58 protein-coding genes and 1 pseudogene (2 of these 59 running past the window's edge) are annotated in these 54,210 nt (G+C 71.9%); 27 read left to right on the forward strand and 32 right to left on the reverse strand.

All coding sequences use genetic code 11. The features are described from left to right. Positions 1–1,168 carry the start of an amino acid adenylation domain-containing protein gene (locus ACZ3II_RS32230; RefSeq protein WP_465522382.1) on the reverse strand. Its footprint begins 10,898 nt before the window's first position, so 1,168 of the gene's 12,066 nt are visible here — the first part of the coding sequence; the start codon lies at positions 1,166–1,168; its stop codon lies beyond the left edge, outside the window. Positions 1,169–1,268: 100 nt separating this feature from the next. Between ACZ3II_RS32230 and ACZ3II_RS32235 the strand changes: the two genes are divergently transcribed. From ACZ3II_RS32235 to ACZ3II_RS32250, 4 genes are read left to right on the forward strand one after another with little or no spacing between them, the layout of a single operon-like run. Next, positions 1,269–2,204: an ABC transporter ATP-binding protein gene (locus ACZ3II_RS32235; protein WP_465522384.1), complete on the forward strand. Its 936-nt coding sequence runs from the start codon at positions 1,269–1,271 to the stop codon at positions 2,202–2,204. Further along, the gene (locus ACZ3II_RS32240; protein WP_465522386.1) at positions 2,201–2,953 is read left to right on the forward strand and encodes an ABC transporter permease; all 753 of its coding nucleotides are present in this window, start codon (positions 2,201–2,203) and stop codon (positions 2,951–2,953) included. The genes ACZ3II_RS32235 and ACZ3II_RS32240 overlap by 4 nt, the downstream gene beginning before the upstream one ends. Positions 2,954–2,970: 17 nt before the next feature. Further along, a complete protein-coding gene (locus ACZ3II_RS32245; RefSeq protein ID WP_465522388.1) occupies positions 2,971–4,119 on the forward strand; it encodes a sensor histidine kinase in 1,149 nt (382 codons plus the stop codon). After that, positions 4,116–4,709 (forward strand): response regulator transcription factor, encoded by a 594-nt coding sequence (locus tag ACZ3II_RS32250; protein WP_465522390.1) that lies wholly within the window; start codon positions 4,116–4,118, stop codon positions 4,707–4,709. The genes ACZ3II_RS32245 and ACZ3II_RS32250 overlap by 4 nt, the downstream gene beginning before the upstream one ends. Before the next feature lie 289 nt (positions 4,710–4,998). Here ACZ3II_RS32250 and ACZ3II_RS32255 read toward each other — a convergent pair whose 3' ends face one another. Continuing rightward, positions 4,999–7,128, reverse strand: coding sequence for a molybdopterin oxidoreductase family protein (locus ACZ3II_RS32255; RefSeq protein ID WP_465522392.1), 2,130 nt, complete (start codon positions 7,126–7,128; stop codon positions 4,999–5,001). Between the two features lie 109 nt (positions 7,129–7,237). Here ACZ3II_RS32255 and ACZ3II_RS32260 point away from each other — a divergent pair, with 109 nt between their 5' ends. Next, positions 7,238–7,750 carry an RNA polymerase sigma factor gene (locus ACZ3II_RS32260; RefSeq protein WP_465522394.1) on the forward strand — a complete coding sequence of 171 codons (513 nt, stop codon included), beginning with the start codon at positions 7,238–7,240 and terminating at the stop codon, positions 7,748–7,750. Next, a complete protein-coding gene (locus ACZ3II_RS32265) occupies positions 7,747–8,325 on the forward strand; it encodes a hypothetical protein (protein ID WP_465522396.1) in 579 nt (192 codons plus the stop codon). The genes ACZ3II_RS32260 and ACZ3II_RS32265 overlap by 4 nt, the downstream gene beginning before the upstream one ends. On the opposite strand, the gene ACZ3II_RS32270 is transcribed toward ACZ3II_RS32265, so the two are convergent. Both ACZ3II_RS32270 and ACZ3II_RS32275 read right to left on the reverse strand, forming a co-directional pair. Beyond that, positions 8,307–8,960 (reverse strand): DUF3159 domain-containing protein, encoded by a 654-nt coding sequence (locus ACZ3II_RS32270; RefSeq protein WP_465522398.1) that lies wholly within the window; start codon positions 8,958–8,960, stop codon positions 8,307–8,309. The genes ACZ3II_RS32265 and ACZ3II_RS32270 overlap by 19 nt on opposite strands. Before the next feature lie 56 nt (positions 8,961–9,016). After that, positions 9,017–9,625 carry an MBL fold metallo-hydrolase gene (locus ACZ3II_RS32275; protein ID WP_465522400.1) on the reverse strand — a complete coding sequence of 203 codons (609 nt, stop codon included), beginning with the start codon at positions 9,623–9,625 and terminating at the stop codon, positions 9,017–9,019. 68 nt (positions 9,626–9,693) lie between these two features. On the opposite strand from ACZ3II_RS32275, the gene ACZ3II_RS32280 reads away from it, so the two are divergent. Together ACZ3II_RS32280 and ACZ3II_RS32285 are read left to right on the forward strand one after the other, a co-directional pair. Continuing rightward, the gene (locus ACZ3II_RS32280; protein WP_465522402.1) at positions 9,694–10,182 is read left to right on the forward strand and encodes a SigE family RNA polymerase sigma factor; all 489 of its coding nucleotides are present in this window, start codon (positions 9,694–9,696) and stop codon (positions 10,180–10,182) included. Continuing rightward, positions 10,179–11,240 carry a hypothetical protein gene (locus tag ACZ3II_RS32285; protein WP_465522404.1) on the forward strand — a complete coding sequence of 354 codons (1,062 nt, stop codon included), beginning with the start codon at positions 10,179–10,181 and terminating at the stop codon, positions 11,238–11,240. The genes ACZ3II_RS32280 and ACZ3II_RS32285 overlap by 4 nt, the downstream gene beginning before the upstream one ends. A gap of 116 nt (positions 11,241–11,356) precedes the next feature. Here ACZ3II_RS32285 and ACZ3II_RS32290 read toward each other — a convergent pair whose 3' ends face one another. Continuing rightward, positions 11,357–12,178, reverse strand: coding sequence for a DUF4142 domain-containing protein (locus ACZ3II_RS32290; RefSeq protein WP_465522406.1), 822 nt, complete (start codon positions 12,176–12,178; stop codon positions 11,357–11,359). A 196-nt stretch (positions 12,179–12,374) separates the two neighbouring features. Between ACZ3II_RS32290 and ACZ3II_RS32295 the strand changes: the two genes are divergently transcribed. Then, on the forward strand, positions 12,375–13,139 hold the full coding sequence (locus ACZ3II_RS32295) for a hypothetical protein (protein WP_465522408.1): 765 nt from the start codon (positions 12,375–12,377) through the stop codon (positions 13,137–13,139). Here the strand turns inward: ACZ3II_RS32295 and ACZ3II_RS32300 are convergent. Beyond that, the gene (locus tag ACZ3II_RS32300; RefSeq protein WP_465522410.1) at positions 13,126–13,707 is read right to left on the reverse strand and encodes a hypothetical protein; all 582 of its coding nucleotides are present in this window, start codon (positions 13,705–13,707) and stop codon (positions 13,126–13,128) included. The two genes, ACZ3II_RS32295 and ACZ3II_RS32300, sit on opposite strands and share 14 nt — an antisense overlap. A gap of 51 nt (positions 13,708–13,758) precedes the next feature. Next, on the reverse strand, positions 13,759–14,139 hold the full coding sequence (locus ACZ3II_RS32305; protein WP_465522412.1) for a YccF domain-containing protein: 381 nt from the start codon (positions 14,137–14,139) through the stop codon (positions 13,759–13,761). Positions 14,140–14,192: 53 nt separating this feature from the next. Between ACZ3II_RS32305 and ACZ3II_RS32310 the strand changes: the two genes are divergently transcribed. Both ACZ3II_RS32310 and ACZ3II_RS32315 read left to right on the forward strand, forming a co-directional pair. Next, the gene (locus ACZ3II_RS32310) at positions 14,193–14,876 is read left to right on the forward strand and encodes a laminin G domain-containing protein (protein WP_465522414.1); all 684 of its coding nucleotides are present in this window, start codon (positions 14,193–14,195) and stop codon (positions 14,874–14,876) included. 121 nt (positions 14,877–14,997) lie between these two features. Beyond that, complete coding sequence (locus ACZ3II_RS32315; protein ID WP_465522416.1) at positions 14,998–16,407, forward strand: MFS transporter; 1,410 nt, start codon at positions 14,998–15,000, stop codon at positions 16,405–16,407. Between the two features lie 156 nt (positions 16,408–16,563). Here ACZ3II_RS32315 and ACZ3II_RS32320 read toward each other — a convergent pair whose 3' ends face one another. After that, positions 16,564–17,157 (reverse strand): TetR/AcrR family transcriptional regulator, encoded by a 594-nt coding sequence (locus ACZ3II_RS32320; RefSeq protein ID WP_465522418.1) that lies wholly within the window; start codon positions 17,155–17,157, stop codon positions 16,564–16,566. A 130-nt stretch (positions 17,158–17,287) separates the two neighbouring features. On the opposite strand from ACZ3II_RS32320, the gene ACZ3II_RS32325 reads away from it, so the two are divergent. Next, positions 17,288–18,277 carry a lysylphosphatidylglycerol synthase transmembrane domain-containing protein gene (locus tag ACZ3II_RS32325; RefSeq protein ID WP_465522420.1) on the forward strand — a complete coding sequence of 330 codons (990 nt, stop codon included), beginning with the start codon at positions 17,288–17,290 and terminating at the stop codon, positions 18,275–18,277. A 276-nt stretch (positions 18,278–18,553) separates the two neighbouring features. Here ACZ3II_RS32325 and ACZ3II_RS32330 read toward each other — a convergent pair whose 3' ends face one another. Further along, positions 18,554–19,135, reverse strand: coding sequence for a TetR/AcrR family transcriptional regulator (locus ACZ3II_RS32330; protein ID WP_465522422.1), 582 nt, complete (start codon positions 19,133–19,135; stop codon positions 18,554–18,556). Positions 19,136–19,246: 111 nt separating this feature from the next. Here ACZ3II_RS32330 and ACZ3II_RS32335 point away from each other — a divergent pair, with 111 nt between their 5' ends. Continuing rightward, the gene (locus tag ACZ3II_RS32335; protein ID WP_465522424.1) at positions 19,247–20,125 is read left to right on the forward strand and encodes an NAD-dependent epimerase/dehydratase family protein; all 879 of its coding nucleotides are present in this window, start codon (positions 19,247–19,249) and stop codon (positions 20,123–20,125) included. A gap of 202 nt (positions 20,126–20,327) precedes the next feature. Here the strand turns inward: ACZ3II_RS32335 and ACZ3II_RS32340 are convergent, their stop codons facing one another. After that, the gene (locus ACZ3II_RS32340; RefSeq protein ID WP_465522426.1) at positions 20,328–20,696 is read right to left on the reverse strand and encodes a hypothetical protein; all 369 of its coding nucleotides are present in this window, start codon (positions 20,694–20,696) and stop codon (positions 20,328–20,330) included. Continuing rightward, on the reverse strand, positions 20,693–21,235 hold the full coding sequence (locus tag ACZ3II_RS32345) for an RNA ligase 1 family protein (RefSeq protein ID WP_465522428.1): 543 nt from the start codon (positions 21,233–21,235) through the stop codon (positions 20,693–20,695). Before ACZ3II_RS32345 ends, ACZ3II_RS32340 begins: the two co-directional genes overlap by 4 nt. Positions 21,236–21,307: 72 nt before the next feature. On the opposite strand from ACZ3II_RS32345, the gene ACZ3II_RS32350 reads away from it, so the two are divergent. Continuing rightward, positions 21,308–21,868 carry an HAD family acid phosphatase gene (locus ACZ3II_RS32350; RefSeq protein WP_465522430.1) on the forward strand — a complete coding sequence of 187 codons (561 nt, stop codon included), beginning with the start codon at positions 21,308–21,310 and terminating at the stop codon, positions 21,866–21,868. A gap of 58 nt (positions 21,869–21,926) precedes the next feature. Next, positions 21,927–22,325, forward strand: coding sequence for a hypothetical protein (locus tag ACZ3II_RS32355; protein ID WP_465522432.1), 399 nt, complete (start codon positions 21,927–21,929; stop codon positions 22,323–22,325). Positions 22,326–23,130: 805 nt separating this feature from the next. Here the strand turns inward: ACZ3II_RS32355 and ACZ3II_RS32360 are convergent. From ACZ3II_RS32360 to ACZ3II_RS32375, 4 genes are all read right to left on the reverse strand, one after another. Next, positions 23,131–23,778, reverse strand: a complete 648-nt coding sequence (locus ACZ3II_RS32360) for a response regulator (protein ID WP_465522434.1) — start codon at positions 23,776–23,778, stop codon at positions 23,131–23,133. After that, positions 23,778–25,775 (reverse strand): sensor histidine kinase, encoded by a 1,998-nt coding sequence (locus tag ACZ3II_RS32365; protein WP_465522436.1) that lies wholly within the window; start codon positions 25,773–25,775, stop codon positions 23,778–23,780. The genes ACZ3II_RS32360 and ACZ3II_RS32365 overlap by 1 nt, the downstream gene beginning before the upstream one ends. An 82-nt stretch (positions 25,776–25,857) precedes the next feature. Next, positions 25,858–27,462 (reverse strand): acyl-CoA synthetase, encoded by a 1,605-nt coding sequence (locus ACZ3II_RS32370; protein WP_465522438.1) that lies wholly within the window; start codon positions 27,460–27,462, stop codon positions 25,858–25,860. A gap of 3 nt (positions 27,463–27,465) precedes the next feature. Continuing rightward, entirely contained in the window at positions 27,466–30,426 is a 2,961-nt protein-coding gene (locus tag ACZ3II_RS32375; RefSeq protein WP_465522440.1) for a type II toxin-antitoxin system Rv0910 family toxin, read from the reverse strand. 122 nt (positions 30,427–30,548) lie between these two features. Between ACZ3II_RS32375 and ACZ3II_RS32380 the strand changes: the two genes are divergently transcribed. The 3 genes from ACZ3II_RS32380 (at position 30,549) to ACZ3II_RS32390 (ending at position 33,611) form a co-directional block, all read left to right on the forward strand. Continuing rightward, positions 30,549–31,187 (forward strand): TetR/AcrR family transcriptional regulator, encoded by a 639-nt coding sequence (locus ACZ3II_RS32380; RefSeq protein ID WP_465522442.1) that lies wholly within the window; start codon positions 30,549–30,551, stop codon positions 31,185–31,187. Then, positions 31,187–32,323: an acyl-CoA dehydrogenase family protein gene (locus ACZ3II_RS32385; RefSeq protein WP_465522444.1), complete on the forward strand. Its 1,137-nt coding sequence runs from the start codon at positions 31,187–31,189 to the stop codon at positions 32,321–32,323. Before ACZ3II_RS32380 ends, ACZ3II_RS32385 begins: the two co-directional genes overlap by 1 nt. A 178-nt stretch (positions 32,324–32,501) precedes the next feature. Beyond that, positions 32,502–33,611, forward strand: coding sequence for an aminotransferase-like domain-containing protein (locus tag ACZ3II_RS32390; protein WP_465522446.1), 1,110 nt, complete (start codon positions 32,502–32,504; stop codon positions 33,609–33,611). Here ACZ3II_RS32390 and ACZ3II_RS32395 read toward each other — a convergent pair. Further along, positions 33,568–34,257: a TetR/AcrR family transcriptional regulator gene (locus tag ACZ3II_RS32395; RefSeq protein ID WP_465522448.1), complete on the reverse strand. Its 690-nt coding sequence runs from the start codon at positions 34,255–34,257 to the stop codon at positions 33,568–33,570. The genes ACZ3II_RS32390 and ACZ3II_RS32395 overlap by 44 nt on opposite strands. A 135-nt stretch (positions 34,258–34,392) precedes the next feature. On the opposite strand from ACZ3II_RS32395, the gene ACZ3II_RS32400 reads away from it, so the two are divergent. Continuing rightward, complete coding sequence (locus tag ACZ3II_RS32400) at positions 34,393–35,817, forward strand: NAD(P)/FAD-dependent oxidoreductase (protein WP_465522450.1); 1,425 nt, start codon at positions 34,393–34,395, stop codon at positions 35,815–35,817. 22 nt (positions 35,818–35,839) lie between these two features. On the opposite strand, the gene ACZ3II_RS32405 is transcribed toward ACZ3II_RS32400, so the two are convergent. From ACZ3II_RS32405 to ACZ3II_RS32425, 5 genes and pseudogenes are all read right to left on the reverse strand, one after another. Further along, a complete protein-coding gene (locus tag ACZ3II_RS32405; protein WP_465522452.1) occupies positions 35,840–36,055 on the reverse strand; it encodes a hypothetical protein in 216 nt (71 codons plus the stop codon). A 10-nt stretch (positions 36,056–36,065) separates the two neighbouring features. Next, positions 36,066–36,725 carry a TetR/AcrR family transcriptional regulator gene (locus ACZ3II_RS32410; RefSeq protein WP_465522454.1) on the reverse strand — a complete coding sequence of 220 codons (660 nt, stop codon included), beginning with the start codon at positions 36,723–36,725 and terminating at the stop codon, positions 36,066–36,068. A gap of 22 nt (positions 36,726–36,747) precedes the next feature. Further along, on the reverse strand, positions 36,748–37,221 hold the full coding sequence (locus ACZ3II_RS32415) for a DUF4265 domain-containing protein (protein WP_465522456.1): 474 nt from the start codon (positions 37,219–37,221) through the stop codon (positions 36,748–36,750). A gap of 87 nt (positions 37,222–37,308) precedes the next feature. Beyond that, entirely contained in the window at positions 37,309–37,677 is a 369-nt protein-coding gene (locus ACZ3II_RS32420) for a cyclic-phosphate processing receiver domain-containing protein (RefSeq protein WP_465522638.1), read from the reverse strand. 81 nt (positions 37,678–37,758) lie between these two features. Then, positions 37,759–38,253, reverse strand: a pseudogene (locus ACZ3II_RS32425) (GNAT family N-acetyltransferase); the annotation flags it as partial. A gap of 466 nt (positions 38,254–38,719) precedes the next feature. Here ACZ3II_RS32425 and ACZ3II_RS32430 point away from each other — a divergent pair. Then, on the forward strand, positions 38,720–39,346 hold the full coding sequence (locus tag ACZ3II_RS32430) for a carbonic anhydrase (protein WP_465522458.1): 627 nt from the start codon (positions 38,720–38,722) through the stop codon (positions 39,344–39,346). A gap of 312 nt (positions 39,347–39,658) precedes the next feature. On the opposite strand, the gene ACZ3II_RS32435 is transcribed toward ACZ3II_RS32430, so the two are convergent. Beyond that, positions 39,659–40,963, reverse strand: a complete 1,305-nt coding sequence (locus ACZ3II_RS32435; RefSeq protein WP_465522460.1) for an erythromycin esterase family protein — start codon at positions 40,961–40,963, stop codon at positions 39,659–39,661. 107 nt (positions 40,964–41,070) lie between these two features. On the opposite strand from ACZ3II_RS32435, the gene ACZ3II_RS32440 reads away from it, so the two are divergent. Both ACZ3II_RS32440 and ACZ3II_RS32445 read left to right on the forward strand, forming a co-directional pair. Beyond that, positions 41,071–41,658: a TetR/AcrR family transcriptional regulator gene (locus tag ACZ3II_RS32440; RefSeq protein WP_465522462.1), complete on the forward strand. Its 588-nt coding sequence runs from the start codon at positions 41,071–41,073 to the stop codon at positions 41,656–41,658. 24 nt (positions 41,659–41,682) lie between these two features. Next, the gene (locus tag ACZ3II_RS32445; RefSeq protein ID WP_465522464.1) at positions 41,683–42,237 is read left to right on the forward strand and encodes a DUF6346 domain-containing protein; all 555 of its coding nucleotides are present in this window, start codon (positions 41,683–41,685) and stop codon (positions 42,235–42,237) included. Here ACZ3II_RS32445 and ACZ3II_RS32450 read toward each other — a convergent pair. From ACZ3II_RS32450 to ACZ3II_RS32470, 5 genes are all read right to left on the reverse strand, one after another. Next, on the reverse strand, positions 42,206–42,586 hold the full coding sequence (locus ACZ3II_RS32450; protein WP_465522466.1) for an STAS domain-containing protein: 381 nt from the start codon (positions 42,584–42,586) through the stop codon (positions 42,206–42,208). The genes ACZ3II_RS32445 and ACZ3II_RS32450 overlap by 32 nt on opposite strands. 69 nt (positions 42,587–42,655) lie before the next feature. After that, the gene (locus tag ACZ3II_RS32455) at positions 42,656–42,973 is read right to left on the reverse strand and encodes an antibiotic biosynthesis monooxygenase family protein (RefSeq protein ID WP_465522468.1); all 318 of its coding nucleotides are present in this window, start codon (positions 42,971–42,973) and stop codon (positions 42,656–42,658) included. A gap of 4 nt (positions 42,974–42,977) precedes the next feature. After that, positions 42,978–44,723, reverse strand: a complete 1,746-nt coding sequence (locus ACZ3II_RS32460) for a cellulase family glycosylhydrolase (protein WP_465522470.1) — start codon at positions 44,721–44,723, stop codon at positions 42,978–42,980. A gap of 40 nt (positions 44,724–44,763) precedes the next feature. Then, positions 44,764–45,489: a matrixin family metalloprotease gene (locus tag ACZ3II_RS32465; RefSeq protein WP_465522472.1), complete on the reverse strand. Its 726-nt coding sequence runs from the start codon at positions 45,487–45,489 to the stop codon at positions 44,764–44,766. 28 nt (positions 45,490–45,517) lie between these two features. After that, positions 45,518–47,563, reverse strand: a complete 2,046-nt coding sequence (locus ACZ3II_RS32470) for a GGDEF domain-containing protein (protein WP_465522474.1) — start codon at positions 47,561–47,563, stop codon at positions 45,518–45,520. A gap of 182 nt (positions 47,564–47,745) precedes the next feature. Between ACZ3II_RS32470 and ACZ3II_RS32475 the strand changes: the two genes are divergently transcribed. Beyond that, positions 47,746–48,186 carry a DUF2231 domain-containing protein gene (locus ACZ3II_RS32475; RefSeq protein ID WP_465522476.1) on the forward strand — a complete coding sequence of 147 codons (441 nt, stop codon included), beginning with the start codon at positions 47,746–47,748 and terminating at the stop codon, positions 48,184–48,186. Positions 48,187–48,222: 36 nt separating this feature from the next. Here the strand turns inward: ACZ3II_RS32475 and ACZ3II_RS32480 are convergent, their stop codons facing one another. From ACZ3II_RS32480 to ACZ3II_RS32495, 4 genes are all read right to left on the reverse strand, one after another. Continuing rightward, complete coding sequence (locus ACZ3II_RS32480; RefSeq protein ID WP_465522478.1) at positions 48,223–48,774, reverse strand: HdeD family acid-resistance protein; 552 nt, start codon at positions 48,772–48,774, stop codon at positions 48,223–48,225. Then, positions 48,767–49,393 carry a potassium channel family protein gene (locus ACZ3II_RS32485; protein WP_465522640.1) on the reverse strand — a complete coding sequence of 209 codons (627 nt, stop codon included), beginning with the start codon at positions 49,391–49,393 and terminating at the stop codon, positions 48,767–48,769. The genes ACZ3II_RS32480 and ACZ3II_RS32485 overlap by 8 nt, the downstream gene beginning before the upstream one ends. Before the next feature lie 63 nt (positions 49,394–49,456). Further along, on the reverse strand, positions 49,457–49,687 hold the full coding sequence (locus tag ACZ3II_RS32490) for a hypothetical protein (protein WP_465522480.1): 231 nt from the start codon (positions 49,685–49,687) through the stop codon (positions 49,457–49,459). 55 nt (positions 49,688–49,742) lie between these two features. Beyond that, entirely contained in the window at positions 49,743–50,588 is an 846-nt protein-coding gene (locus tag ACZ3II_RS32495) for a M48 family metallopeptidase (RefSeq protein ID WP_465522482.1), read from the reverse strand. A gap of 132 nt (positions 50,589–50,720) precedes the next feature. Here ACZ3II_RS32495 and ACZ3II_RS32500 point away from each other — a divergent pair, with 132 nt between their 5' ends. Further along, positions 50,721–52,007 carry a diacylglycerol/lipid kinase family protein gene (locus ACZ3II_RS32500; protein WP_465522484.1) on the forward strand — a complete coding sequence of 429 codons (1,287 nt, stop codon included), beginning with the start codon at positions 50,721–50,723 and terminating at the stop codon, positions 52,005–52,007. A 156-nt stretch (positions 52,008–52,163) separates the two neighbouring features. On the opposite strand, the gene ACZ3II_RS32505 is transcribed toward ACZ3II_RS32500, so the two are convergent. Further along, positions 52,164–52,709: a hypothetical protein gene (locus ACZ3II_RS32505; protein ID WP_465522486.1), complete on the reverse strand. Its 546-nt coding sequence runs from the start codon at positions 52,707–52,709 to the stop codon at positions 52,164–52,166. Positions 52,710–52,830: 121 nt separating this feature from the next. On the opposite strand from ACZ3II_RS32505, the gene ACZ3II_RS32510 reads away from it, so the two are divergent. The 3 genes in view from ACZ3II_RS32510 to ACZ3II_RS32520 are tightly spaced (at most 21 nt apart) and all read left to right on the forward strand, a layout consistent with a single transcriptional unit that may run on beyond the window. After that, a complete protein-coding gene (locus tag ACZ3II_RS32510) occupies positions 52,831–53,235 on the forward strand; it encodes a hypothetical protein (protein WP_465522488.1) in 405 nt (134 codons plus the stop codon). 21 nt (positions 53,236–53,256) lie between these two features. Beyond that, on the forward strand, positions 53,257–53,670 hold the full coding sequence (locus ACZ3II_RS32515; RefSeq protein ID WP_465522490.1) for a DUF7144 family membrane protein: 414 nt from the start codon (positions 53,257–53,259) through the stop codon (positions 53,668–53,670). Further along, positions 53,667–54,210, forward strand: partial view of a YihY/virulence factor BrkB family protein gene (locus ACZ3II_RS32520; protein ID WP_465522492.1) — the 5' portion only. Its footprint extends 344 nt past the window's final position; only the first 544 of its 888 coding nucleotides appear in the window; it begins with the start codon at positions 53,667–53,669; the stop codon falls past the right edge of the window. The genes ACZ3II_RS32515 and ACZ3II_RS32520 overlap by 4 nt, the downstream gene beginning before the upstream one ends.

Raw genomic sequence — 54,210 nt, forward strand, 5'->3', positions numbered from 1 at the left:
CGGTGCCGGGAGGTGCGAGGGCGGTGCCGGGAGGTGCGAGGGCGGTGCCGGGAGGTGCGGGAGCGGTGACAGGGGGTGCGGGAGCGGTGACAGGGGGTGCGAGGGCGGTAACAGGCCGGAGGGAGGAAGGCGACGTGAGAAGGGGCGGAGTGGGGTGGGGCGTGGTGAAGGAAGAGGCCGGCACGGCGACGCCACGGGACAGGGCGGCGCGGGACAACCGCAACGGGACCGCCCGCTCCCCCAGCGGTGGGCAGGCGACCGCCACGGTCGCCTCGGCGAGGCCGTACACCGGCTGCATCGCCCCCGGCGGCAGCCCCGCTCGGGACGTCAGCCGATCGGCGAAGACACGCCACGTGGACGGGGAGATCGGTTCGGCGCCGACCATCAGCAACCGGACGCTGCTCAGGTCGAGGCCGTCCAGAACCGCATCGCTGACCCGGCGGTTGACCAGGGACAACGCGAAATTCGCCGCCGACAGGACGGTCGCCCGGTGTTCCGCAGCGACGCGCAGCCACGTCTCGGGACGCTTCGCGAAGGTGAGCGGCGGGATGCGGACCTGGCGGCACCGGACGTACAGCGGCGCCAGGTGGGTGCCGATCAGACCCATGTCGTGGAAGTACGGCATCCAGGTCACGAACACGTCCGCGCTGCTGAGCTGTCCGGCGCGGGCGGCCTGGGCCAGGTTGGCGACCACGTTGCCGTGGGTCAGCTCGACGCCTTTCGGCGTGCCGGTGCTGCCGGAGGAGAACTGGAGGAAGGCGAGGTCGTCCGGCCGTACCGCAACCGGGGTCTGCAGGGGAAGCGCGGACCGCAACGCGCGGGGGGACAGCGGGGTGGCGCCGGGCGTCGCGGTGTCGCCGGCGATCGGCGGCCGGCCGAGGTGGCGGTGGACGGCGGCGAGGCGGTGGGGTTCGGGCGGGAGCGGGACCGGTACCGCGCCGGCCACGATCGCGCCCCAGAAGAGGCCGAGGAAGTCGGCGCTGTCGTCGGCCACCACCAGGATCGGGTCGCCCGGGCCGATGCCTGCCGCGTGCAGGCCCCCGCCGATGCGCAGCGCGTCGGCGAGGAGTTCGGCGTGCCCGGTGAAGCGGACGGTGTCGCCGGCGTGCACCACGCCCTGGCCCGGGTTCTCGCTCGCGGCCCTGGTCAGCACGTCGATCAGCGTCATGATCACGACCCTAGCGGCCGGGGGCGACATGACATTCGTCATGACTGATCGTTGAATTCGGCGACTGCCGCCGGATCGCGCGGTCGCGAACCATCGAGACATGAGCGCACAGACCATCGAGGTGGACGGGCTTCGCCAGCGGTACGGCGACTTCGAGGCCGTCCGGGGCATCGACTTCGCGGTTCCGGGCGGCGAGTTGTTCGCCCTGCTCGGCACGAACGGGGCCGGCAAGACAACCACGCTGGAGGTCCTGGAGGGGTTCCGTCCGGCGGCGGGCGGCACGGTCCGGCTGCTGGGGTCGGATCCGTGGCGGCAGCGGAAGGCGCTGCGGCCCCGGGTCGGGATCATGCTGCAGGAGAGCGGCCTGATCGGTGACCTGACCGTGGCGGAGACCGTCGGCCTGTGGCGTGACCTGCACGAGCACCCGATGGACGCGGGCGAGGCGCTGAAGCGGGTGGATCTGACGGACAAGGCGGGGGTACGGGTCCGCCAACTCTCCGGCGGCCAGAAACGCCGTCTCGACCTGGCGCTGGCCGTGGTGGGCCGGCCGGAGGTGCTGTTCCTGGACGAGCCGACCACCGGCATGGATCCGGAGGCCCGGCTGGACACCTGGCGGCTGATCCAGGATCTGGTGGCGGCCGGGACGACGGTGCTGCTCACCACCCACTACCTGGAGGAGGCGGAGCGGCTCGCCGACCGGATCGCGATCATGCACCGGGGCGAGATCCGGATCCTGGGCAGCGTTCCGGAGGTGGTGGCCGGGCACGGTGACCGGATCACCTTCCGGGTGCCGTCCCACACGCCGTTCGACACGCTGCCCCGGCTCGGCGGGCTGTCCCCGGAGATCGCCGTCGCCGACGGCTTCCCGACCGCCCGGTACACGCTGTCCGGCGGGGATCCGGACGCTCGCGCCCACCACGGCATGGCCGCGCTGATGTCGTGGGCCGCGGAGACCCGGGTGCCGCTGGAGCGGCTCGCGATCCGGCCCGCCTCGCTGGAGGACGTGTTCCTGAGCATCGTCGAGGAGACCCGATGAGAACCGAACTGAAGCACACCGTACGGCTGGCCCGGGTCGATGTCGCCCTGATCCTGCGCAACCGTTCCGCCCTGACCAACGCGGTGCTGATGCCGCTGCTGGTCACCGCGTTCCTGATCTTCTCGGTGCGGGAGCAGGGCGGCAAGGAGGAGCTGGACTACATGGTGACCGGCCAGTTCGCGGCCCTGCTCGTCTACGCCCCGCTGGTCAACCTGGCCGGCTTCTACACCTCCCGCCGCGAGGAGCTGGTGCTGAAGCGGTTGCTCGGCGGTCCCGCGTCGGCGCCGGCGATCCTGGGCGGCAGCGCGCTCGGCGCCGCCGCCGTCTACCTGACGCAGGCGCTGGTCCTCGGCGTGGCGGCGGTCGTGCTCGGGGTCGGCCTGCCGGGCAACCCACTGCTGGTGCTGGTCGCGATGCTCGGCGGGCTGGCCCTGTTCAGCCTGTTGTCGATGGCGATCTCCGGGTTCAGTTCCAGTGGGGAGCTGGCGCAGCTGGCGACCGTACCGGTCATGCTGCTCTGCCTGTTCCTCTCCCCGGTGATCGTGCCGGTCGACGCGCTCCCGGAGCAGTTGCGGCGGATCTCCGAGTTCCTGCCGATGACCCCGGTCGCCGAGGTGATCCGGGCCGGCTATCAGGGTGCCGTCGTGTGGCCGGAGACGCTGCGGTCGCTGGCGCTGCTGGCGGTGTGGGTGGGTGTCGGCGTGACGCTGGCCCGGCGGTACTTCCGCTGGGATCCGCGGCGCGGCTGAAAGTTACAGTGGCCGTCATGACCGGCGCGGTGCATCGAGCTCAGCGGATCACCATGTGGAGCCTGCGCTCCAGCCTGTTCCTCGGCTGGTTCGGTGTCATCGCCGGGATCGGCTACTACACCGCCGAGGGCCTGGTGCAGCCGGTTCGGCTCGCCGCCGCCCTGCTCGGCCTGGCGGCGTTCACCTGGTTCGGTTTCGCTCTGGCACGCGACCTGTCGATCGGCTGGCCCCGCCAGGACCGCCGCAGCCGGTGGCACACCGTCGCCTCCGGGCTGGCCGTCCTGGTGGTGCTGCTCGCTCTGGACGCCAGCCCGGCCGGCGCCGGCCTGCTGGCGGCTGCCTGGATCAGCGTGGTCCCGGTCCGCACCAGCCGGCCGGTGACGCTGCTGCTGTCGGCCGGCACGGTCGGGGTCTGTGTGCTGCTCTACCGGTTCAACCCGGGCCTGGATCCCATCCCGCTGGGCGCGGTGGCGGTCATCTACTCGGCTCTCTGCTTCGCCCTGCCGTGGGCCAACCGGCTGTGGGTGTGGATCCTCGACCTGACCGAGCAGGCGCACGCCAGCAAGGACGCCGAGGCGCGGCTGGCGGTGACCGAGGAACGGCTGCGGTTCGCCCGGGACCTGCACGACCTGGTCGGCCACAGCCTGTCGGTGATCGCGGTGAAGAGTGAGCTGGCCGGGAAGCTGACCACCATCGACGCGGACCGGGCCGCCGCCGAGATGACAGCGGTCCGCGGGCTCGCCCAGGACAGCCTGCGGCAGATCCGCGAGGCGGTCCGCGGGTACCGGGTGCTCGACCTGCCGTCCGAGATCGCCAGCGTGCGGGCGATCCTGGAGGCGGACGGGGTGCGCTGCGAGGTGGACGTGCCGCCGGGCGCCGTCGATCCGGAGGCGGCCGGCCCGTTCGCCTGGGTGGTCCGGGAGAGCGCCACCAACATCCTGCGGCACAGCCGGGCCCGCTGGTGCACGATCACGCTGCGGGCGTCCGGCGGGTCGGCGGTGCTCGAGGTGGTCAACGACGGCGCGGCCGACCACGGCCCGGGCGGCACCGGCCTGGCCGGCCTGGCCGAGCGGCTGGCCACGATCGGCGGTTCGCTCACGGCCCAGCCCACCGGGGACGGCAGGTTTCTGGTACGCGCGGTCGCGCCCGCCGGGACCGCCGCGTGATCCGGATCCTGCTGGCCGACGACCAGCACCTGATCCGCGAGGCCCTGGCGATGATGCTGGACTTCGAGGAGGACCTGACCGTGGTCGCCCAGTGCGGCCGCGGCGACGAGGTGGCCGCCGCGGTCGCCGCCACCGACCCGGACGTGATCGTCCTGGACATCGAGATGCCCGGCCTGGACGGCCTGTCGGTGGCCGAGAGTCTTCCCGGCCGCGCCATGCTGATCCTCAGCACCTTCGTCCGGCCGGGCTATCTGCGCCGGGCGATCGCCGCCGGGGTGCGCGGGTTCATCCCGAAGGACTCGTCCAGCGCCGAACTGGCCGCCGCCGTCCGCAAGGTGCACGCCGGCGGCCGGTACCTCGACCCGGAGCTGGCGGCCGCGGCGATGATGGCCGGCGACAGCCCGCTCACCGACCGGGAACGGGACACCCTGGCCCTCGCCGCCTCCGGCGCGCCGGTCTCCGTGATCGCCGTCCGGCTGCATCTGAGCGAGGGCACGGTCCGCAACTACCTGTCGAACGCGATCACCAAGCTGGGCGCCCCGAACCGCCTCTCCGCCATCCACCACGCCCAGAAGATGGGCTGGATCTAACCCGCGTGTTGAGTTTCGGCGCGCATGACGGCCCAACTCAACACGCCAGGCCGTCCCACCCAGCGTGTTGAGTTGGGGCGCGCATGACGGCCCAACTCAACACGCCAGGCCGTCCCACCCAGCGTGTTGAGTTGGGGCGCGTATAACGGCCGGACTCAACACGCCAGGACGTCACCATGAGCGTGTTGAGTTTCGGCGCGTAAAACGGCCGGACTCAACACGCCAGGACGTCACCATGAGCGTGTTGAGTTGGGGCGCGCATAGCGGCGAAACTCCACACGGCAGGCTTTCAGGCGGGTTTGATCTCGACGGGGATGCCGTTGAGGACGCTGTTGCCGGAGAGCGGGTCGACGACCAGCTCGTCGGTGAGGATGTTGGAGTTGACGCCGGGCCGGGTGGCGGCGACCGAGAGGCGGGTGCCGGGCAGGTCGTGGCCCCAGCCGTGCGGGAGGCTGACCACTCCGGGCATGACCCGGTCGGTCACCTCGACCTGCGCGATCAGGCTGCCGGCCCGTGAGGTGACCTGGGCGGCGTCGCCGTCGGCGAGGGTGAGCCGGCCGGCGTCGTCGGGATGGATCTGCAGGGTGCAGCGGTCCCGGCCCTTGATCAGGGCCGGCACGTTGTGCATCCAGCTGTTGTTGGACCGCAGGTGCCGCCGCCCGATCAGGACCAGGTCGTCGCGGCCCCGGCCGAGGGCGGCGAGCAGCCGGGCGGTCTCGGCGGCCATCTGCGGCGGGCACAGTTCGACCTTGCCGGAGGCGGTGCGCAGCATGTCGGGGAGCCTCGGCTGCAGCGGCCCGAGGTCGATGCCGTGCGGGTTGTCGAGCAGTTGACGCAGCGTGAGCCCGTACGCCCCGGTCCGCAACGCCACGTCGAGCAGCCGCTCGGCCGGATGGTCGCCGGTGACCTGGTCGTGCTGTTCTTCGGGGAGGCGCTGCAGCGCCTGCCGGAGCAGGTGGTCGTGGAACAGTCCCGGGTCGCTGTCGGGCTGTCCGGCGAGGATCAGGGACAGCCGGGCCAGGATGTCGCACTCGTCCGGGACGGTCGGGTCGGGCGGCAGGACCGGCGGGGAGTACGCGGCGAAGTTACGTACCGACAGGGTCAGGAACGCGAAGTCGTAGTGGCCCTTGCGGACCGAGTCGGTCGGCGGCAGGACCACGTTCGCGTGCCGGGTGGTCTCGTTGAGGTACGGGTCGACGCTCACCATGAAGTCGAGCCCGCCGAGCGCCCGGTCCAGCCGCCCGCTGTTGGGGGTGGACAGCACCGGGTTCCCGGCGACCGTGATCAGCGCCCGGACCTGCCCGTCGCCGGGGGTCTCGATCTCGTCGGCCAGGGTCGCGACCGGCAGCTCGCCCTTGATCTCGGGCAGGCCGCGGACCCGGCTGTGCCAGCGGCCGGTGGTCCAGCCGGTCTTCTTGCCGGGCCGTCCGGAGGCGTGCGCGGCGAGCGGGAACATCACGCCGCCGGGCCGGTCCAGGTTGCCGGTCAGCGTGTTGATCACGTCGATGAGCCAGCTGGTCAGGGTGCCGAACTCGACGGTGCACGTGCCGATCCTGCCGTAGACGGCGGCGGTGGGCGCTTCGGCCAGTTCCCGGGCGAGCCGCCGGATCCGCTCGGCGGGGATGCCGCAGGTCTCAGCGACCGCTTCGGGGGTGAAGGGCACGGCGAGGTCGCGGACCTGCTCCACGCCGACCACATGCCCCGAAATTTCGGCCAGATCGCCCTCGAACAGCGTGTGCACGATCGCGAACAGCAGGAACGCGTCCGCGCCCGGCCGGATGTGCAGGTGCTCGTCGGCGTGCTCAGCGGTTCGGGTCCGGCGCGGGTCGACCACGACGAACCGGCCACCGCGCGCCTGGATGGCTTTCAACCGGCCCGGGAAGTCGGCCGCCGTCGCCAGGCTGCCGTTGGATTCCCACGGGTTGGCGCCGAGGATCAGCAGGAAGTCGGTGCGGTCCAGGTCGGGGACCGGGATCAGGTTCGGGTTGCCGAACATGTAGCCGCACGAGACGTGCTTGGGCATCTGGTCGACGGTGCTGGCGGAGTAGACGTTGCGGCTGCCGAGCGCCCGGATCAGCGGCGGGACGTAGAGGCCGCCGGACATGGTGTGGGCGTTCGGGTTGCCGAGGTAGAGGGCGAGCGCGTTGGGCCCGTACGCCTCGAGAATGGGCCGCAACCCGGCGCGAACCGCGGCGAAGGCGTCCTCCCAGCTCGCCTCCACGCCGTCGACCAACGGGCGGCGCAGCCGGTCCGGATCGTCGGTGAGCTGCCCGAACGTCGCGCCTTTCGGGCAGACGAAACCGTGGCTGAAGACGTGCTCGCGGTCGCCGCGGGCCGCCGTCACCCGGTCGCCGTCCACGGTGAGCTCCAGGCCGCACGCGGCCTCGCAGAGCGGGCAGGTTCGATACGCGGTCCGCACGGTCAGCCTCCCGACGCTGGGTTACTGACCGGTATCCTGCCACGGCCCGGCCAAGATCGGACCCGTGAAAGACCCGTCCGGTTGCCGGACATGTACGAAGGTGGACCCCGTGAACATCGGCTCGCGCCGGGCGCGATTCGAGACCCTGGCGCCGGCGGTGATCGACGCCGTACGCCGCTATCTGGCCCGGCGCACCGATCCGGCGACCGCCGACGACGTGCTGTCCGAGACGCTGCTGGTCTGCTGGCGGCGCCTGGACGAGATGCCGGAGGAGCACCTGCCGTGGGCGTACGGCGTGGCCCGCAACTGCCTCGCCAACGCCGAACGCGGTCACCGCCGCCAGTTCCGCCTACTCCACCGGATCTCCCGGCTCGACCCACCGCGCGCCGTGGTGGACGGCCCGGCCCCGCCCGGCGAGGACCTGCTGAAGGATCTGCGGCCGGAGGACGCCGAGCTGCTGCGGCTGTGGGCGTGGGAGGACCTGACCCCGGCCGGCATCGCCGTGGTCCTCGGCATCACCCCGAACGCGGCGTCGATCCGGCTGCACCGGGCCAAGGAGAAACTGCGAAAGCATCTGACCGCTTCCGGACATGAGGGTGCGACAGAGAGGAGCCGGCCGTGACCGACGACGACGATCTGCGGGCGCGCCTGCGCCGGGCCGACCCGGCGGCGGCGCTGGAACCGGCCGCTCCGGAGCAGGTATCACGCCTCGTGGAGGAAACCATGTCCCGCACACACACCCGCCGGTGGGCGCTGCCCGTCGCGGCGGCCCTGGTCCTGGTCGCCGCGGGCACTGCCTGGGCGGTGACCCGGCCGTCCGGCCCCCCGACCGGCGAACTCGGCTCCCTGCCGGCGTTGGAAGTCAGCCTCACCGCGACCGGCGTCAGCGCCAAATGCCGCGAACCAGAGGCGAGTCGCTTGTCCGAGATTGCGGACTTCGCCTTCGAGGGGTCGGTGAGCGGCATCGATGCCGGCACCGTGCACCTCGACGTCACCCAGGTTTTCCGAGGCGCACAGGCCGACTCGGTGCGGGTCGCGCAGGCCGGCTCCAGCTCGGAGCAGATGCTCGGCAGCGGCGCGTTCGAGCAGGGGAAGAAATACCTGGTCGCGTCCGAGAAGGGTCAGGTCCTGATCTGCGGATACAGCGGCGAGGCCGACGCGATCGGGCTGCGCGAACTCTACGAGGCGGCCTTCTGAACCGTGTCCCCGACGACCGGGTTACGCAGGCCCGGGTGGTCCGCCGGCAGGTTCCGGCGGATCACCCACCAGCTCACCGCCAGGCACGCCGCCACCAGCGGCCCGGACAGCACGACCCGTGCGGTGCCCAGCGCCGCCATCTGCCCCGCCTGGTAGAGCGGCAGGAACACGGCCACCCGGATCACGTACTGCGCGACCCACACCCAACTGCCTCGCGAATACGCCCTGAGCAGGGCCGGGTCGCGCCGCCACCGGGTCCGCTGACCGAGCACGGTGCCGACCACGATGCCGAGCAGCGGCCACCGGATCACGATGCTGATGATCCAGGCGAGCACGCTGGCGCCGTTGCTGAGCAACTGGAGCAGGAAGAAGTTCTCCGCCTTGCCGGTGTACAGCGCGATCAGCGCGGCCACGCACACCACGAACAGGCCGATCAGCACGGCGCGCGGCTTGTCGCCCTTGCGCAGCCGCCACACCGACAGGCCGATCGCGACGAGCACCGCGACGGCCGAGCCGCCCCAGATCGACTCGCCGAACGCCAGCCAGCCGGCCACGAACCCGACCGCGGGCAGGGACGCGTCCACCGCCGCCCGCCGCCCGTTCAGCAACTCCGCCAGCGATTCCGGTTGCGCCATCTCCACCCGCCCCCAAGAGGTTAGGGCAGCCTAACAGGCGCCCACCGTCCCGCGGATCAGCCCAGGCGGGAACGCTCCGCGTCGATGGTCGTGTCGTCGCCGTGCCCGGTGTGCACCACCGTCGAGCCGGGCAGCGCGAACAGCTTCTCCCGGATCGACGCGACGATCAGATCCGCGTCCGAGTACGAGCGGCCGGTCGCGCCCGGCCCCCCGTTGAACAGCGTGTCGCCGGTGAAGACACAGCCCAGATCGGGGGCGTTCAGGCAGACCGCGCCGGGGGCGTGACCGGGCGTGTGCAGCACCTCCAGGGCCGAGCCGGCCACCTCGATCCGGGCGCCGTCGGCCAGGTCGATGTTCCACCACACGTCCGGGCCGTGGGTGAGTTCCCACAGCGGCCACTCGGCGGGGTGCAGCAGGATCGGCGCGCCGGTGCGTTCCCGCAGTTCGGGCGCCACCCGTACGTGATCGTCGTGGGCGTGGGTGCAGACGATCGCCATCAGCCGCCGATCCCCGACCACCGCGAGGATGGCGTCCACGTCGTGCGGGGCGTCGATCACCACGCACTCCTCGTCGTCACCCACCACCCAGATGTTGTTGTCGACATCGAAGGTCTGGCCGTCCAGGCTGAAGGTGCCCGCGACGACACCATGATCCACACGCAGCATTCCCAGGATTCTCCGGTAAAAGTCCGGCAACCGCTAAACACTTCACCTTCTCGGAGCGTTCCCGGGGCATGACATTCGAGGAATTCGTGGGGGCACGGCTCAAAGCCTTGCTTCGGTACGCGACCGTACTGACCTGCGATCCGCATCAGGCCGACGACATCGTCGGGGAAGTGATGGTGCGGGCGTCCGCCCGGTGGGGGCGGATCGCTGCCACGGATCAGCCGGAGGCGTACGTCAAACGCATGGTCCTGAATGAATTCCTCTCGGTCCGCCGCCGCTGGGGCCGGGTCGTGCCGATGACGCACGAGCAACTCGACCACCGGGCCGGCGCGGAGGACCCGCACGAGGCGCGGACCGACCGCGAGGATCTGATCCGCCGGATCGCCGCCCTGCCGCCCCGGCAGCGCGCCGTCATCGTCCTGCGCTACTTCGAGGGTCACACCCACGAGGAGATCGCCGACCTGCTGGGCTGCCGGCCCGGGACGGTCCGCGCGCACGTCTCCACCGCCCTCGCCCGCCTCCGTCTGGAAGCCGCCACGCTGGGAGAAGCCCGATGAACGAGCTCCACGACGCCCTGCTGACCATCGCCGACCGGGCGCACGACCCGGCCCCGCTCGCCACCCGGATCCTGACCGGGGCCCGGAACCGCAGGCAGCGCCGGGGCCTGCTGGTCGCGGCCGCGGCGGCGGGAACCGTGGCCGCCGGTACGGTCGCCGCCTGGCCACGGCGTACCCCTCCCCCGGCGCCGACCGCGACGGCCACGCCCAGCCTGGCGCCGAGCCGCACCCCGGCGCCCTCGCCGTCGGTCACGGTCGCTTCCCGGGCTGCGATGCTCTACCGGCCCACCTGGATGCCGACCGGGTACGCCGAGACCAGCCGCTCCGCCACCGTGCCGGGCACCGGGCCGGTCGACCAGACCCGCTCGTGGTCGCGGGGCACCGACGAGGACCACCCGATCCACCTGTTCCTCAGCGCCGACATCGGGGAGGGCCGCCAGGGATGGAAGCCCGGCACGCTGGGTGGCCGGCGGGCCTGGCTCAACCCGGACCGGGCCAACCCCTCCCAGGTGAGCGTGGACGTCGGCGACGGCCTGATCCTCAACGTGGCGGTGCATCAGGAGAAGGACCGGACGGAGATCGCCCGGTACATCGCCGCCTCGATCCGGCCGGACGACACGTCGGCCGTCGCGGTGTCGCTGTCCTTCGGGTGGCTGCCGGAGACATGCGGCGGCGCGATGCGGGTGGGCGTCGACGGCACCGCCGGCGACTTCGAGCAGTCCCTGCGCCGCCAGGAGACCGGCGGTGCGGGACGGGAGGCCGCCGAGGCGCTGCTCACCTCGCTGACCTGGCCGGCCCGGAACGCTGAGCGGGTCACCCTGCGCGGTCGTCCCGGCCTGTTGTGGCCCTACGAAGAGGCGCCCTGCCCCACCGAGAACACCCTCGACGGCACGGCCTCGTGCGGGTTCCGGATCCCGAACGCCGTGGTGGACCTGGGTGACCAGCGCCTGCACGTCCAGCTCATGCCGTGGGCGTCGAAGCGGCGGGAGGATCTGATCCGCGTCGTCAACGAGATCAGGATCGGCCGTGGCCCCGACGTCTCCTGGTTGCCCCGCTGACTCTGCGTGTTGAGTTCGGCCGCTATCTGCGCCGTAACTCAACACGCCGAACGCCCGCATTCCGCGTGTTGAGTTCGGCCGTCATGCGCGCCCGAACTCAACACGCTGGAGGGTGGTCAGCCGCCGTAGTAGCGGGGGCGGCGTCCGCGGTACCCCGGCCGGCGGTTGCCGGCGATCTTCCACGTGATCAGCCCACCGGCGAGCACGCCGCCGATCACCGCGGCGAGGATCAGCGGCAGGTTCCCGCCGGGGGCCTGCGACTGATCGTTCGCGGACAGCACCTGGGCCGGAGCGGTCACACCCGCCGCCTTCCCGGCCGCCGCCGGGGGCGGCACGGTCGGCAGGGCGGCGAAGTCGACGATGCCGCTGCTCTCCAGCAGGGTCATGTGCGTCATCACGAACTGGTTGGCCTGTTGCGCCAGCTTGCGGACGGTGTCGTTGCGGGTGCCGGCCCGGATCGACGCGATCGCCGGGAAGATCTTGCCGTGCGCGGCCCGGAGCCGGTCGATGTAGATGGCGTCGAACTCCTTGCCCTGCGCCGCCTCCATCTCGTCGAGCCAGCCCTGCTGGTCCTCGTTGGGCTCGTTCGGCAGGCTGATCTTCAGCTTCTTCGCGACGTTGCGGGTCAGCTCGTCGAGCGCCCGGTGCTGGTCGGCGATGCTGCTGCCGATCTGCTTGACCCGGACCGTGTCCGTCTTCTCCTGCGCCATCTCGCCGGCCGGGATCTCCCACAGCCCGGCGAGCCGTACCTTGACGACGAAGTCCTTGTCAGCGGCCGAGAGCGCGCCCGCGCCCCGGTCGATCAGCAGGTTCTCGGGCGGCACCGGCACGTCCGGAGCGGCGAGGCCCTTCTCCGGGACGAGCAGAACAATCACGGCGGCGAGCAGCGCCGTGCTGCACAGACGGCGCCACGCGGACGGGGAACCGGCAGATGCCACGCGAACCTCCATGAGTCAAGTAACACGCCGCCGGAACGCTCATCGAGCGCCGTCGACACGTGCGGACTCCTGGGAATACGCAGGTCCGGCCGGATCGGATCACCGTTGTCACCCGAAATCCGGAAGTTCGCTTTGCGGGAGCTGTGCGGGGCGCGCCGGGTGTGCCCGTTCCCCGCGCCGGTGGCAGGATGGCCGGGTGGATCTTCACGTCGAACCCTGGCAGCGCCCGGCCCACCAGCCCACCGGCGGTGAGGCGTCGGTCATCCTGGTCGTCTTCACCCACGGCGAGGTGCTGAGCGGGCTCGATCTGACCGGCGCCGTCCCCGCGTCCGCTCCGGTCGACGGCCTCGCCGTCCGGCTGCACCAGCAGGGCGACAGCGCCGAGTGGATCGACGGCTGGCGGACCGGCCCGCTGCGGGACCTGGCCGAACGGGAACTGCCCGATCCGGCGGCCCTCGACGCGGCGACGGCCTGCTACTCGATCCACGTGACGGTCGCCGACCCGGCCGACCTGACCCACCTGCAGCTGGCCTGGGCGGTCGCGGCAGCGGTGTGCCGGGCGGGGGCGGTCGCGGTGCTCGACGCGTACGCCCACGACTGGTACGCCGCCGACGCCATCGCCGGGCTCGACCCGCACCGGCCGTTCACCGTGCTCCGCGAGATCAGCGTGGTGGCCGAGAGTGACAGCGTGCCCGGTTTCGGCCACCCGGTGCACACCCGGGGGATGACGAAGTTCGGCCGCCCCGACCTGATCATGGGCGTCACCGAGGACCGCATCGGCGAGGCGGCCACGATCCTCAACCAGCTCGCGGCCCTGCTCGCCGACGGCGGCGTCCTCGGCCCCGGCCAGAAGCTGCGGGTCGACGGCGAGCGCATGCTGGTGACCGTCCCCTACACGCCCGGCGACCGGGTCCCGGACGTCGGGCTGCTCGCCGACGGCCTGCTGATCACCGAGGCGTAGCCCGCGTCCACATCGTCACGTCGCTGCTGGTCGCCGCGATCAGGGTGTTCCCGGACGGGGAGAATCCGGCGGCCCGCAGCTCGGTCACGTCGGCATGGAACACGTGCCACCACGTCTCGCCGTGCTCGCCCTGCCAGGGGCCGTGACCGGTCGCCAGCAGAACCCGGTCCTTCGGCCAGTCCGGGCTGACCACCTCGACCTGCCAGCCGCCGCGGGCGCCCCGGTGCAGGCCGCCGCCGAGCAGTCCGGCCATCGGCACCCGCGCGCCGGCGAGCGCGCCGATCCCCGGACAGGTCAGATCGTCGTCGTCCGGCCAGGCCAGGTCACCGTCGGAGTCCCGGGCCAGCCGTTCCCCGGTGACCGTGTCGAACAGCCCGAGCCCGCTGTGTGACGCCGCCAGCAGCAGATCACGGCCGCTCGCCGGATCCACCCCGAAGCCTGCCCCGATCAGCCCGCCGACCGCGACCGGCCGCCCGGACGGCCGCCACGGCTCCGGCGGCGCCACCACCGGCGCGGCCAGGAACTGCGGCCACGGCCTGCTCTGCGATTCCCCGATTTCCTCCGGCACGCGGGCCACTCTGCCGTAACCACCGTGCGGGACAGCGGCGGGGGCGGGCGGTCAGTCGATCTCGACGATCTCGCGGCCCAGCGGCCAGAACGCCACCGGCACCAGCTTGAAGTTGGCGATGCCGAACGGGATGCCGATGATCGTCACGCACTGGGCGATCCCGGTGACCAGGTGGGTCAGCGCGATCCACCAGCCCGCCAGCACGACCCACAGCACGTTGGCGATCGCGGACGGCGCGCCGGCGCCGGGGCTGGTCACCACGGTCCGGCCGAACGGCCACAGCGAATAGACGGCCAGCCGCAGCGACGCCACCCCGAACGGGATGGTGACGACCAGCAGGAAGCAGATCAGGGCGGCGACCCCGTAGCCGATGGCGAGGAGGAAGCCGCTGCCGAAGATGAACCACAGGATGTTGAGGATCAGTCGCACCACTCCAGGATGCCCGGGGCCCGCCACCGTGGCACCGCCTCACGCGTTGATCAGTTGTGCACGCGGCGCTGATCGCTCTCCTCCTGGGCCTGCCGGCTGCCGTTCCGGCGCCGGCGGAGATGGCGCGCTACGGTTTCGACGGCGAGCATCCGTGGTCCGACCTGTCCGGTAACGGTCATCACCTGACCCCGTTCGGCGGGAACCGGGCCCGTCCCCGGCGCGTCCCGCACGGCGCCGGGCAGGCCGTCCAGTTCCCCGCGCCGTGCACCCGCGAGCCGTGCCGCCGCCTGATCCTGCGGGTGCTCAGCCGGCCGGGGCTGAACCCGGGGGCGAACCCGTTCAGCTACGGCGCGACGGTGCGCCTGGCGGCGCGGGACACCACCGACGGACAGAACGTTCTGCAGAAGGGGTTCGCGGCCGAGGGCAGCCAGTACAAGCTGCAGATCGACGGCCGGGCCGGCCACCCCAGCTGTGTCCTGGTCGGCGAGGCGGCCCGCACGATCCACCTGGCGATCGCCGACATCGGTGTCGCCGACGGCCGCTGGCACCGCCTCGAATGCCGCCGGGAGCAGCGCGCGCTCACCGTTCTGGTGGACGGCACGGCGCGTACCCGGACACCGGTCCCGCCGGGGTTGCGCATCGACAACACCGAGTCGCTGAACATCGGCGGCAAGAGCGCGTTCGCCGACAACGATCAGTTCCACGGAGCGGTCGACGACATCTGGATCAGAAGACCCTGATTCGGTACGGGCGTCGCACGGCGTACCGGAAAGGGTGTGATGTAAACGTCCGTTGACCGCCTGCGCCGGGGCACCTAGGTTGCCTAAGTCAGCGAACGTTTACTTCTTCTCCGGGGATCTGATGACGCAAACCCTCGCCGAGCCGGTCAAGAGCGGCGGGAGGCACGCGAACACCACGCTCGTCGTGCTGTTCCTGTCGCTGGGCGGCCTGGCCTTCGCCGTGCTGCAATCGCTCGTCGCGCCGGCGCTCCCGACGATCGCCCGCGAGTTCCGGGTGGACACCGGGCAGATCAGCTGGATCCTGACCGCCTACCTGCTGTCCGCCTCGGTCCTCACCCCGATCCTCGGGCGCCTCGGCGACATGATCGGCAAGCGCAAGGTGCTGATCGCGGTCCTGGTCCTGCTCGCCGCCGGGACGCTGCTCGCCGCCCTCGCCCCCAACCTCACCGTGCTGATCGTGGCGCGGGCGCTGCAGGGCGCGGCCGGCGCGATCATGCCGCTGTCCATCGGCATCGTCCGGGACGTGCTGCCGCCGGAGAAGGTCAGCGTGACCGTCGGCGGCCTCTCCGCGATCTTCGGCATCGGGGCCGGTGTCGGCATCGTCGCCGCCGGGCCGATCGTGGACCACCTGTCCTGGCACTGGCTGTTTTGGTTCCCGCTGGTCATCGTGCTGATCGCGCTGGTCGGGGCGATCATCGGGGTGCCGGACTCGGGCACCCGCCAGCCCGGCCGCCTCGACCTGGCCGGCGCCTCGATCCTGTCGGTGTCGCTGATCACCCTGCTGCTCGCCATCAGCGACGGCGAGGACTGGGGCTGGACCTCGGCGAAGACGCTCGGCCTGGCCGCCGTCGGCGTGGTCACCATGGTGGTCTTCGTGCTGGTCGAGCTGCGGATCAAGGAACCGCTGGTCAACATGCGGCTGCTGACCCGGCGCGGGGTGTGGACCTCGGACCTGGTGGCGCTGATCCTCGGCTTCGCGATGTTCGGCTCGTTCCTGCTCATCCCGATCCTGCTGCAACTGCCGACCGCGCTCGGGTACGGGTTCGGCAAGTCGGTCTCCGAAGCCGGCTGCTACCTGCTCCCGACCACCCTGATGATGCTGGTGTTCGGGCCGCTCGCCGGGTACCTCGACAAAAGGTTCGGCCCCCGCCCGCCCATGGTCCTCGGCGCGCTCGCGGTCGTCGGGGCGTTCGCGCTGCCGGCCCTGGGGCACGGCGAGATCTGGCAGATCCTGGCGTCCGGCTGCCTCACCGGCGCGGGCATCGGCCTGTCCTTCGCCTCCATGTCGAACGCGATCATCGCCGCCGTCCCGCCCGCCAACACCGGCGAGGCGACCGGCGTCAACTCGATCGCCCGCTCGATCGGCAGCAGCATCGGCACGGCGGTGATCGCGGCGGTGATCGCCTCGGACACCGGCCCGCAGGGCATTCCGGCCGATGACGCGTTCACCAAGGGGTTCGCGGTGTGCGCGGTCGTCGCGGTCCTCGCGGTGGTCGCCGCGCTGCTGGTCCCGGGCACTCGCCGCCGCTGACGAGCTCAAGCGTGTTGAGTTGCGGCCGGACGGTCCACCGCAAATCAACACGCTGAGACCGTGTTGATTTGTGGCGGGACGGCCTACCGCGAATCAACACGCTGAGGCCGTGTTGATTTGTGGCGGGACGGTCCCGCCGCAAATCAACACGCGGGTTCACGGTTTGAGCAGGGCCTCGACCAGGTCGCGCAGCGGGGGGAGGAAGTCGACCTCGGTCGCGGAGGCGAGCGGCTCCATGCCCGCCTTGGTGCGCAGCAACGCGATCCCGGCCGCCGCCGCCAGCACCACCTGCGCCCGCAGCAGCATGTCCTGATCGCCGGGCGCCGCGCCGGCCGCCGCGGCCAGCCGCTCACTGTAGGAGTGCAGCAACCCGAGCCGGATCCGGTCGGCGCCCTCGTCGCCGGAGGAGCGCAGCAGGAGCACCAGGTGGTACGGCACGCCCCGGCTGCACGGGCCGGCGATCTGCCGGGCGATCGCCTCCGGCGTCCGGCTGAGCGGGGTGTCGTCGCCGGTGGTCCGGCGCAGCTCGTCGACGCTGCTGGTCAGGCAGGCCTCGAACAGGCCTTCCTTGCTCTTGAAGTACCGGCTGATCAGGGCGACGTTGACCCCCGCGTCGTCGGCGATGTCGCGGACCGTGGTGGCCGCGTAGCCGTCCCTGGTGAAGCGCTGGATCGCCGCGTCCAGCAGAAGCTGCCGGGTCCTCGAGGCATCCCGGCGCCGCGGCGGCGTCTGCGTCTCACCAGTTGTCACAGCCGTCCTCTCCCTCGGTTGTGCCAGCTTATCCAGCGTATTGATGTGACGTAAACGGCTGTTGACCGACATGCCGTACGCCGGTACGGTTTTGAAGTCAACGATTGTTTACTACCGTTCGGGCACGTGCATGACGACTCTCGCTCCACCTACCGGCCGGCGGCGGGTCGGCTGGATCGCCGCAGCCGTCGTCACCGCCGTCCTCGGCGCCGAGCTGGCCCTCGGCTGGCGCTCGCTCGCCGACGCGCTGGCCCAGCTGCGCGCGCCCCACCTCGGCTGGCTGGCCGCCGCCCTGCTCGCCGGAACCGCCGCCATGCAGTCCTACGCGCGGATGCAACGCCGCCTGCTGCGCTCCGCCGGCGTACGGGTGTCGCTGCTGCGGCACGTCGCCCTCACCTACGCCGCCCATTCGCTCAGCGTCACCCTGCCCGGCGGCCCCGCCTTCTCCACCGCGCTGAACTTCCGCCAGATGCGCCGCTTCGGCGCCTCCCCCGCGGTCGCGTCCTGGTGCATCGCCCTCTCCGGCATCCTCTCCGCCGCCGCCCTTGCCCTGATCACCGCGTTCAGCACGATCACCGCCCACGGCACCCCCGACTGGCACACGTTCCTGGCCCTGGCCGTCGCCACCCTGGTCGCCGTCCTCGGCATCCGCCGCCTGGGCGACCTCACCGCCATCACCCGCCCGGCCCTCCAGATGATCAACCGGCTGCGGCGCCGCCCCGCCGACCACGGCCAGGACCGCATCCAGCACTTCCTCGAACAACTCCGGGCCGCCCGCCTCACCCCCGGCGACGGGGCCGCAGCCGTCGTCTTCGCCCTGCTGAACTGGCTGCTCGACGCCGCCTGCCTCTGGCTCTGCTGCATGGCGGTCGGCGGTGGCTCGATCAGCGCCGGCCAGCTGCTGCTCGCCTTCTGCGCGGGCATGGCCGCCGGATCCATCACCATCGTGCCGGGCGGCCTGGGCATCATCGACGGCGCGCTGATCCTGGGCCTGATCGCCGGCGGCATCACCACCGACGTCGCCATCGCCGTCGTCGTCCTGTACCGCCTGATCACCCTCGGTTTCATCATCGGCCTGGGCTGGCTCTCCTACCTCGCCATCCGCCGCCGAACCCGCTGACCCCTTTCCCGGCGTACGGGGCCGAGCGCTCCCCCACCCGGTGCTTTCCTCACGCGGGAGCGTCCAATGAGGGTCCCGCAAGAGTCCACCGGCAGTGCCCTCCATCTGGCGCTCAGGGCTGTCTCCGCCGCCCCGAGACAGCACTGACGACCAGTTGAGAACATCCGGCTGGCTCTCACGGCTGTCTCGAGCGCCCGGAGACAGCCCTGAGAGCCAGCCGGACAAGATCTGCGGCGGCCGGACCGAGCCGTTCCCGGTGTGGGAATCGGCGCGGAGTCAGGTGGCGAGGGCGTGGGCGGCGCGGCCGAGGATCTCCACCAGGTCGGGGACGGGGCGGCCGTCGGTGACCGTCCAGTGCTGCAACTGTTCGGCGGAGAGCATGGCGAGCAGGGCCTCCGCACGTACCCGGGGATCCGGGGTCCCGGCGTCCGCCATCAGCACCTCCACGTGCCGCCGCCAGAACGGGTAGACCGGTTTGGCGAGACGGCCGCCCGGCGTGCCGGTCTCCGACAGCAGAACCAGGTCGAGGGAACGAACGGTGTGTTCGACATAGGCGGCCACGAACGCGGTCAGCCGTTCCAGGCCGGGGGCGCCGGGGCCGAGGGGCGCGGGCCCGTACATCAAACGCTCGTGCAGTTGACGTCCGCGCTCGTCGAGCAATGCCGCCGCCAGCCCTGCCTTGTCGGTGAAGCGCCGGTAGAGAGTGCCCTTGCCGACGCCTGCGGCCATGGCGACGTCGTCCATGTTGAGGCCGGCGATGCCGTGTTCGGCGTGCAGCCGGGCGGCCGCGTCGAGGATGCGCAGCCGGTTGCGGGCGGCGTCGGCGCGTTCGGGCGCGGGCTGACCCAGAACCGGCAACGAGCCCCTTGCAGAAGCGGACTCAAGTCCGTTACTGTTCTCCACAAGCGGACTTTAGTCCGTTTGGTCGTCGGCCGCTACCTGGCCACCCCTCGTCACCAGGAGTCAGTCATGCACGTGCTCGTTCTCGGCGCCACCGGCTACATCGGCTCCGCCGTCGTCACCAAGCTGGCCACCGCCGGTCACCGGGTCACCGCGGTGTCCCGGTCCGCCCCGGCCCCCGAGCTGCCGGACGTCACCGCGGTCCGTGGCGACCTGCTCGATCCGGCCGCAGTCGCCGCGCTCGTCACCGGCGACATCGACGCGGTCGTGCACACCGCCGCGCCGCAGGGTTCGGACGATCTCCCGGTCGTCGACGCGCTCGTCCGGGCGCTCGCGGGCAGCGGCCGCCCGCTGGTGTGGACCAGCGGCGTCTGGGTGCTGGGCCGGACCGGTGACACGCCGGCCGACGAGACCTCACCGGCCGCCCCGATCGCGATCGTCGCCGCACGGCCGGGGGTGGAGTCCCGGGTGCTGGCCGCCGCCGAGCAGGGCGTCCGTGCCGTCGTCCTGCGGCCCGGCGTCGTCCACGGCCGGGGCGCCGGCATTCCGGCGATGCTCGCCGGCTGGGCGCGGGAGCTCGGTCAGGGCCGCTGGGTCGGCGGTCCGGGGGCGAGCCCGCGCTGGCCGCTGGTGCACGTCGACGACCTGGCCGCCCTCTACGTCCTGGCGGTGACAGGCGCGGGGACGGGGACGATTCTGCACGGGGTCGCCGAGGCCGGGGTGCGCGCCGAGGAGCTCGCTCTCGCGGCGGCCCGCGGGGTGGGTCTCGACCCGGTCGCGCACGCCTGGCCCGAGGCGGACGCCGCCGCGGAACTCGGTGAGCCGTTCGCCGAGGCGCTCGCCCTGGACCAGGTGGTCAGCGCCGAGCGCGCGCTGACGCTCGGCTGGAAGCCGGCCGGCCCGACCGCCGTGGAGGACCTGGCCACCGGTTCCTACGCCACGGCCTGAGCCGAAAGCCGGCACACATCGCCGAGCAGGGGCCGGGCAGCAGGAGACAAGCCCGGCCCGCTCGCGGCGAGCAACGAGCGGCGAGCGGCGAGCAACGAGCAACGAGCGGCGAGCGGCGAGCGGCGAGCGGCGAGCGGCGAGCGGCGAGCGGCGAGCGGCGAGCGGCGAGCAACGAGCGGCGAGCAACGAGCGGCGAGCGGCGCTATCCGCTGAGCGGGCCGGTGACCGCGATCAGCAGCCCGGCGACGAACCCGAACAGCGTGGTCACATACCCCGCGACCAGCAACGGCGTACGCATCGGCCGCCCCATCGCCGCACCGGTGACACCGAGCGCGGCCCCCAGCACCGCCGCCCCGCACGGCAGCAGGAAGGCGAGGTTCTGGCCGGTACGCGTACAGATCAACCCGGTGTCCGCACTGGAACACAGGTCGCTGGTCAGCGCGAAGCCGGCGGCGGACAGCGCGGTCAGCCCGTTGAGCACGAACAGACAGGTCAACGCCACGAACACGCCGATGATCCGGCCGCGATCACCGTACCGGCCGGCCGGGACGGCTGGCGAGGGAGAGGTCACGCGAAGTCACGGTACTTGATTTTGGCCCGTCTGCCGTCCCCGTGGTGCCATACGATTCCTTCGATCTTCGGGTGGGCGAGGAGCCAGGTGCGGAGGCCGTCCAGATCGCGGGGCACGTCGAGCCGTTCAGCGGCGGCGTGGGCGATGAGGGCGTGTCCCCGTACCCCCTCGGGATTGCCGTTGATCTTCTCGCCGACCAGCTCGTAGGTGCCGGGCTCGCGGTCCTGCGGCGACGCGGCGAGGGCCTCGGCGTGGTAGCGGGCGTACGCCGACTGCGCGATCGGCTCCCACCCCATGGTCTTGCCGGTGTTCTCGTCGGTGACGATCGCACGGTAGCCGGGCGGCACGGCCCGGCCGGGGCGCACCTCACGCCGCGCCCACCAGATGCCGTCGTCGTCGAGGAGCACGCAGGTGCCGTCGTATTTGCGGGTGGCGATCCCCTCGCCGTCGAGCACCCACTGGCACACGGGGTTGGCCTCGGGCAGGACACGCTTGCGGTCGTCCGGGTCGCGCTGGAACAGTGTGGGGATCTTCTGCATGAACGCCATCTTCGCAGCAAGACAAAACGGATTTCAGCTTCCGTTCATTTACGCAGATCGATAATGTGCGGCATGCGAACCCTCCGTGCTCTGGTAGTCACCCTCGCCGCCACCGTGGTCACCGGTGTCGCCGCCACCCCGGCGCAGGCCGCGGCCCTGCCCTCCTACGCGACCTGGATCGCCGACGTCACCGCGGTCACCGACCAGGCGTCCGACTACCTCGACGACCGGCTGCCGGCCGATGGCGCCAAGGCCGCGATCGTGCTCGACATCGACAACACGGCGTTGCAGAGCAAGTACAAGCCGTACGCCGCAACGCCTTCGGTCCTCGCCCTTGCCCGTCAGGCCCGTGCCGACGGGGCCGCGGTCTTCTTCGTGACCGCCCGCCCGGAGATCATCGAGGCGGCCACCGAGGCGAACCTGAGCATCGTCGGGTACCGGTGGACCGACATCTACACCCGGCCCACCTTCAACTTCGACGACAACCAGACCCTGAAGACGAAGGCCCGCATCGCCATCGAGCGCCGCGGCTACACGATCGTCGCGAACGTCGGCAACAGCGCCACCGACCTGGGCGGCGGGCACGCCGAGCGGACCTTCAAGCTGCCCGACTACGAGGGCCAGCTCGACTGATCTATATCGTGGCGGTGTGATATCGCAGGGGTAGACACTCCGCCAACTCGGCCCCACCGTGTACCTCCCCTCGGCGGTGTACTCGATCGGTCAGGGCGCCGTCGCGCCGGTGATCGTGCTGACCGCGACCGGCCTCGGCGCCTCCCCGGCAGCCGCGGCGGTCGTGGCCGGCCTCCTCGGACTCGGGCAGATCAGCGGCTCCCTGCCGGCCGGCCTGGTGATGACCCTCGGCGCCGACGCGTCCCCGCCCGTCGGCCGCGCGGAGTTCCTCGGCGCCTGGCGCCTCTGCTCCGACCTGGGCCAGGGCGGCGGCCCACTGCTGATCGGCGCGGTCACGGCCGCCGCCTCCCTGACCGCCGCGGCCCTCACGGTCGGCGGCGCGGGCTTGCTGGCCGCCGGGCTGCTCTACCGATGGATCAAACCCCCTTCTCCGGTACGGGCCACCTCGGTCCCGTGACCCCCGCCGCTGCGGCAGGCTTTCCCTCACGGACCGTCCCCGTCTGCCGCTCATGCATGCCCCTTCCGGTTACCCCGCTCCCGCCCTAAGGCACTGAACGTCAAGCCCTCCCAACCTCCCCGCCGCGCCCGATGACCAAGCGTCAAGCCCTCCCAACCTCCCCGCCTCGCCCGATGACCAAGCGTCAAGCCCTCACACCTCCGGGAACGTGACCGATGAACAATCGGGCTGAGCCCCTGCGGAGCCGATCCTCCGAGCGCTTGACGCGGGCTCCACCAAAGCCCCCGCATCAGCGGCAGATCATCCAAGATCTCCGACCGGGAAAAGCCGAGTAAATCTTGTGCGATTCGCACCGGCGCTCCCCGCTCAAGATCGATAGAGCTGGCAATCTTGGGCGAAAGATGCCGGGTTTCCGGAGCCGCGTGCACACCGTCGAGCCCGATGTCGATCTTGTGCATTCGGCTCCGAAGGAAAGTGCCCAAGATCGAGCCGCCCCTGAACTGGTCCCACGGTTGGCAGCCGCCGACCCGAGCCGGTGGCGAACCAGCTGACGGCGTGGCCCGCTGCTGGCAACCAGCCGGGAGCAGCGGCATGGCCCGCTACCAGTAACCGGCCGGACGCAAACGATGTGGCGCGCTACCAATAACCCGCTACGCGCAGACCGCACGGCCCGCCACTAGTGACCGCCGCGCGAAGACAACGTGGCCCACTACTAGTAAGCGGCCGGGGCAGGCGGGATTCGCACCCGCCGGCGTGGGGCGGTGGTGGGCCGGCTGACGGGTGCTCCCGATGCTGGTGGAGGCGGTCAGCGGGTCGGGGTGACGAGGCCGGTGTCGTACGCGATGATCGTCGCCTGGACGCGGTCGCGGGCGCCGATCTTGCCGAGCAGGGCGTTGACGTGGGCTTTCACCGTTCCGACGCCGATGCCCAGGGTGGTGGCGATCTCCGCGTTCGACAGGCCCCGGGCGATCGCGGTGAGGACGTCCCGCTCGCGCGGAGTCAGGGTGTCCAGGCGTGGGTCGGCGTCGGGTGTGGCGGTGACCGTTCCGGCGGCGAAGGCGTCGATCAGGCCGCGGGTCACGGCGGGGCTGAGCATGGCGTCTCCGGCGGCGACGGTACGGACGGCGGCCACCAGCTCGGCCGGCTGGGCGTCCTTGAGCAGGAAACCGGAGGCGCCGGCCCGGAGCGCCTGGAAGACGTACGCGTCCTGGTGGAACGTCGTCAGCACGAGCACCCGTGGCGGGTTCGGCCCGGCGGTGAGGCGGGCGGTCGCGGTGAGGCCGTCGACGCCGGGCATGCGTACGTCCATCAGGATCACGTCGGGCCGCAGCTCCCCGGCGAGGGTGATGGCGGCGGCGCCGTCACCGGCCTCGCCGACGACCTCGATGCCGGGTTGCGAGCCGACGATGACGGCGAGCCCGGCCCGCACCATCACCTGATCGTCGACGACCATCACTCGGATACTGATGACGGCACCTCCGGTTCACGAACCGCATCGACGTCCACGGGCGGCGGGGGTGGCTGGGTGGGGTCGAGGCCGTCCAGCAGGGAGCGCATCGCGGTCAGGGACCGGCGGGCAGCGCCGAGCACCCCGGTCAGGTCGCCTCGGTCAGCGGCGCCGGGGACGTCGGCCGCGTGGCGCAGTACCTCTTCGTGCAGGCCGGCGGCGATACGCAGCCGTTCCGTGCGGGCGTGCAGGGCCGCCTGGTGCAGCGCGTACGCCACCCCGCCCTCCTCACGCTGCCGCCGCCGTTCCCGGCGCCGGCGGGCGGCGAGACCGGTTCCCCAGCAGGCCAGTGCGGGCACCGCCAGCAGGACCGCCAGGATCGGGGTCAGCAGCAGGACGGTGGCCGGCACCATCAGGGTGCCGTCGCTGGGGACGGGCTGGGGGTCGTCGGCGATGTCGGCGGCGATCATGGTGGCCATGGCGAGCGCCCAGGATCCGGCGGCGGCCGGTACGGAGAGCCACGTCACGGCGGGCTGGGCGCCCCGGGAGGCGACCGCGTGGACGATCGCCAGTTCGACGGCGCAGCCGAGGATGAACACGTAGGCCTGCCCCGCCGGTACCGCCCCGGTGAACACCAGCAGCGGGCCGAGGAATCCGGTCAGCACGGTCGCCAGCAGCGCCCACCACGCGGCCCGGCGGCGCAGCAGGACCGGGGCGGTGTGCGCGGCCTGGGCGAGCACGACGAGCACGGTCGCGGCCGGCGTGAGTCCTTCCTCGATGGCCAGGCCGATGCCGAGGAGCTGCACCGCCAGGAGGGCGGCGGCGATGGCGGCGTCGATCACGGCGCGGCTGCGCAGTCCGGGGTACGTTCGCCGCGCACCGGCCGCCGCCGGGAAGACGACCCGCACCCGCCAGCCGCCACCCTCCCGCGGCCCGGCCTCGAACACGCCGCCGGCCGACTGCGCCCGCTCCCGCATCCCGCCGATCCCACGCCCACCGCCAAGATCGGCCGCAGGCAGAACACCGCCGGAACCCGCCGCCGGAACGCCGCGAGCGGCCGCAGGAACACCGGGGCCGGCCACGAGGGGACCGCCACCGTCGTCCTCGATGAGCAGCTCGGACGTCGTGTAGCGAACCGTCACCCGGCTGCCGGGCGCGTACCGCAAGGTGTTGGTGAGCGCCTCCCGCACGATGCCGTGGACGACCTCGGGCACCGGCCCCGCCGGCAGGTCGAGGGTGATCCGCTGACCGAGCGCCCGGAACCCTTCCGCCAGGTCGGCCAGCCCGGGATCGCCGGGGGACGCGGCCGGCATGATCGCGACGAGGCGGCGCAGGGCGTCGAGGGTGTCCCGGCCGGTACGCGCCGCGAAGTCCAGGGCCTCGGCCCGCAGCTCGGGCCGCTGATCGCCGAGCATCTCCGCCGCCGACGAGTTGACCACGATGGAGGTGAGGTGGTGCGCGGTGACGTCGTGGAGTTCGCGGGCGAGCCGGCGGCGTTCGGCGTCGGCGGCGTCGCGTTCGGCGTGGCGGGCCGCGGTGAGCCGGCGGGCGGCGTCGGCGCGTTCGGCGTTCCATCGGGCGCGCCGACGGCCGAGGGCCGCGACCACCCCGTACATCCCGATCGCCAGAAGGACGAGGAGCGGGTAGTCGGCGTCGGTCCCGTCCTGCGCCGCCGTCAGGCCGCACTCCCCGACGATCAGGGTGAGCGCCGCGGCCAGGGCGATCCGGGGTGTGGTGTGCACGGCGACGCTGAACAGCGCGACGACGCCGGCGATCCAGATGACCAACAGGTCGGCGGAGAAGGCGGTGGCGAGCACGTTCCCGGCCAGCACGGCGGCGAACGCGGGCGCGGGCCGATCCCGGCGGAAGCCCAGCGCCACGCCGGTGAGCAGGCAGGCGACGGTGACCCCGGCCGCGGCCAGGGCCGGTACGGGGTCACCGCGGAGCAGCGGGAGCAACGGCCAGGAGAGCAGCTGTCCCGCCACGATCAGCACGGGAAGCATCCACCTGACCATGCGCCAGATGCTATCCAGGCACCGGCGTGTGGAGTACGGCCGCTATCCGCGCCCCAACTCCACACGCAGGTCAGAGCGGACCGGTGGGCAGTTCCCGGCGCAGCAGTTTGCCGGTGGGGTTGCGGGGCAGGTCGTCGACGAACACCACGTCGCGGGGCACCTTGTAGCGGGCCAGGTTGGCGCGGACGAACTCGCGGATCTCCTGGGCGTCGCGGGCCGAGGCGCCGGTGGGGACGATGAAGGCCCGCAGCCGGGTGCCGAAGTCCGCGTCGTCGACACCGATGACGGCGGCGTCGAGGACGTCGTCGCGGGCGGCGAGCAGGTTCTCCACTTCAAGGGGGTAGACGTTCTCGCCACCCGAGATGATCATGTCGTCGTCCCGGCCGTCGATGTAGAGCAGCCCGTCGGCGTCGAAGTGGCCCTGGTCGCCGGTGGCCATGTAGCCGTCGATGATCTGCTTGTGCTGGCCGTCGGTGTAGCCCTCGAACGGGATCCCGGTCCGCACGAAGACCCGGGCCTTGACGCCGGGCTCGGTGACCGGCCGATCCGCGGCGTCGTAGAGGGCGACCTTCACGGTGACCGGGGGCCTGCCGACCGTACCCGGAGATTTTCGCAGCTCGTGGGGTTGCGCGACGGAGGCGACGGCGACCTCGGTGGAGCCGTAGACGTTGTACAGCACGTCACCGAACGCGTCCTGGAACCGGACGCACAGGTCGGGCGGCAGCGCGGACCCGGCCAGGAACACCGTCTTGAGCGACGACGTGTCGTACTTGGCGATGACGTCCGGGCCGAGCGCGAGGATCCGGTTGAGCATGGTCGGCACGGCGACCAGCATGTGTGCCCGGTGCTCGGCGATCGCGGCGAGGATCTGCTCGGCGTCGATGCGGCGCAGCAGGACCGCGTGGTTGGCCAGCGACAGCCCGACCGTCCACGCGCCGAACCCGGTGGCGTGGAACAGCGGCGACGCGATCACCGCGGTGCCCTGCCGGGGGAAGTCGATCCGGTCCGCGATCACGGCGCTGGCCAGCGGCGACACCTTGGTCCGGGGCGCACCCTTGGGCAGGCCGGTGGTGCCGCTGGTGAGGATGATGAAGCCGCCCGGTTTGGCGGGCAGCGGCAGTGGGATCGTGGTCGGCTCTGCGGCGGTGAACTCGTCCACCGACAGCAGCCCGGCGGGCCGGACGTAGCCGTCGTCCTCCCAGCTCAGGTACCGCGGCAGGTCGGCGGGGAGGCCGTCGACGAGGTCGGCGAACTCGCTGTCGTACATCAGGAAACGAACGTTCTCCCGCTTGATCACCTCGGCCAGCTGCGACGCGGCCAGGCCGGTGTTGAGCATGGCCAGCCGCAATCCGGCCCGCGCGGTCCCGGCGATCGCCAGGGCAAGACCGCGGTGGTCCCGGGCCAGCACCCCGATGATCGACTTCGAGGGCAGGTCCACCTTGCGCAGCGCGTGCGCCAGGGCGTTGGACCGCTGGAAGAACTGCTGGTACGTCCACGTGCCCCGCTCGTCGGTCAGGGCCGGCAGGTCGGGGTGTTCAGCGGCGGCCTTCTCGGTGAGGGCGGCCTGCGGCCCGAGTTTGGCGTTGTTGCCGGCGGCTTTGATCAGCCGGTCCGGGCGGAGAAGGTTGACGATGCCGATCTGGTGCATCCGCAGAACCGCTTGCAGCGTGCTCACGCTCTAGCCCTTCCATTGGGGGGCTCGGTGCTCGGCGAACGCGCGGATGCCCTCGACGGCGTCCGCGGAGCCGATCACCTCGCCGGCGATGTCGGAGAGACGGTCGAAGGCCTCCGCGGCGCCCCAGTCGCGGTGTTCGTCGACGATGCGTTTCGAGAGCAGGACTGCGAGGGGCGCGTTCGCGGCGATGTTCCGGGCGAGGTCCATGGCGGCGCCGAAGGCCTGGCCCGGGGACGTGACGCGGTTGATCAGGCCCAGTTCGTGCAGCCGGCGGGCGGGCATCGGCTCGCCGGTCAGGGCCAGTTCCAGGGCGGTGCTGCGGGGCAGGCTCCGCGCGAGGCGGAGCACCCCACCGGCTGCGGCGACCAGGCCGCGTTTCACCTCGGGGATGCCGAACGCGGCGTCCTCCGCGGCGACGATCAGGTCGGCGGCCAGCGCGAGTTCGCATCCACCGGCCAGGGCCGCGCCCTCGACGGCGGCGATCAGCGGTTTCGCGGGCGGCTTGGCGGTGATGCCGAGCAGGCCGCGGCCCTCGGTGACCGGGTACTCGCCGCGGGCGGCGGCCTTCAGATCCATCCCGGCGCTGAACACGGTGTCCGAGCCGGTCAGCACCGCCACCCGGGCGGTGGGGTCGGCCTCGAAGTCGTCGACCGCCTTCTCCAGGGCCCGGGCAAGAGCAAGATCGATGGCATTGCGTACGGCGGGACGGTTCAGTCTCCACACGGTCACCGGCCCGTGCCACTCGACGATCAGGCCGGGTTCCGGGGGTGGCGGCAGCGCGGCCCGCCCGGTGTCCAGGACGGTCACCGCGGTCCCGTCGATCTCCAGCCGCCACCCGATCGGGTCCACCCCGGCCGCCGCATCCGCCACGCCCGCGCCCGCCCCCGTTACCAAACCAGACATTTCCGGAATGTGCGGAAGACGGAGGACCACGCGGTCACCGGCGGGCGTCAGGGCGGTGATGACCACGGCCTCGGCGCGGCCGTCGCGGGCGTACGGAATCGTGTACGCCTCCAGCATCGCCGGCCCCTGATACGAGCTGAGCGCCTTGCGCGCCGGCGGCCGCGGCAGCCGTGGGTCGACGTCGATGTCCCGGTAGAGCGCGCGCGGCGGCCGGGCGGACAGCACGGTCGCCGCGTGCTTCGTGAGGTACCAGCCGAGCGCGGTCGCCAACCCGGAGCTCGACGGGTCGGCGCGCAGCAGCGGCACCAGGTTGGCGATCGCGTGACTGGAGTAGTTGTTGCCCGGCCCGCCCGCGAAGGTCAGCCCGCCGGTGACCGTGAGCGGCCGGTCCGGGTCGTCGATCGGCAGCCCGAGTTCGAGCGCCGCGATCTGCACCGCCGACGGGAAGCAGGCGTACAGATCGATGTGCTCGACCTGGTCGATGGTGAGCCCGCTGTGCCCGAGGACCGCGTCCCCGATCGCCTTGATCGCCGGTGAACTCGCGAGGTCCGCACGCTCGGTGACGAACCATTCGTCGGTGCCGTGCGCCCCGGCGTGCGGGAACACCCACCGGCCCTGGTCGATCCCGGCCTCCTGCGCCGCCGCCGCGCTGCACACGATGAGACCGGTGCCCTGGTTGACCTGCAGGTTCGCGGTGAGCAGCTTGGGGTACGGGTCAGCGATCGGCCGGTTGTCCGCCGACGGGACCGCCAGTTCCCCGGGGGAGTGCGGCTCGCCGCGCCACGCGTGCGGGTTCTCCGCGGCGATCTCCGAGAACCCGGACCACAACTCGCTGATCCGTTCCCGGTGCTCGGCGGGGGTGCGGCCGAGCCGTCCGCGGAGGGCGTTCTCGATCAGCGCGTACAGGTAGATCGGGGCGACCAGCCCGGCCGCCGTCTCGGCGTCGTTGTTGGCCGGGGCGTCGCTGCCGACCACCCGTGACGGTTCGACGCCGTCCTTCTGCGGCGGCCAGCCGAGCGCCCGGTCCTCCTTCTCGGCGGCGGCCGCGGTGAAGGCCGCCTCGGCCCCGCCGACGAGGGCGATCGAGGCCCGGCCCGCGGCGATGGTCGCGGCCACGTCGTTGAGCAGCCGCAACGATCCGTCACCGCCGAAGATGGTGGTCTGCACGGTCTGCGACGGTGTGGCGCCGACTGCCTCGGCGATCCAGGCGGCGCCGTCGGCGTACTGCCACGAGACGCTGGCCACGTACCCCACCAGGTCCGCCTTCGCCAGGATCATCTTCTGGCCGCAGTCGTCGGCGGCCCGCCACAGCGCGAGTTCGGCGAGCGCCGCCGGGTGCCGGCCCTTGGGGTCGGTGGATTTCTCGGTGAACTGCCCGGCGCCGACGATCACCGGCGTCCACGCGTCGATCATCTCGCCGGTCGCCGCGAACAGGACGGGGTCCGGCTTGGGCGGCACACTCACGGTCTTCTTGGGGGTACGGGGTGAGCGTTCCGCCGACAGCGCCGCCCCGCCGAGCGCGTGCAGGGACTTGCGCATGGCGTCGGCGAGGTTCCGCGCGACCATCGGCCCGAGCGGACCGTCCGCGGAGCCGCCCTCGACCCCGCCGTCGAACCGCACCACCGAACCGCCGTCACCCGGCGTCACGGACAGGTAGAAACCGACGGTGATCCCCATCGGAGCGGTGCCCTCGAACCAGACGGCCCGGTCCGACACCACGCCGGTGACCGTCCAGCGGACCTCGCTCGGCACCCCCATCATCTTGATCCGCTGCCGGAACCGCACCCCGCCGGCGAACTCGCCGGGCGGCTGGTCGATCCATCCGGCGTGCTGGAGCACCCAGTCCGGCATCCGCTCCGGGTCCACCAGCACCGCGAACACCTGCTCGGCGGTGGCCTTCACGCGCACGGTGACCGAGCACGGGTGGGCGAGCGTACGGGGCGGTTCGACGGCGGCTGCCGGGGCGGGCGGCTCCGGGTTGCCGCGGCTCAGCACCGTGGCGGCAGCCGCGCGGGCGACGGCCAGTCCGGCGCGGAGTTTGGCGGGATAGGAACCAGGCATCGACGCCCCCCTAACAGTCTGCCGTGACGGTAAGGGGGTGATGTGGGTCACGGCAAGGGCATGTCGATCACTGAGAAGAAGCTGTATGGACGGCAGTAACCGTCAAGTCGTACGGTAAAACGGTGAAACGGACCCAGGCACAGCGCAGCGAGGCCACCCGCGGCAGGATCCTGGAGGCCACGATGCAGTGCCTGGTCGAGCGGGGTTACGCGGAGACCACCACCGCCGAGGTGCTGGCCCGCGCCGACGTCCCGCGCGGCACCCTGCTGCACCACTTCCCCACCAAGGTGGACCTTCTCGTCGCCGCGGTGCACTATGTGGCGGGCCGTCGCACCGAGGCCCTGAGCGCCGAGCTGGCCGCCATCCCGTCCGGGGTGGACCGTCTCGACGCGCTCATCGACATCATCTGGCGGCACTTCACCTCGCCGCTGTTCTGGGCCGCGCTCGAGCTGTGGAACGCGGCCCGCACCGACACCGAGCTGCGCGCCGCGCTGCTCGGAGTGGAGAAGGAGATCTTCACCGTCCTGCACGACCGGGCCCGCGATCTGCTCGCCGCGAGCTCGCCCGGCGATCCCCGGGTGCCGACCGTGGTCGAGTTCAGCTACGAGGTCCTCACCGGACTGGCCATGACCGGCATCGTCAGCGGCGACCTGGGCCGCCGCGAACTGCTCATCCGCCGCTGGAAACGGGCGGCCGCGATCCTCCTCGGCCACCGCGACCCGAACACCCTCGTTGAACGTGCCCGCTCGAAGGAGAGTTGATGTTCGACACCCCGGAACGTCTCGACCTGCGCGCCTCCATGAAACAGTTCGTCACCCGTGAGATCCACCCGCACCTGGCCGACTGGGAGAAGGCCGGCGAGATCCCCCGCGACGTGCACACGAGCCTGGCCAAGGCCGGGCTGTACGGCATCGGCTTCCCGGAGGAGGCCGGCGGCGACGGCGGGGACACCGTCGACACGGTCGTGGCCACCGAGGCGTTCCTGGAGGCGGGCGGGTCGTCCGGCGCGCACGCCTCGCTGTTCACCCACGGGATCGCGCTGCCGCACATCATCGCCGCCGGGGACACCCAACTGATCGACCGGTTCGTCCGGCCGACCCTGGCCGGGGAGAAGATCGGGGCGCTCGGCATCACCGAGCCGGACGCCGGATCGGACGTCGGGTCGCTGCGCACCACGGCGGTCCGCGACGGCGACGTGTACGTGGTGAACGGCGCGAAGATGTTCATCACCTCCGGCGTCCGGGCCGACTTCGTCACCACCGCGGTCCGCACCGGCGGCGCCGGCGCGGCCGGGATCAGCCTGCTCGTCATCGAGAAGGGCACGCCCGGGTTCACCATCTCCCGCAAGCTCGACAAGATGGGCTGGCTCTGCTCCGACACGGCCGAGCTGTCGTTCACCGACTGCCGGGTCCCGGCCGCGAACCTGGTCGGGCCGGAGGGGTTCGGGTTCGCGCTGATCGGGCAGGCGTTCGTGTCGGAGCGGGTGATCGCGGCGGTGCACGCGTACTCGGTCGCGCAGCGCTGCCTGGACCTCACTCTCGCATACACGCGGGCCCGGGAGACGTTCGGGCGGCCGCTGATCAGCCGGCAGGTGGTGCGGCACAAGCTGGTGCTGATGAAGCAGCGGATCGACCTGGCCCGGCAGTACACCCGGTGGGTGGCCGAGCGGCACGCCGCCGGGGAGCCGATGATCGGCGAGGTGTGCCTGGCCAAGAACGCGGCGGTGGAGGCCTGCAAGTTCGTCGTCGACGAGGCGGTCCAGCTGCACGGCGGCATGGGATACATGCGGGAGTCGGAGGTGGAACGCCACTACCGGGACACCCGGATCCTCGGAATCGGCGCCGGCACCACCGAGATCATGACCGACCTGGCCGCCAAGATGTTCGGCTACCAATAAAGCGTGTTGATTTCGGGCGCGCATAGCGGCCGAACCACACACACCATCGGCAACCAGCAAGCGTGTGGAGTTTCGGCGCGCATGACGGCCGAACCACACACACCATCGGCAACCAGCAAGCGTGTGGAGTTCGGGCGCGCATAGCGGCCGAACTCCACACGCGGGAACGAGGGTGGTCGTGATCCAGTTCGAACACCGGCCCGGCGTCCTCGACCTCTCGTGGGGGCATCCGCGGCCGGATCTGCTGCCGGTGCGGGAGTGGGCGGCGGCGGGCGCGGATCTGGACTGGCGGGCGCTGACATACGGGTCGGCGGCCGGTCCGGAGCCGCTGCTGGAGTCGCTCGGGGGTCCGGGGCGGACGTTCGTCACGGGCGGGGCGTCGCACGGGCTGGCGCTGCTCACCCAGGTCCTGGCCGAGCCGGGGGACGTCGTGCTGCTCGACTCCCCCACGTACCACCTGGCCTTTCCGATCCTCGCCGACCGCGGCCTGGAACTCGCCCATGCCACCCTGAACCGCGTCCCCCTCGCCACCCAGATCCGAAATTTCCGGAAAGTCGGGAAGCGGGTCCGGCTCCTCTACCTCGTTCCCACCTTCGGCAACCCGACCGGCGCCAGCTTGCCCGATGAGCAGCGGCGCGAGCTGATCGACGTCGCCCGGCAGGAGGACCTGACGATCGTCGAGGACGACACCTACCGGGAGCTGGCCTACGACGGACCGGCGCCGCCGGCACTCTGGGAGATGGCGGGCGGCGATCCGGTTGTCCGATTGGGATCGTTCGCCAAGACGGTCGCGCCGGGTCTGCGACTGGGCTGGATCAATGCCGAGCCGGAGATCATCGGGCGGCTGACCGGGCTGGGTTACGTGCACAGTGGCGGCGGCGTCAATCACACGACAGCGGTGACGATGGCGGCGTTCCGGAGTGGGGGCGGTTACGCAAGCCATACGAAAAGAATCCGGCGCGAGTACCGTACCCAAAGAGATGTCCTGGTCAACGCTCTCCGTAAGGGGGCCGCGGACCTGGTGGTGCCGCTTCCCGCCGGGGGTTGGTTCGTCTGGTTGCCGTTGCCCGCGGGACTCACCGCGAGCGCCCTGCTGCCTCGCGCGGAGGAACGGGGCGTCTCGTTCGTGCCGGGTACCCGGTTCTGGGCCGACGGCTCCGCCGGGGACGGTCACATCCGGCTGAGTTTCTCGCACCTGTCCGCGAATGATTTGGAGCTGGCGGCCGAGCGACTGACCGCGGCGATCACCGCGAGCTTGCGGGAGCCGCGGCGACCAGGGCGGCGATGAGCTTCTCGACCGTGCCGGGGAAGGCCGAGTTGTACATCGACGGCAGGTGCTCGCGGACCAGGTGCACGTTCGGGTATTCACCGGCCGGCAGCGACGCGTAGACCCGGGACCAGGCCTGCTGCTCGGCCTCCTCCTGCTCCTCGGTGAGCGGCGCGGCGTCGACGGCGGCGACCGCGAGGACGGTGTCGACGAAGTCGCGGTAGTGCCGGACGGCGTCGGCGGGCGCGAACCCGGCGCTGAGCATGATGCCGATGCCGGTGTCGACGGTGCGCATCTCGTGCGGGCCGGCGGTGACCCGGACCGCCCGCAGGTGGGCGAGCCGGGGGTGCAGCCGCATCGAGCGGCGCAGCGAGTCGGCGAGGTAGCGCAGCGAGTCCGCCCAGTGGTCCTGCGGGACGAAGTCGTTGAGCGCGTCACCGATCAGCCGGTCGGCGACGGCGAGCAGCAGCGCGTCCATGTCGCGGAAGTAGCGGTAGACGGCGGTGGGGTCGGCGCCGAGCTCGGCGCCGAGCCGGCGGACGCTGAGTTTGTCGCCGCCGGGCGCGTCGATCAGGCGCAGCGCTGTGTCGACGATCATGTCGGATGTCAGCACGACACCGGCCCGCGTCTTCCGCCGCCGGGCCCCCACGCTGCGCACACGTTCCACTCCAGGCACCCCACCACTCTAGGGTCCCGTTATGTCAACGCATTGACATAAGAGTGACGGGGGCGGTTTCATCTGTTCACGAGATCTCCACCGGCCGACACCTGGGGATCTCGAGAAGAGTTGAAAGGACTCACCATGGCGGCGACACCCCCCGCTTATGACCTCGCCCTCCGCACTGATGAGAAACGCATCCGCAAGGCCCTGGACGGCGCGTCCCGGACCCCGTTCTGGCTGGAGGACCCGGGTCGGCCGGCGCCCGAGCCCGCCCTGAACGGTGCGACCGACGCCGACCTGCTCGTCATCGGTGGGGGTTACTGCGGGCTGTGGACGGCCCTGATCGCCAAGGAGTCCGACCCCTCCCGGAACGTCGTGCTGGTCGAGGGCAACGAGATCGCCTGGGCGGCCAGCGGCCGTAACGGCGGGTTCGTCGAGGCCAGCCTCACCCACGGCACCGAGAACGGGCGCCGGCACTTCGCCGACGAGCTGCCGATCCTGAACGCGCTGGCCGCGGAGAACTTCGCCGAGTTCGAGGCCGCGATCGTCCGGCACGGCATCGACGCCGAGTTCGTCAAGGAGGGCGTGCTCGCCGTCGCGACCGAGCCGCACCAGGTCGACGAGCTGCGGGCCGCCCAGGTGCCGGGCACCACGTTCTACCAGCGCAAGGAACTCGCCGAGCTGGTGCGCTCCCCGCTGTACCGGGCCGGGCTGATGCAGCACGAGGGCGGCGCCCTGGTGCACCCGGCGAAACTGGCCTGGGGCCTGAAGGCGGCGTGCCTGCGGCTCGGCGTCCGGATCTACGAGAACACCCCGGTCACCGGGATCAAGGAGAAGGAGAAGTCGGTCCGGGCCACCACCTGGGCCGGCAGCATCAAGGCCCGCAAGGTCGCGCTGGCCACCAACGGTTTCCCGTCCCTGCTCAAACGCAACCGGCTGCTGACCGTGCCGATCTACGACTACGTGCTGATGACCGAGCCGCTGACCGATGCGCAGGTCGCGGCGATCGGCTGGACGAAACGGTTCGGGATCTCGGACACCTCGCGGCAGTTCCACTACTACCGGATGACCTCGGACAACCGGATCCTGTGGGGCGGTTACGACGCGGTCTACCACAAGGGCGGCGAGATCCTTCCCGAGCACGACCAGAACCCGGAGACGTTCACCCGGCTCGCCGACCACTTCATGCGAACGTTCCCGCAGCTCGAGGACGTGCGCTTCACCCACGCCTGGGGCGGCATGATCGACATGTGCACCCAGCTGGCCGCGTTCCAGGGCCGGGCGATGGGCGGCATGGTGGCGTACAGCAGCGGCTTCACCGGCCTCGGCGTGGCCGCCACCCGGTACGGCGCGACCGTCATGCTGGATCTCCTCGACGGCCGCGACACCGTGCGTACCCGGATGAAGATGGCCAAGAGGAAGCCGCTGCCGATCCCGCCCGAGCCGATGCTGTACCCGGCCGTTCAGGTGATCCGCAACGCGATCGCCCAGTCCGACCGCAACGGCGGCCGCGACGGATTCATCCTGAAGGCGGCGAACGCGTTCGGTTTCTCGTTCGACTCCTGAGCCGCTCCGGCGGGGCCGGCCGTCACCTCCGGCGGCCCGGCTCCGCCTCCTGGACGCAGTGCTCCGCCTCCTCGCTCGGCACACCCTGCGCCACCAGGGCGGCGACCGCCTCCGCCGGACGGTCCCCGCCGTCGGTGACGCTCATCCCGCCACTGCCCCGAATCATGTGCAGCCGGTACCGCGCGCCGGTCCACTCCACGCGCACCGCGGTGACCGGGCCCTCCGCTGGATCGCCCATGCCGATCATCCTAGGGAAGCGCCCTCGGCCCCTCGCCGAGAAGGGCCGGGAGGAGACCACGCAAGGTGCGTTCGAAGAGATCGGCTTGCGGTGGTTCCGGTTTCCCCAGGGCCAGGACCAGGTTGGGGTACGCCGTGAGCGCCGTCCCGCTGAACGCCGGCGGCGGCGCCGACTGCTCCTGCCGGGCGAACAGGGTCACCACCCCGGTCATCATCGCCAGGGTCTCGAACTTGGCGCCGCTCCCGCACGACACCGGCGCCAGCACCCCCAGGCAGTGGTCGAACCAGCCGAGCCCCTCCGGCCCGATACCACTCGGCCGGGGCAGCAGCCCGACCAGCCACGGGTGCCGCCGGAACAGCCCGAGCTGGGCCCGGGCCAGGTCGAGCAGCGACTCCAGCCAGTCCGGGCCGGGCTCCGGGTAGGGCCGCAGCTCGGCGACCACCGCGTCGGTCATCAGGTCGAGCAGGTCGTCGCGCGACGACAGGTAACGGTAGAGCGAGCCCGCGCCGGTGCCGAGTGCCGCCGCGACCGCCCGCATCGACACCGCGGCCAGCCCGTCGGCGTCGGCGATCGCCACCGCCGCCGCCACGATCTCGGCCCGGCTGTGGCTCGCCTGCGGGCCGCGGGCGCCGCGCTCCGGGCGGTTCCAGATCGCTGGGGCGTCGCTCACGGATCCACCCTAAACCGCTCATTCATCGGCTGCCCGCAGCCAGCCAGGCGTCGCCGACCCGGCCCTCCTCGTAGTCCCACCAGCCGTCGCGGGCGCCGGTCCGCAGCACCCGCTGCACACCGGTCAGGTCGGCGTCGGCCGGCACGTCGAGGGTGACGATGCCGTACTGCTGGATGCCCTCGCCGGAGACCCCGAACAGCTCGAACGCGTCCAGCACCCGCTGCAACGAGCCACGGAGCGGGCCGGTGCCGTACGGCACCACCCGGATCGTGCAGCGGCCCGACCACTCCACCAGCTCGGTCGCCCAGTGCCTGCCGTCCGCGTCCCGCTCGACCCGGATCAGATCGCCGGACGAGACCCCGAAGGCGAACCGGGGCGGACCGCTGAGACGCACCACACCGTCCCCGACCGGCTCGGCCCGCAGGCTCTCCACCGCGACCGGCGGCCAGCCGCCGTGCTCCGCCGGAAGATCGAAATGCACCTGGACCGAGGTCATGACATCGTCATCCCGCACTTTCCTGGGCCCGCTCACGCGGCCGCAGTCTTCCAGAAGATCCAGTTCCCGCCCGTACGGGGCGGTGGCTCATGACAGGCCCACGTCGGCGGTTCCGGTGACGACCCGGACCGGGTAGCCCCAGCGGTCCAGGGTCTGCCGCATCCGGGCGGCGCCGGACGGGTTCGACGAGTGGACGCGGATCAGGCCGATGTCGTACGGCCGCTGCTCGAAAGCGGCCCGTTCGAGGACCTCGACGACCGGCCAGATGGTGTCGTCGCCGCCCAGATCGTGGTCGAGCCACAGCTCGTCGATCCGGCGGTCCCGGTGCGTGGTCAGCAGCTCCACACCCGCCGCGCTGGTCCGCGCCACCTCGGCGGGCCGCCCGTCGGCGAACGAGCGCAGGTCGTCGACGAGGATCACGAGACGGTGCCGTGCGAGCCATTCGGCGCGGCTGATCGCGTACTCCACCTCGCCCTTCTCCGAACCCGGGATCGGCGGACAGTCGGGGAAGAACGTCCGCACCAGCCGCAGTCCCGCCTTCTCCAGCACCGCCCGCGAACCCGCGTTGACCGTCATGGTCTGCGCGATGATCCGATGCTGCCCGGCCGTCTCGAAACCGTGCCGCAGCAGCTCCCGCGCCGCCTCACTCGCCAGGCCCCGGCACCAGTGGCGGCGCATCAGCCGGTAACCGAGTTCCGCCTCCCCCGGCTCGGCCGCCGGTGGCAGCATCATCACCCCGATGAAGTCGTCGCCGTCCCCGAACGCCGCCCAATAGCCCAGCCCGTCCACCCGGCGGCCCAGCTCCATCCGCTTCTCGTGGTACTCGGCGACCTCGGCACGGGTCCGGGCCCGCCCGTCGATGTAGCGCAGCACCTCGGGGTCGGCGTCGAGCTCCGCCTCCAGCGCGAGGTGCCGGTCATCGAGCGGGACCAGCAGCATCCGGTCGGTACGCAGGGTCGGTTGCGGCATCCGATCACGATCACACATGCCCCGGCCTGGACGCGACGAAAAATTGTCGTACCCCGGGTCCATCCTGGATCCGCGTTCCGAAGGGAGGGGTTATGCGCGGTATGCGGCTTATCATTGTCCTGATGGCGATAGACCGGTGGGCCGCCGGCCTGTTCCGGAGGACCATCTCCGGCATTCCCTCCCCGGCCGCCGCGCCTTCCGTCTGGAGGACTGGATGCCCACACCGCCGCACCGCGCCCCGCTCACCACGGGCGGAGCAGCTCGCGGCGGGATGCCGGGTGCCTTCCCCGGCCGATCCGGCGCCGGCAACCTCCCGGGCCCCTCCGGCCCAGGCGCGGCCGCCGGCCGACCAAGCGCAGGCAATCTGCCCGTCGCCTCCGGCCCAGGCACGGTCGTCGGCCGATCCGGCGCGGGCGGAGCCACCGGCCGGGCGGGCGGAGCCACCGGCCGGAAACCGGGCGGAGGATTCTGGGGCGATGCCCTCGCGGGTGATCCGCTCGGCTTCGCCGCTCACTCCGATCCGCTCGCCGTGGCGCCTCGGGCGGATCCGCTCACGGCCGGGCCGGTCGTCACCGCCCGGTCCGGGGCGCTGGAGGAGTTGCTCGCGGGCAATCGGCGGTTCGCCGCGGGCCGGGCGCGGCATCCCCGGCAGGGCCCGGACCGGGTGCGGGAGGTCGCCCCCGACCAGCGCCCGTTCGCGGTGGTGCTCGGCTGCGCCGACTCCCGCGTGCCGCCCGAGATGCTCTTCGACCAGGGCGTCGGCGACCTCTTCGACAACCGGGTCGCCGGCAACGTCGTCGACGATCTGCTGCTGGGTTCGATCGAGTTCGCCGTGGCGGAGTTCGCCCCGCCGGTGCTCCTGGTGCTCGGCCACGAACGCTGCGGCGCCGTCGCCGCGGCCCTGGCCGCGATCCGCACCGGCGCCACCCCACCCGGGCGGATCGCCGCGATCGTCACGGCGCTGCGGCCGATCGTCGCGCCCTACGCCGACGACCCGGACGGCCTGGAGAAGGCGATCCGGGCCAACGTCCGGGCCCAGACCCGGGCGCTGCTCACCCACAGCGAGATCATCCGGTCAGCCGTGGACCGGCACGAGACGGTGCTGAGCGGCGCCCACTACGACCTGCACACCGGCGCTGTCACCCTGCTCCCCTGACCCGCGGCCGGCCCTTCCTCTGACCCGCGGCCCGCCTTGTGAGTCGCGGCCCGCCCGTGAGTGGTCGCCCTCAACCGTGACCCGCGGCCCGCCTCTCCGCGCCCCGAGCCCGCCCGCGTGGTCACTCTTCACCGGGATCAGCAGGCACGCCCCGTCGACGGTGGATCTTCTGCGGCTGGTTCTCACGGCTGTCTCCGGGCGGGCGAGACGGCCATGAGAACAAGCTGAGGGTTTCGGCCGGCTGTCAGTGCTGTCTCAGGGCGGGTGAGACAGCACTGACGGCCGGCCGGACCGAACGGGCCCGCCTGCCGGTCAGTGGAACAGGTGGGCGGCTTCGACCTGGTGGAGGTGGATCAGGATGTCGTAGGAGTGGCTGAGGGCGGTCGCCGGGTCTTCCGCCGACCAGTACAGGCCGTAGGAACGGGTGGGCCGGGACGCCGCGAGCCAGGCGCGGGCCGGTGGGGACACGGTCCGCAGGTCGAGGCTGAAGTCGCGGTGGCGGACCCGGTCGAGGGTGTGTTCGTTGTGGCCTTCCGGGGCGGGCTGGACAACGTACGTCTGCGGCTGCTGGGCGGTGAAGTCCGGCAGCGCGTTCACGGTCCCGTGGTGGAAGGTCAGGCCGATGTTGACATAACGCTCGCCGAGCCGCTCCCGCAGGAAGGCGCCGGCGGGCTGGGGGAATTCGTCCGGGTTGTCGCTGGTGTACGCGACGTGGCCGTTGTTGGACGCGAGCAGGATCCGGCCGCCCTCGTGCCGCAGCCACCAGGCGGTGTTGTCGGCCATGGCCCGGTCGCGGTACCGCATGCGCTCCGGGAACTGCTCGTCGGGGAACGCGTAGGCGGTGAAGCTCTGGGCGATGGCGGTGGCGTTCTGCACCGCCCAGGCGTGTGCCCGCCCGGTACAACGGTGGTCGCGGAGCAGGGCGAGGGCGAGGCCGGCCCGGTCGGCCTCGGTGCGGCGGGCCGATGGGTCCTTGGCGAGCTGGGCGGTCATCCACGGTCCGGCGGGTGTTCCGGCGGCCGGTTCCAGGCCGGCGTAGAGGCCACCGATCCGCGCGGCCAGACCGGGGTGGTGCGCGGCGAGGTGGCCGGTGACGTTCCGGAAGGCCTCGGGCCCGGCGTAGCCGAGGTCGTTGCCCACGAACCGTAACCGCGGCCGGTCCGGACGGGTGCGGTTGTGGTGGCGCATCCCGTGGATCAGGTCGAGGTATTCCCGGGTGTTCCAGAAGAGGTACTGCCCCTGGAACTCGTCCCGCATGATCCGCGCCGGGTCGCCGATGCCGTGTGTGACGTAGGCGTCCAGGCGCAGGCCGGTGCTCCAGCTCGCCTCCAGGGCGAAGGTGGTGAATCCGCCGGCGACGAGATGACGGAAGATCCGCTGCTTGAGCGTGAAGAACTCGTGCGCGCTGTGACTGGCCTCGCCCAGGCCCACGACCTCGGCGCCGCCGATCATGCGCCCGAGCGCGTCCAGATCGCTCAGCGACCGCGCGCCACGATCCATAGCGTCGACCACAGCGCCGGCCGGGGCGGTGACCGCTCGGGGAAGGCCCGGGACGAGGACCGCGGCAGCGGCCAGACCGAGCAGCCGACGGCGGCGAATCGGATGGGTGCGGCTCATGGCATCTCCTTCGATCGATGAACGCCAGGACCGTAACGAAGATTTGGGCGTACGCGCAATACATTTGTATAAGGCGCTCGCACAAGACATCGGCTACCGTGACCGGCGTGGGAAATCGCGAGGATCTGCTGGCGGGCGCCCGGCGCTGCCTGGAGGAGAAGGGCTGGGCCCGGACCACGGTGCGGGACATCGCCACGTCCGGCGGGGTCAGCATGGCCGCCATCGGCTACCACTTCGGCTCACGGGAGGCGCTGCTGAACGCCGCTCTCATCGAGGCGATCGACGAGTGGGGCACACGGATCGGCCGTACCCTCGCGTCCTTCGGCGAAGCCGGCAGCAGCCCCGCCGCGCGGTACGAGGCCATGTGGGCCGCGGTCATCAGGTCCTTCCAGGAGGACCGCACGCTGTGGCTGTCCACGCTGGAGGCCCTGATCCAGGCCGAGCACTCCGCCGACCTGCGCCGCTACCTGGCCGGCAGCCAGGAGCAGGGCCGCCGGGGACTGGCCGCGTTGCTGCTCGGCACTGAAGAGGACGAGATCGGCGACACGGCAGCCCGCACCCTGGGGGCCGCGCAGATGGCGCTGTTCACCGGGCTGATGACGCAGTGGCTCACCGATCCCGGCCGGGCTCCCGGTGCCGCCGACGTCGTCGCGGGTCTGCGCGCTCTCACCGGCGTCATCGACGCCCCCGCGTGACGGCATAGGGCAGCATGGATAGATGTGACGGGGGAACACGGGAAGGCGGAGCAGCGGCGGGCGGCGGTGCGGGCGTTCGCCGAGGCCGACAACCGGAACAAGGCACGGTGGACGCCGCGAATCGGCCGCCGGATGCCGTCCTGGGCGCTGCTGCTGGCCACCCTGGCCGGGTGGCTGTTGTTCAACGCCGGGACGACGATCGGGCGGCACACCGGCGGCGACTTCGGTGACGCGTCGTTCGCGGGCACCGCGACCGTGGAGCGGTGCGAACGGCGCGGGCCTCTGACCGTGGTGCAGGGCATCGGTTCCTACGACGCCTGCTATCTGTGGGTGGAGTGGGATCGCCGGGGATGGGAGCAGTACCCCGCCGAGCGGATCCTGGTCGATGAGGCCGGTTTCTTCAAGGGTGAGAAGCCGGGCGACCGGATCCGGATCGGCTACGGCATCTCCCGGCCGGAGTTGCGGGAGTCGACGGCCCACGTGCTGGCGATGGTAGCCCTCTGTGCGGCCGGCGGCGTCGTCTTCCTCGCCGGTGCTCTGCTCCTGATCAAACGCTACGTGACGTGGGCGTACCGATGAGGTCGTCGGTCCAGTCGGGGGCGTAGAGGGTCTCGGGCTCGCAGAGTCCGGTCAGGGCGAGCGCCTGCCGGATGTGGCCGTGCGCGTTGACGATCTCGTACCCGTGGCCGGCGCGCAGCGCCCTGGTGTATCCGACGAGCAGCAGGTCGATGCATTCGCTGCCGATGGACTCGACCTTCGACACGTCGACGAACACGCGCAGGCCCCGGCGGCCGGACGCGAACGTGTCCCGCATCCCGGCGCGCAGCACCCGGTCGGCGTCGCGGTCGAAGGCGCCGCTCAGGTGCAGGTGGACGGTGGAGCCCGTCCGGCTTCGGGCTCGCTGGATCGCATAGTGCGGGTCGGTCATGTACACGGTCGTACCCGCCGAAAATTACAGCGGCCCTAACAGGGCGTGACACGTGACCAGGCTTACAGGTCAGGACGGACCGTAGTCACGTTCCACGGTGGCGACCCGGACCCGGTAGTCGCGGTACCAGATCTCACGTCCGCGCTGCTGAGCGACCAGATGGGCGGTGACGTCCTTCCATGCCCGGGCGGCTGCCTGATCAGCCCAGTAGGAGACCGTGATTCCGGTCTCCTCCCGGGCCGATTCGATGCCCAGATAGCCGGGCTGGCGTTCGGCGAGGCGTTCCATGGCGGCGGCCATCGCCGCATATCCGTGATCACCCTCCGTACGCAGGGACGTGAAGATCACCGCTACGTACGGCGGTTCCGGTGTGGCCGCGATCGACATCCGCTCATCGTGGCACGGCAGCCGCCCACGCCAGCAGCTCGGTCCGGGCGGCGGCGAGAGTGGGCTCGGGCACGATCGCCACATCGCCGGTGTTGACCACGAGCGCGACGTGCACGGTTCCCGGCGCGGACCCGGTCGCGTCGAGCACCAGCCGCCGGGCGGTGGTGGCGCCGACCTCGGTGGCGATGGTGATCCGCCCACTTCCGACAGACCCGAGGTCGGAGACGACGGTGGTCCGGCCGGTGGGGAACGATCCGGGCAGGTGCAGTTCGGTGGGGGCGCCGATCGGCGTCGCGGGCTCGCGCCACAGCAGTACCCCGTACTGCCGCCCGGCGACGAGCCCGGCGATCGCCGGCAGCCGGGCGGGAACGGTGAGCCACGCCTGCTGGCGCCCGGCCCCGGCGAAACCGTCCCGGGCCAGGTCCTCGTACGCGAACGCGATGGTGTTTCCCGCGACCGCGCTGGGGAACAGCCGATCGAGGACCCGGCGGTCGAGCCGCAGTGTCCCGTTCGCGATGACCGAGTGGTCCTCGCCGTTCCACGCGTCCCCATCGGTCTGGATCTTGGCGGGGTTGCCGTTCATCGCCTCGCGGTGCTGCCCGCTGTAGACGTCCCACTGCCACTGGGTGGCCGACAGCACCGGGCCCGACGCGGCCGGATTGTTCCAGAAGTCGCGGCCGGGCACCCGGGAGTCGAGTCCCTGGTACATGGCGCGGATCATCCACGGGGTGCGGGCGGCGTCCATCGAGCTGCCGAACTCGGAGACGAACGCGCTGGCGCCGAGCGCGGCGGCACGGTCCCGGATCCGGTTCATCGCGGCGCTGTACGTGCCGTCGCCCGCCGCCGTCGGGTCGAGCGTCATCCGGGCGCCGTCGTAGTAGTGGCTGTTGAAGACGTACCGGGTGCCGAGCGGCGGAACCGTGCCCAGGCCGCCGGCCTCGCCGAACGTGGTGTTCCAGAAGACCAGCGGTTCGGCGTACAGCGGCAGCGACGTCCAGCCGGAGGCGTCCATCACGGCCCGGAACCGCTGGTAGAACGGCATCAGCCAGGTCGCCTCCCAGGTGGTGCCGGAGGCGCCGTCGAGCCCGCCGTCGAACGGCTCGTTGAACGGGTCGACGCCGAGCATCATCGACCTGTCGACACGTTGCCGCAGGCGGGTGAGGGCGGCCCCGGCCTGGGCCAGGTAGGCGTCCTGCACCCCGTACCGATTGCGCCAGAAGTCATGTATCGCCGACCGGACGGCGCCGTTGGTGAGCATGTTCTGTCCCCACAGCAGGCAGATGCCGCAGGACTCGTCCGGATAGGTCCCGGCGTCGATCACCCACTTCGGGGCGCCGTCGCCGGTGTACCAGCTGTCCGGGTCGAACAGGTGCGACGAGTAGAGGTCCTGGTGGTAGTCGAGCAGCACCCGGATGCCGCGGCTGGTGAACTGCCGGATCTGATCGGCGGCCCGGTCCAGATAGGCGGTGTCGATCCGGTCCCGGGCCGGCTGCACGCCCTCCCAGCTGATCAGGAAGCGGATCGCGTTGGCGCCGGTCAGGTCGCGCATCCGGGTCGCGGCGGCGGCCGCGTCGGCGGTGGTACGGAACGGCAGCAGTCCGTTCTCGTACAGCTTGGTGCTTCCGGAGACGTTGAAGCCGCGCAGCACGATCTCGCGGCCGGCAGGGTCCGTGGGGGCGGCTTCGACGGGTTGCGCCGGAACCGCCACACCCACCACGAGCAGCAGGAGTGTGACGAAGAAGGCCCGCATGCATTGACGGTAATCACTTCGTCACACTTCGGAAACCCTTCTAGCGGCGGTCCTTGAGACAGCCGGACACCTTGCCGACCCGGCGCAGACCGGTCAGGTCACCGGCGCCCCACTCCGCCTTCTTCGAGGTGATCGTGTGGTACATGATCTGGCTCTTGTCGTTCTGGCCCGGGTGGGCCAGGCCGATCGCGTGCCCGATCTCGTGCATCAGCACCGCGCCGGTGGTCCCGCCGCTGACCGCCCCGAACCCGCGGGCCATCGACTTCACCGCGGGCGCGTTGAGCACGACCGAACCCTCGACCATCCGCAGCGCGTCGGCGCCGGTCGCGGTGTACGCGGTCTGCCAGGCGCCGCCGCCCATGCCCAGCGCCTTCGCGCCGGACGGCAGCCACTTGCTGTGCGTGCCCGGGTTCACCCAGGCGATGACGATCTCGGTGCCGGCCGGGTACTTACCGGCGAAGCCCCTGTTCGCCTGCGGGATCACGGTGGTCGTCCCGGCGTACCGGAAGCTCAGGCCGGTGGCCGCCGCGATCCGCGCGAACGCGGTCCGCACCTCCGGCAGCGAGTTCTTCGGGGCCCGGTCCAGGTTGACCCGGTAGTCGATCGGGCCGGCGCACGGGTTCCAGCGGGCGATCAGGCCGGCGCCCTTGGTCTGGCTCATGAACGCGAAGGACCGGGCGCTGCCGGCCGCGGCGGCCTGCGCCACTCCGGGCAGGGCGCTCACCAGCGCCGTGACCGTGGCGAGGAGGAGCAGGGCACGCTTCATCTGCAGGCGATTCCGTTCTGTCGTGGAATCACCATGATGTGAGCGCTGGAGTGCCCTCCTGGTTGGTGCCCGGTTGCCGTCCGGTTGCGAGCTTCTTCTGCTGGTAGAGGCGGGCGTCGGCGACGGCGTACAGGCTGTCGAAGTCGTCGCCGTCGACGTCGAGGACCGCGAGGCCGATGCTCGCCCGGGTCCGCGCGGCCAGAGCGGACCGCACCCGGTCCGCGCTCGCCGAGTCCCCGAGCAGCGCCACGAACTCGTCGCCACCCAGCCGGCCCACGATGTCGTGCGCGTGGACCTGCTCGCGCAACGTCGCCGCCACCCACTTCAGCAGCTCGTCACCGGCCGCGTGACCGTGCTCGTCGTTCAGCTTCTTGAACCCGTCCAGGTCCAGCACCAGCAGCGCGGCGCCCCGCCCGGTCCGGCGGGCGTGCGCGGTCTCGGCGGCGAACCGCTCCGCGAAACCGCGCCGGTTCAGCACGTCGGTGAGCACGTCCACCCGGGACAACCGGGTGAGCCGGCGACGCTGGGCGGCGGCCGAGCGGCCCTGCAGCGCGCAGGCGACCGCCACGGCTGCCGTGCCGAGCAGCTGCAGCGCCAGGTACCAGCCGCCGGTGTCACCGATCCGCGTCCCCACCAGCAGGTACAGCCCGCCGGCGGCGGCCGCGACCGGACCGGCCACCTCCGGGCGCATGCCCAGCATCAGCAGCGGGATCGGCAACAGCATGCCGACACCCAGCGGCTGGTCCACGCCACCGTCCAGGGTGGCGATCGCCGCACAGCTCAGGAACGAGCTGACCGCGAACGCCAGCATCAACGGCCGGGCCAGGCGCGACCGGCTCAGCCAGCCGGCGCCGGCCACCACCGCGAGGCCGGTGGCGAAACCCCACAGCGACAGCGCCACCATGCCGGCCCGGTGCTCGTGATCGCGGGCCACCACCAGCACGTAGACCAGCGCCACCACGGTCTGGGTGATCGACATCCAGCCCGGGTCGGCGATCGAGTGCTTGCGGCGCTCGCGGGCGGACACGTTGCGGACCGGACCGGACGGGCGGATCCGGGTACGCGCGCCGGCCACTGCCTCGGCGGTGGGCGCACGGCGTACCCTAGCCGCTTTGTCCTGATAGAGCCGCTGGTCGGCGGCGAGCAGCAGGCCGGTGCAATCGTCCGCGTCGTCCGGGAACGTGGCGTGCCCCAGGCTGGCCGGCGCACACGTGCCGAGCCGCTCCCGCAGCCGCTCCGCCACCGTCGCCGCACCCGCCGCGTCCGTCCCGGCCAGCAGCAGCGCGAACTCGTCACCGCCCTGCCGCCCGACCGCGTCGTGCGCGCGCAGCACGGCCCGCAACTCCTGGCCGGTCCAGGCGAGCAGCTCGTCGCCGGCCCGGTGCCCGAGCGTGTCGTTCACCTCCTTGAAGTGGTCCAGATCCAGCAGGAGCAGACTGACCGGGGTACCGCCCTCCGCCGCGTCGGCGAACTCGGCCGCCACCCGCTCGTCGAACCCGCGCCGGTTCAGGCAGCCGGTCAGCGGGTCGGTGCGGGAGATGTCGGCCAGCCGCCGCCGCAGCGACGCCAGCACCGCCGAATGCCGCAGGCACAGAATCGCGACGCAGGCGAAACCCAGGGCGTGGACCAGCGGATATCCTGCGGGCGGCGGGTCACCGAAGAACAGCACCTGCGCGTACGCGAGAAGCCCCGCCCCCGCACCCACCAGGAACGCCCGCGGCGGCACCGCGACCGCCATCAGCACCACCGCCAGGGGTACGAGCGTGCCCAGCGGCCCGGCGACCCCGCCGTCGAGCAGCCCCAGCACGGCAGCGCCCGCCATGTTCGCCGCGGCGGCCGCCAGCTGGATCCAGATCCACCAGCGGCTCCGCGCAACCCGTCCCGCGACCGCCCAGCCGGCCGCCGCGAACCCCGCCATCACGGCCGCGACCAGCAACATCGCGGTCCGGCCCGGCTGGTCCCAGGTGCCGGCCGCGTACGCCCCGGCCAACACCCCCGGCAACGCCCCGTAAACCGCCGACGCCCGCAACGACTGACGCCGCGACCGCTGAACCGCCCCCAGGGAATCGCGCACGACGCGGCACCTCCCCCGGCTGGCCTGGACCCCGCCTTCATCGGCGCGGCCCGGCCCGGCCTGAGGTTTACCGGGCTTTCACCCCTCCGTACACCCGTTCACCCGCTTGGGGTGACGCCTGCGGGCCCGCGCCGACCCACGCTGAGAAGGTCCGTTCCGCCACGGCAGGGGGGAACCGCCGCATGCAGAGCCGTCTCCGTCTCGGAGGTCACGGGGTCCAGCCCCTGCTGCTGATGTTCCCGCTCGGCCTGTTCTGGATGGCGTTCGTCTTCGACCTGGCCACCCTGCTCGGCGCACCCGCGATGATCGGCACCGTCGCCTACTGGAACCTCGTCGCCGGCCTCGTCGGCGGCCTCCCCGCCGCCATCGCCGCCGGCGTCGACGCCTTCTCCGCCGTCGGCCCGGCCGCCACCCGCATCGGCTTCCTCGCCCTGCTCCTCGACGTCGGCGTCCTGATCGTCTTCGCCGTACTCGCCCTGATGCGCGTCCGCAGCCCCGACCGCGCCGCCGAACCCGGCCTCCTCCTGCTCGAACTGTGCGGCCTCGCCATAGCCGCCTTCAGCGCCTGGTTCACCGGCCGGTTCGCCGACCCCCGCGCCCCCGTCGCCGAACCCCTCCACTGATCTTGAAACCCCTGCAGTGCCGCGGAGCGGAAGGGGTCAGGGATGGGCGGTGCGGAGGCCCGCGATGGCGGCGATGACCAGGCAGATGCCGGCGAACACCAGGGTGGTGGCGCCGATCAGCACGAACGTGGCCAGGCCCAGGCCGGGCCAGACGAGGACGGCGATGGAGGCGAGGACGACGAGGATGCCGACGGCGATGCGCCAGCCGCCGCCGGGCTCGCCGCGGCCGACGGCGAGGAAGATCTCGCCGAGGCCGTCGACGATCCAGCCGAGCGCGACGATCAGCAGGAGCAGGGACAGGGAGGTCGCGACGTTCGCGAGGCAGAGGATGCCGGCGACGACGGCGACCACTCCGAGCACGATGCCGAGGACCCGGTGCAGGCCGGGCACACCGCTGGTGAGCAGCATCTGCAGGATCCGGACGACGCCGAGGATCAGCAGGTTGATGCCGAAGACGAAGGCGACGACGCGCAGGGTGGCCTCGGGCCAGGCGAACGCGACGATGCCGAGGATGATGGTGGCCACGCCGGCGATGAGGCGCAGCCATACCCGGGTGCGGGAGGGTGTGATGCGGGTCGTCTCAGTCATTGCCGTCTCCTGAAGGGGGTGCGGGCTTCCAGGCCCGCGGGCGCCAGTTCTCCACCACCTTGGCGACGGCCGTGACCAGGAAGAGCTGGCCGGTGAGGGCCTGCACCACGGCGATGGTCTGTGCCGGGTTGCCGGCCGGGACCATGTCGCCGTACCCGGTGGTGGTGAGGGTGATGAAGCTGAAGAAGAGGACCTGCGGGAGGCCGGGGTCGCCGCCCTCGCCGAACAGCGGTCCCGGCTGGATCACGGCGAGGCATTCGTAGGCGAACGCGAACGCCATGCCGAGGAGCAGGTACGCGGCGAGTGCGCCCTGCATGGTCTGCAGGTCGACGCCGCCGCGCCGGCCGAGGTCCCGGACGATCGAGAACGGGGCCAGCAGGTAGAGGACGCTGGCGGCCAGGAACGCGTAGCCGACCAGCGACCAGTTCCGGGCCACCACGTTGAGCACTGCGGCGGCGAGCGCGAGCGCGAACACCGCGGCGGCGGTCAGGCGCATGCCGGTCCGGGCTCCGGACACCCGCAGCGCCTGCCACACGGTCAGCGTCTGCACGAACAGCAGCAGCGCGACCATCCACCGGTTGGTGACCAGCAGGGCGATCAGGTACGTGCCGATGATCATCACCAGCACGAGCCCGTATCCGCCGCGTGCCGGCCGCCCGATCACCACGATCGCCGGCCCGGCTCAGAAATCCGGGCCGGGCACGTCCTGCGACGGCAGCCGCCGCACCTCGATGAGGCGCAGGCCGAGGCCGTGGATCCGGGAGATCAGCCCCACCACGGCCGACTGGTCCGGCAGCGATCCGTGCAGCACGGTCTCGGGCGGTTCCACGGTCACCGTCAGATCCCGTAGCTCAGCGAGGACCTCTTCCGGGATCACCCCGGACACCCGTACCTGATATGTCGCCTCTGGCATGACTCGCCCCTCCCATCGTTCCTGCCAGACTTCGCCTCACTGCTGATTCGCCACGTCATCCCGGAGGGATGACGGACTCCTTGCCGCGGACCCGGGCGTGGAAGAGCCCGGCCCGGAAGAGCCGTTCCAGGCGCCGCACCGTGAACGGGTGCGACATCGGCAGCTGGGCGAGACCCACCCAGAAACCGCGCAGCTGCTGTCCCTGCCGGACCAGCTGCTCCACGTCGGTGGTGTGTTCGGTGTGCCGGCCGGAGGCGAGCAGGACCAGTCCGGACGCGCCGCCCGGGGCGAGCCGGGCGCCGTGCCGGTCGCAGGAGTACTCCCGGAGCCGGGACAGGGCCGGGCCGAGCAGCGGGATCCGCTCCGAGTAGGCGACCGACAGCTGGTACCAGAGCGAGACGTGGTGCAGCCGGATGTGGCCCAGCTCGTGGCCGAGGATGAACTGCAGCCCTTCCTTGTTGTTCTGCTGCAGGTTGACGAACAGCTCGTTGGCCAGGACCACGTAGTCGTGGCCGGTGGCCTGGGCCGCGAACGCGTTCAGGGTGCCGTTGCCGTTGGCCAGGTACAGGTTGGGCCGGCGCTTGAGGCCCAGCTCGTGGGAGAACTCGTCCATGGTGCGGTAGAGGTCGCCGTACTGGCGCGGGGACAGTTCGACGGCGGTGCCGCGGATCGATGCCCGCTGCGTCTCACGGATCACCACCAGGGCCGGGATCAGCAGCAGCAACCCGATGAAGGCGGACCGGACGGCGGCGGCCCAGCCGGTGCCCTGGAAGCGCTCCGGCAGCAGCGGCAACGTGATCGCGGCCTGGATGATCAACGCGATGATGATCACGTTGAGGACCACCATGAAGATGTAGAAGGGCAGTTCGGCGGGATGCCGAAGCCGGGAGGACGTGGGCACGACTGATCTCCTGTTCTGCCGGTTTCCCGGTGACCATCCGCCGCGTGGGGCTCGCGCGCCTCATCCCACCGGAATGAGGCCCGGCACCGGCCGCGGCGGGAGGCTGCTTCAGACATGCCCGAGGAGGAGCCCATGTCCACAGCAGCCGTCTGGCAGGCCCGGCTCGCGTTCGCCGCCGTCGCCGCCGCCGTCGTCCTCGTACTCGCCGTCGCCGGACTGCGGGGCAGCGTGGCCCTGCTGCTGACCGGGGCGCTCGGCGCCGCGGCGGGGCTGGCCGCGGCCTGGTGGTTCCTCACCCATCGGGGGGTGATGCGCTGGCTGGCCGGCGCGGTGGTGGCGCTGGCCCCGATCACGGTGGCGGTCGTGTTCATGCGGCACCGGTTGCTCTGGGTCGCGGTGGTGGCCGCGCTGCTGTGGGTGGTCGCGGTGGCGGCCGGGCGGCGGGCCCTCGCGGAGTCCCCGAGCGGTCCGGTGGAGCACGAGACGCCGGCGCCGCGGAACCCGTACCTGATCATGAATCCGCGCTCGGGAGGCGGCAAGGTGGAACGTTTCCGCCTCGCCGACCGGGCCCGCGACCTGGGCGCGCAGGTGTTCCTGCTGGACGGGCCCGCGGTGGACGTGGCGGAGGTCGCGCGGCAGGCGCTCAAGGACGGCGCCGATCTGCTCGGGGTGGCCGGCGGGGACGGCACGCAGGCGCTGGTCGCCGGGGTCGCGGCCGAGCACGGGGTGCCGTTCCTGGTGATCTCGGCGGGCACCCGCAACCACTTCGCGCTGGATCTCGGGCTGGACCGGGAGGACCCGTCGGCCTGTCTGGACGCGCTCACCGACGGGGTGGAGGTGCACATCGACCTGGGGCTGATCGCGGACCGGACGTTCGTCAACAACGCGTCGTTCGGGGCGTACGCGTCGATCGTGCAGAGCCCCGCCTACCGCGACGACAAGGTCGGCACCACCCTGGAGCTGCTGCCGGACGCGCTGACCGGGGCGTCCGGGCCGCGCCTGCGGGTCCGCGCCGGCGACCTGGCGATCGACGGGCCGCAGGCGGTGCTGATCAGCAACAACCCGTACACCACCGGCGACGTGGCCGGGCTGGGCGAACGTCAGCGCCTGGACTCGGGCCGGCTCGGGGTGCTGGCGGTGACGGTGCGCGGGGCCGCGGACGCCGCGCGGCTGATCGGCGGGCGGGGCCGGGCCCGGTCACTGACGGTACGGGCCACCGCCGAGGCCGTGGTCGACGCGGACGCGGCGGTGGTGCCGGTCGGCATCGACGGGGAGTCGGTGCTGCTGCCGACGCCGGTGCGCTGCTCGATCCGGCCGGCCGCGCTGCGGGTGCGGGTTCCGCGGCAGCGTCCCGGGGTTCGGGCGGCGCTGCCGGAGATGGACTGGGCACGACTGCGGCGGCTGGCCGTGGCGCACTGAGAAGTGTGTGGAGTTCGGGCGTGCATAGCGCCCGAACTCCACACACTTCTTTTGCTTGTCAGCGCCGGCGTGCGACCCGCCGGGTGACGCGGCGTGCGGTCCGGCGACCGGTGCGCCGGGCGACCCTCCGTGATCCGAACATGGTGAACCCCTCCCCTAGTTCTGTACGGCCGCGGCCGTCTCGAGGTCGTGCAGTTCCTTGGCCTCCTCGGCCGCCAGCAGGCCGATCGCGACCAGGTCGAGCGGGCTGACGAACCCGTCGGACAGCCGGAATCCGCCGGCCCGGGCGATCGCGTCGCGCAGCGGCACCGCCCAGTGGTGTTCGATGAGCAGCAGGGCCGCGGCGGTGCCGGGCGGGATGTCGGCGAGCACGTCCCACGCTTCGGGGGTGTCGAGTACGTCCACACCGTCCTCGGCGACGGCGGCGCCCAGGGCCGCGCCGGCCTCCGCGCCCGCCTCGCCCTCGATGCCGAGGCCGATCAGGGCGCCGACCTTGCTGCCCAGTTCGACGGCCTCCTCCTTGGTCAGGTTGCTCAGGTGCTCGACCTCCAGTTCACCGTCCTCGTCCTTGTAGACGGCGAGGGCGTCGATCACCCGTACCGTGTCGCTCTTGCGCAGTCGCTCCAGTTCGGCGATCACCTCGCCGTGGAAGTTCGGGTGCGGGAATCCCAGCACGATCAGCTGGACGGGACCGATGCTCATTTCGACTCCTCAAACCGAGGGCTCAGCGTGTTACCGGTTCGATCCTCGGGCCCGCCGGTGGATGCTCGCCTCATCCGGCGGGGGTGACGTGCCGGTCGCCGGAGCGGGCGACCCTCACCTCATGAAGCGACTACTCCCGATCGCCGTGGGCCTCCTGCTCGCCGGATCCACCGCCGGATGCGCCGGGGACGAACCCGCGGTCCCCGCGGTGTGCGAGAGCGCCGACGCGGTGAAGCGAACCGTGGAACACATCAGGCAGACGAACGTGTCCGAGAACGGGCTGTCGGCGCTCAAGCCGTACGTGAGCGACCTGCTCGAGCAGCTCAACGCGCTGGTCGTCAACGCGAAGGCGCAGTTCGGCAATCAGGCGGACGGCTTGCGCGCGTCGGTGACCACGTTGCAGGCCAGCGTCGACGCGGCGCGCGCGGATCCGAGCCGGGACAAGCTCTCGCAGGTACGCACCGCGGTCGAGGGCGTCCGGTCCAGCGCCCGGACGTTGCAGGACGCCATCCAGCAGACCTGCTGAGAACGGGACGAGGAGACGGCGATGCGTGTGGAACAGAGCCGGGCCACCGGATGGGTCGCCTGGGTGCTCTTCGGCGGTGTGGTGCTGGTGCTGCTCGGCACGGTGCACGCCTACACCGGGCTGGTCGCGCTGGCCCGCCCGGCGGTGCTCGACGGCACCCGCGCCGACGTGCTCCTCCCGGTGTCCCTGACCGCGCTGGCCTGGGCGCACCTGGCCGCCGGGGCGGCCCTGATCGTGGACGGGGTGGCGCTGATCCGGGGGCTGCGCTGGGCGCGGGTGGTGGCGATCGTCTTCGCCGCCGCCTCGGGCTTCCTGAACTTCGCGTTCGCGGCCACCCACCCGATCTGGTCGGTCATCGCGATCGCGCTGTCCGCGGTGGTGATCTATTCGGTGGCGGCGCACGGCGGCGAGGTCGCCGACGCGTACGGGAAGTGACCCTCCGGCGGCTGGACGACCTGCAACGACGCCGGCCCGCGCTGGGGTTCCCGTGGGCGGTGGCCCGCAAGTTCTTCGACGACGGCGGGCCGCGCGAGGCCGCCCTGATCACCTACTACGGGTTCCTCAGCCTGTTCCCGGTGCTGCTGCTCGGGGTGGTCGCGGTGTCGCTGGTGCTGACCCGGCGGCCGGAGTTGCGGCAGGAGCTGGTCGCCGCGATCGTGCCGCCGGCGTTGCAGGCGGACATCGAGACGTCGGTGGCGGCCCTGTCGGGGTCCGCCACCGCTCTCGTGCTCGGCGTGGTGTGGCTGGTGTACGCGGGGATCGGGGTGGCGCTGAGCGCGTACGAGACCCTCAATCACCTGGCCGCGGTGCCGGTCCGGGACCGGGCCGGGATCGTCGCCACCTATCTGCGGGCGGTGGCCGCGCTGGGCGTGCTGCTGGCCGGGTCGGTGGCGGCGGGCGCGGTCACCGTCGTGGCGGCGACGGTGATCGCGCTCGTGGCGCAGTGGGCGGTGGCGTACGGGGTGCTGCTGGTCC

The organism is Actinoplanes sp. NPDC019969 (assembly GCF_055562375.1).

Excerpts from the sequence above, each read along its gene's own strand:
- ACZ3II_RS32275 (WP_465522400.1), bottom strand. The coding sequence starts at position 9,625 with ATGCTGCGTGTGGATCATGGTGTCGTCGCGGGCACCTTCAGCCTGGAC.
- ACZ3II_RS32475 (WP_465522476.1), top strand. The coding sequence starts at position 47,746 with ATGCAGAGCCGTCTCCGTCTCGGAGGTCACGGGGTCCAGCCCCTGCTG.
- ACZ3II_RS32455 (WP_465522468.1), bottom strand. The coding sequence starts at position 42,973 with ATGTCGATCGCGGCCACACCGGAACCGCCGTACGTAGCGGTGATCTTC.
- ACZ3II_RS32405 (WP_465522452.1), bottom strand. The coding sequence starts at position 36,055 with ATGGGCGATCCAGCGGAGGGCCCGGTCACCGCGGTGCGCGTGGAGTGG.
- ACZ3II_RS32450 (WP_465522466.1), bottom strand. The coding sequence starts at position 42,586 with ATGACCGACCCGCACTATGCGATCCAGCGAGCCCGAAGCCGGACGGGC.
- ACZ3II_RS32365 (WP_465522436.1), bottom strand. The coding sequence starts at position 25,775 with ATGCTTCCCGTGCTGATCGTGGCGGGACAGCTGCTCTCCTGGCCGTTG.
- ACZ3II_RS32285 (WP_465522404.1), top strand. The coding sequence starts at position 10,179 with ATGAACGAGCTCCACGACGCCCTGCTGACCATCGCCGACCGGGCGCAC.
- ACZ3II_RS32270 (WP_465522398.1), bottom strand. The coding sequence starts at position 8,960 with ATGGCGCAACCGGAATCGCTGGCGGAGTTGCTGAACGGGCGGCGGGCG.
- ACZ3II_RS32315 (WP_465522416.1), top strand. The coding sequence starts at position 14,998 with ATGACGCAAACCCTCGCCGAGCCGGTCAAGAGCGGCGGGAGGCACGCG.
- ACZ3II_RS32245 (WP_465522388.1), top strand. The coding sequence starts at position 2,971 with ATGACCGGCGCGGTGCATCGAGCTCAGCGGATCACCATGTGGAGCCTG.
- ACZ3II_RS32400 (WP_465522450.1), top strand. The coding sequence starts at position 34,393 with ATGGCGGCGACACCCCCCGCTTATGACCTCGCCCTCCGCACTGATGAG.
- ACZ3II_RS32240 (WP_465522386.1), top strand. The coding sequence starts at position 2,201 with ATGAGAACCGAACTGAAGCACACCGTACGGCTGGCCCGGGTCGATGTC.
- ACZ3II_RS32360 (WP_465522434.1), bottom strand. The coding sequence starts at position 23,778 with ATGGTCGTCGACGATCAGGTGATGGTGCGGGCCGGGCTCGCCGTCATC.
- ACZ3II_RS32485 (WP_465522640.1), bottom strand. The coding sequence starts at position 49,393 with ATGATCATCGGCACGTACCTGATCGCCCTGCTGGTCACCAACCGGTGG.
- ACZ3II_RS32505 (WP_465522486.1), bottom strand. The coding sequence starts at position 52,709 with ATGAGCATCGGTCCCGTCCAGCTGATCGTGCTGGGATTCCCGCACCCG.
- ACZ3II_RS32490 (WP_465522480.1), bottom strand. The coding sequence starts at position 49,687 with ATGCCAGAGGCGACATATCAGGTACGGGTGTCCGGGGTGATCCCGGAA.
- ACZ3II_RS32515 (WP_465522490.1), top strand. The coding sequence starts at position 53,257 with ATGCGTGTGGAACAGAGCCGGGCCACCGGATGGGTCGCCTGGGTGCTC.
- ACZ3II_RS32465 (WP_465522472.1), bottom strand. The coding sequence starts at position 45,489 with ATGAAGCGTGCCCTGCTCCTCCTCGCCACGGTCACGGCGCTGGTGAGC.
- ACZ3II_RS32335 (WP_465522424.1), top strand. The coding sequence starts at position 19,247 with ATGCACGTGCTCGTTCTCGGCGCCACCGGCTACATCGGCTCCGCCGTC.
- ACZ3II_RS32415 (WP_465522456.1), bottom strand. The coding sequence starts at position 37,221 with ATGACCTCGGTCCAGGTGCATTTCGATCTTCCGGCGGAGCACGGCGGC.
- ACZ3II_RS32500 (WP_465522484.1), top strand. The coding sequence starts at position 50,721 with ATGTCCACAGCAGCCGTCTGGCAGGCCCGGCTCGCGTTCGCCGCCGTC.
- ACZ3II_RS32350 (WP_465522430.1), top strand. The coding sequence starts at position 21,308 with ATGCGAACCCTCCGTGCTCTGGTAGTCACCCTCGCCGCCACCGTGGTC.
- ACZ3II_RS32435 (WP_465522460.1), bottom strand. The coding sequence starts at position 40,963 with ATGAGCCGCACCCATCCGATTCGCCGCCGTCGGCTGCTCGGTCTGGCC.
- ACZ3II_RS32375 (WP_465522440.1), bottom strand. The coding sequence starts at position 30,426 with ATGCCTGGTTCCTATCCCGCCAAACTCCGCGCCGGACTGGCCGTCGCC.
- ACZ3II_RS32280 (WP_465522402.1), top strand. The coding sequence starts at position 9,694 with ATGACATTCGAGGAATTCGTGGGGGCACGGCTCAAAGCCTTGCTTCGG.
- ACZ3II_RS32345 (WP_465522428.1), bottom strand. The coding sequence starts at position 21,235 with ATGCAGAAGATCCCCACACTGTTCCAGCGCGACCCGGACGACCGCAAG.
- ACZ3II_RS32385 (WP_465522444.1), top strand. The coding sequence starts at position 31,187 with ATGTTCGACACCCCGGAACGTCTCGACCTGCGCGCCTCCATGAAACAG.
- ACZ3II_RS32235 (WP_465522384.1), top strand. The coding sequence starts at position 1,269 with ATGAGCGCACAGACCATCGAGGTGGACGGGCTTCGCCAGCGGTACGGC.
- ACZ3II_RS32460 (WP_465522470.1), bottom strand. The coding sequence starts at position 44,723 with ATGCGGGCCTTCTTCGTCACACTCCTGCTGCTCGTGGTGGGTGTGGCG.
- ACZ3II_RS32325 (WP_465522420.1), top strand. The coding sequence starts at position 17,288 with ATGACGACTCTCGCTCCACCTACCGGCCGGCGGCGGGTCGGCTGGATC.
- ACZ3II_RS32510 (WP_465522488.1), top strand. The coding sequence starts at position 52,831 with ATGAAGCGACTACTCCCGATCGCCGTGGGCCTCCTGCTCGCCGGATCC.
- ACZ3II_RS32480 (WP_465522478.1), bottom strand. The coding sequence starts at position 48,774 with ATGACTGAGACGACCCGCATCACACCCTCCCGCACCCGGGTATGGCTG.